We start from the raw sequence: 55,583 nt of genomic DNA on the forward strand, positions 1-55,583 counted from the left end.
GAGCGCCGACGCGGTCTCGGGGCTGCCTGCGTACGCGTCGGTCTCCGACATCCCCGGCGACGTGGACGTGGCGATCGTCGCCGTGCCTGCCGAGGCCGTCCAGGACGTGGTGCTCGACTGCGCCGCCAAGGGCGTGCACGGCCTGGTCGTCATCTCCTCGGGCTTCGCCGAGACCGGCGAGGAGGGCCGCCGCCGCCAGCGCCAGCTCGTCGGGCTCTCGCGCTCCTACGGCCTGCGCCTGATCGGCCCCAACTGCCTCGGCGTGATCAACACCCACCCCGAGGTCTCGCTCAACGCCTCGCTCTCGCAGGTGATGCCGCCGCGCGGACGCGCGGGCTTCTTCTGCCAGTCCGGTGCACTCGGCTCGGCCATCCTCGAGAAGGTCAACAACCGAGGCCTGGGCCTCACGACCTTCGTCAGCGCGGGCAACCGTGCCGACGTCTCCGGCAACGACCTCCTGCAGTACTGGGAGGAGGACGACTCCACCGAGGTGGTCCTGCTCTACCTGGAGTCGATCGGTAACCCCCGCAAGTTCTCGCGCATCGCCCGCCGCGTCTCGCGCCGCAAGCCGATCGTGGCGGTCCGCTCCGGTCGCACCACCCAGGGTGTGCCGATGGGCCACGCGGTCCGCAAGATCGCCGCGCCCTCCCAGGCCGTCGACGCGATGTTCCGCCAGGCCGGCGTCATCCAGGTCGACACGCTGGAGGAGATGTTCGACGTCGCCCAGTTGCTGGCCCACCAGCCCCTGCCCCGTGGCCGCCGCGTCGCGGTGGTCGGCAACTCCGACGCACTCGCCCTGCTGGCCGCCGACGCCGCTGCCGGCAACGGGTTGGTCGTCAACAAGACCGTGGCGCTCGGCGCCGAGGCCGGTGCCGACGACTTCGAGGACGCCCTCGACGCCGCGATCGACGACCCCGAGGTCGACGGCGTGGTCGCCATCTACATCCCGCCGCTCAACGTCTCCGGCGAGGACGTCGCCAACGTGCTCGCCGCCATCGGTGAGCAGTCCGACAAGCCATTGGTCTCGACCTTCCTCGGGGCCGAGGGTGTCCCGGAGCTGCTGCGCGTGCCCGACCTCGCCGGCTCCACCGCCGGTCGCGGGTCGGTGCCGTCCTACCCGGCCGTCGAGGCCGCGGTGCGCGCGCTCGCACGGGTCGTCGAGTACGCCGTGTGGCTGCGTACGCCGCAGGTCGTCCCGACCGACGAGGCACTGGTCGACCGGTCCGCCGCGAAGAAGCTCGTCCACCAGCTGCTGGTCGCCCACCCGCAGGGCCACGACCTCACCGACACCGAGCAGCAGGAGCTGCTGGCCTGCTACGGCATCGACCTGTGGCGCAGCATCAGCGTCAACTCGGTCGAGGAGGCCGTCGCCGCCGGCGAGGAGATCGGCTGGGAGGCCGTGCTCAAGGCCACCGCGCGCCACCTGCGCCACCGCCCCGACCTGGCCCACGTCTGGCGCAACATCGACACCCCCGAGGAGATGCGGCAGGCCTGGGAGACGCTGCGTGAGGTCATCACCGACCCCGCCAACGCCGGCTTCGTGGTCCAGAAGAACGCCCCGCCGGGAGTGCCCGTCACGGTGTCGACGACCGAGGACCCGCTCTTCGGACCAGTGATCTCCTTCGGCATCGGCGGCCCGCTGACCGAGCTGCTGCAGGACCGTGCCTTCCGCATCCCGCCGCTGCAGGAGCACGACGCGCAGGACATGATCCGGGAGATCAAGGCCTCGCCGCTGCTCTTCGGCTTCCGCGGCAGCGAGATCGTCGACGTCGCCGAGGTCGAGCGGATCGTGCGTCGCGTCGCGCAGCTGCAGTACGACGTGCCGCAGATCCGCCAGCTCTCCCTGCCGCTCGTGCTGGCGGGGGAGAAGGGCTGCGCCGTGCTCGGCGCCACCACCCGGATCGAGCCGGTCGTCGATCCTCGCTCGGACTGGTTCGTGCGTCGTCTGAGCGCGATGCCGGGGGACACCCTCCCGGGGTGAGCCGGTCCGGGGCGTCGACTCGACTCCGTGCCGCGGGCCAGGCGTGACAGACTGCCCCCATGCGCAGTCGTACCTCCGACCACCCTCGTTCCGAGTTCGACCGCTCCCACGAGCTGCGGGTCGCGATCGACCGCACCGGCTACTACCCCGAAGTGGTGGCCGACGGGGTCTTCGCCGCGCTCGGCGGGGAGACCGTGGTCGCCTTCTACGTGCACCACGAGCCGACCTTCGAGCGGGACGAGGTGCGCCGCCACCAGACCGTCATCGTGCTGACGCCGACGCGCCTGATGCTCGCCCACACCGACGAGCACCCGGGTGACGACATGCTCCCGGAGCCTACTACACCTCGACCTCGACCGAGGCGATCACCCTCAGCGCGGTGCGCTCCGTCGTGGTCACGCGCATGGTCACCAACCCCACGTCGGGCCCGGCGCCGGCGGTCGAGGCGGTGCTCACGATCGGGTGGGGTGGCGTCTCCCGGATCGACCTGGAGCCGGCCGGCTGCAGCGACCCGCAGTGCGACGCCGACCACGGCTACACCGGCGTGCTGGCGGGCGACGACTTCTCGTTGCGCGTCTCCGCAGCGGCCGACGGCGACGGCGCGGTGGGCGGGCTGCTCGCCTTCGCCGAGGCGCTCTCGGCCCGTACGCGCGGCGCATGACCGCGGGCTTCGTGGAGCCGGCCTACGGGTCGCGCTCCCTGGTCGACGTGGTCCCGGCCGTCGCCTCGGCGCTGGGCCGCCCCTTGGCGGGATCGTCGACGTCGCTGGTGCTGCCCGAGGCCGCCTCGTACGTCGTCTTCCTGGTCGACGGCATGGGGGCGGAGCTGCTGCGGCGCTACGCCCACGCCGCCCCCTTCCTGACGTCGTTGCTGGCCGAGCAGGAGCCGGCCACGGCCGGTGTCCCGTCGACCACCGTCACCAGCCTCACCTCGCTGGGCACGGCGCTGACCCCGGGCACGCACGGGATGGTGGGCTACACCTCCCGCATCCCCGGCACCGACCGGCTGCTCAACGGGCTGCAGTGGGACCGGACCGTCGACCCGACCGAGTGGCAGCCGCACCAGACCGCCTTCTCGCGGCTGGGCGCCGCCGGCGTCACCACGACCGTGGTCAACAAGCGGGACTACGAGGGCAGCGGGCTGACCGTGGTCGCCAACCGCGGTGCCGACTTCGTCGGGGCCGACCTGGTCGGTGAGCGGATCGCCGCCGTGGTCGCCGCCTCGGCCGTACGCCCGTCGCTGACCTACGTCTACGACTCCGACCTCGACTGGACCGGCCACAAGTTCGGCGTCGCCTCGGTCCAGTGGCTGCAGCAGCTGGCCATGGTCGACGCGGAGGCCGAGCAGATGCGCGAGGCGCTGCCCGCCCACACCAAGCTCCTGGTCATCGCCGACCACGGCATGGTCGACAGCCCGCCGGAGTCGCGCGTCGACGTCGACGAGCAGCGTGAGCTGCGCGACGGGGTCTGGCTGCTGGGCGGGGAGGCCCGTTTCCGCCACCTCTACTGCCGCAACGGCGCCGTCGACGACGTGGTCGCGACCTGGCGCTCGGTGCTCGGCGAGCGCGCCGAGGTCCTGACCCGCTCCGACGCCCTGGCGCGGGGGTGGTTCGGGGGAGCGGCGGCCGCGACCGTCCTGCCGCGGATGGGCGACGTCATGGTCGCCTGCCGCGACGACCTGGCCATCCTCTCCAGCCGGGACTTCCCCTACGAGGCGGAGCTGGTCGGCCTGCACGGCTCGCTGACCCCTGCCGAGATGCTGATCCCGATGGTCGTGGCCTGACCCAGTCGTCCGGGGCTCAGCCGAGGGCAGGGCTCACCCGAAGGGCAGGGCTCAGCCGAAGGGCAGGGGGTCCGGGGCGAGGCTCACGGCCTTGGCGCGCGCCGCCGTGAGGCGCCGGCGGTGGTGCTGGCGGCAGAGCACCTCGTACGCGACGTCGGCCGTCGGTTCGTCGGCCTGCTCCACGTCGCCGACCACCACGACCTCGCCATCGGTGACCATGGCGCCGTTCTCCGTTCGCGCGTTGTGGGTGGCGCGCTTGCCGCACCAGCACAGGGCCTCGACCTGCAGGACGTGCATGCGGTCGGCGAGCTCGACCAGGCGAGCGCTGCCGGGGAAGAGCACGCTGCGGAAGTCGGTGAGGATGCCGAACGCGAAGACGTCGATCTGCAGCTCGTCGACGATCTTGGCCAGCTGCTCGATCTGCAACGGGAGTAGAACTGCGCCTCGTCGCAGACCAGGTAGTCGATGCGGGCGCCGGCGGTCAGCGCCTTGACGACGTAGTCCCAGAAGTCGAAGCCGGCCGGCACCTCGAGCGCGCTGTGGGTCAGTCCCAGGCGGCTCGAGAGCACGGCCTCGCCGCCGCGGTCGTTGGCCGTGAAGATTCGCCCGATCCGGCCGCGGGCTGCGTGGTTGTGGTTGGTCTGGAGCGCGAGGGTGCTCTTGCCGGAGTCCATGGTCCCCGTGAAGAATTGCAGTTCTGCCACGAGGCCCGATCCTTTCACGTCGGGTTGGCTCCCGCTAACTCCACTCAGTAGGTTCGGTTACATGGAATTCAGGTATCTCGGAAATAGTGGTCTCCGCATCTCGGAGGTCACCTACGGAAACTGGCTCACCCACGGCAGCCAGGTCGAGAACGACGTCGCCGCGACCTGCGTACGGGCCGCACTGGACGCCGGCATCACCTCTTTCGACACCGCTGACGTCTACGCCAACACCGTCGCGGAGTCGGTGCTCGGCGACGCGCTCAAGGGCGAGCGGCGCGAGTCGCTGGAGATCTTCACCAAGGTCTTCTGGCCCACCGGCCCGAAGGGGCCGAACGACTCCGGGCTGTCGCGCAAGCACATCATGGAGTCGATCAACGGCTCGCTGCAGCGGCTGCAGACCGACTACGTCGACCTCTACCAGGCGCACCGCTACGACCCGGTGACCCCGCTCGAGGAGACCATGCAGGCCTTCGCCGACGTGGTCCGCCAGGGCAAGGCCCTCTACATCGGCGTCAGTGAGTGGACCGCCGAGCAGATCACCGCCGGCGCTGCGATGGCCAAGGAGCTGGGCTTCCAGCTCATCTCCAGCCAGCCGCAGTACTCGATGCTCTGGCGCGTCATCGAGGACGAGGTCGTGCCCGCCTCCCGCGAGGCCGGGGTCTCGCAGATCGTCTGGTCTCCCATCGCCCAGGGCGTGCTCACGGGCAAGTACCAGCCGGGCCAGCCGCCGCCGGAGGGCTCGCGCGCCACCGACGAGAAGGGTGGCGCCAGCACGATCACCCGGTTCATGACCGACGAGACGCTCACCGCGGTGCAGCGGCTCAAGCCGATCGCTGAGTCGGTCGACCTGAGCATGTCGCAGCTCGCCGTGGCCTGGGTCCTGCAGAACGACAACGTCGCCTCGGCGATCGTCGGGGCGTCGCGCCCCGAGCAGGTGCACGAGAACGTCGGCGCCGTCGGCGTGAAGCTGCCGGCGGAGACGCTCGCCGCGCGATCGACGACGCACTGGGCGGCGTCGTGGAGCGCGACCCCGGCAAGACCGCGGAGAACGCCCCCAAGGAACGCCCGTAGTGAGCCACTCTCCGTTGATCGGTGCCGAGGAGCTCGTCGGGCTCCTCGGCACCGTCACGGTGCTCGACGTGCGGTGGCGCCTCGGGGGCCCCACGGGGATCGACGAGTTCCGGCGGGGCCACGTCAGGGGCGCGCGGTTCGTGGACCTCGAGACCGCGCTGGCTGACCCGCCGGGGGAGCGGGGGCGCCACCCGCTGCCGCGCCGGAGCGCTTCGAGGCAGCCATGCGCGAGGCCGGCGTCACCAGCACGCGTCAGGTCGTCGTCTACGACGACTGGGCCGGCCGTGCCGCTGCCCGGGCCTGGTGGCTGCTGCGGCACCACGGCCACCCGTGGGTCAGGGTGCTCGACGGCGGCTGGTCGGCCTGGCAGGCGATCGGCGGTCCGACGGCCACCGGTGACGAGCCGCCGACCCGCGGCGACTTCGAGGCGCACCGGCCGCCGGAGGGCATGCGTACGGTCGGGGTCGAGCAGGTGCTGGACGTCGACGTCCTGGTCGACGCCAGGGCACCCGAGCGCTTCCGCGGGGAGGTCGAGCCCGTCGACCCGGTCGCGGGGCACGTCCCCGGCGCGGTCAACGTGCCCACCGACGCCAACCTCGACGCGACGGGTCGCTTCCTCAGTGCGCCCGTGCTCCAGGCGCGCTACGTGGCGGCGGGTGTGGTGCCCGGCGCCGACGTGGTGGCCTACTGCGGCTCGGGCGTCACCGCCACCCACGACGTCCTGGCGATGGAGGTGGCCGGCATCAAGGCCGGCCTCTACCCCGGGAGCTGGAGCGAGTGGGTCACCGACGCGTCGCGTCCCGTCGAGCGCTGAGCTCCCGGAGGGTCACTCCTCGACGACGACCTCGTCGCCGACGTTGACGGTGCCCGTCGTCTCCGGCACGAGGTTGACCGCGAACCACGTCTTGCCGTCCCAGCGCCGGTGCCTGGCCAGGGTGCGGATCGGCTCCTTGCCGCGGGCGAGGGTGGTCGGGTCGACGGTGGTCATCACGCACCGGTCGGTGGGGCGGGCCATGCGCAGCACCACGTCTCCCATCCGCACCCGTCTCCAGCCGTCCTCGGCGAAGGGCTCGGCGCCGGCCACGACGATGTTCGGGCGGAAGCGCTCCATCGGCAGCGGGGCGTCGGGCTCCTCGCCGCGCGCCAGCGCGCCCTCGACGATCCAGTCGTTCAGCTGCCGCAGCGACTCCTCGCTGACCAACGTGACGGGGTAGCCGTCGGCGTACGCGGTGTGGTCGCCGGGGCGCGAGTACGCCGGGTTCAGCCGCCGTTGCTCGGGCGCCTGGCACCACAGCAGACGTACGTCGTCCCGACCCACCGCCGCGCGCAGCCACGTCTGGGTCTCCGGGTCGGCCTCCACGCCGGTCAGGTCGTTGGCGTGCAGCCGCAGCGGTACGGGCGTCCCCTGCGGCACGGAGACCTCGCGGTCGGGCAGGCCGGCGTGACGCAGCCGCAGGGCACCGGTGACGCCCGGGGCGGTGACCGGGGTGTCGGCCTGGACGTGGAGGAGCTGCTGGTCGGTGCGTGCGGAGACCATCAGGCCGTCGGCGTCGACGACGACCCAGGAGCGGTCGTCGGCCAGGCCGCGGGGGAGCACCTCGGCGCTCGCCAACGAGCGCAGGGCCATGCTCTTGACCGGGTGGACGTGCAGACCCGTCACCCGTGGTGCGGCCGGGCTCACTCGCCCGTGCCGCCGCCGAACATGATCTCGTCCCAGCTCGGGACCGAGGCACGACCGCGCTTGCGCGAGGTCTTGCGCGGCGCCTCGGCGGGCGCCTCCTCGGCCGCGGGCTCCGGCTCGGCCGGAGCAGCAGGCTGCTGCTCGGTCCGCTCGGTGGCGGGCTCGCTGCCCTCCTCGGCAGCACTGCCCGCGACGCCTCCCAGCGCGCCGGTGAAGTCCTGCGTGGCGTCGTGGTCGGCCGCGAAGTCGCGCAGGAAGTCGGGCGTGGTGTCCTGGGCGGGCGTGGTGACGAGCTGGATGGCGTCGTCGCCCAGCGAGGTCTCCGAGCGCACGGCGCTGAGCCGGCGCAGCCCCGGGGCCTCGGCGACCGGGTCGGGGGCGACCGGTGCGGCGGGGCGTGCGTCGCCGACGAGCCAGCGGGCGTCGTCGTCGTCCAGCGTCACGTAGTTGCCCGGCATGTCGAAGGTGAAGGTGGCGACGCCGCACCGCGGGCCACTCTCGAAGAGGCCCCTCAGGGTCCACTTCCCGTCCTCGCGGCGGAAGGCGTCCCACTCGACGCTCTCGGGGTCGACGTTGTGGCTGCGCAGCTGGTGGGCCACGGCGTCCTGCAGGGTGCGGGCGCCACCGAGGGAGCCGCTGCCCTCCGAGGCACGACGCCGGATCGACGAGCGCTGCGCGCGCTCGGCGACGTGCGCGCGCTCGGCGAGCACCGGGGCGGCGTACGGCATGATCTTGTCGACGGTCGAGCGAGCCGCCTCGGCGACCGCCTCCGCGGACTCACCGGAACGGATGCGGGCCTGGATGTCGCGAGGGCGAAGTGCGCTGTCCATACGTGTCTCCAAGTGGCCTGGGCGGGGCTGCTCGCCGCGGACGGCGGAGCGAAGAGCGGTGTCGACATCGAGGGTGAACCCGTCGCCGTCGTCGTTGACCAGCAACAACCGCGTACGGTCGTCGCTCAGTCCGACGAGCGTGAGGTGCGCCATCGCCTGCCGTGCTCCTGCCCCGTGTGCTGCCCGGGAGTCTTCCCGGGACGTCGTGCGTGCGTGGGTCGAGCCTACGCCAGCGGCGGGCGTGGCGCAGGTCGTGGCAGGGGGCTGGGCGTCCCACTGGCCCGCCACCGGGGCGTGGGACGGGTGTGACCCGTGGGACTCAGGCGCCGAGGACATGGCGGAGGTACGGGTTGGCGAGGACACGGTCGGGTCGAGGCGGGCGGTCGCGCAGGGCCACGAACTCCTCGAAGCGGGGGTAGAGGGCAGCCAGCTCGTCGGCGCTGCGACGGTGGACCTTGCCCCAGTGGGGACGACCGCCGAAGCTGCGCATCACGTCCTCGACCGTCGAGAAGTACGCCGTGTGGTCGACGTCGCGGTGCACGTGGAAGGCGAGGTAGAGGGAGTCGCGGCCGTACGCCGTCGACAGGGCGACGTCGTCGGCCGGGGCGGTGCGGATCTCCACCGGGAAGCCGACGTGCCATCCGCGGGCCTCGATGACCCGGCGCGCCTCGCGCAGCGCCTGGAGCCCGACCTCGCGGGGGACCGCGTACTCCATCTCGCGGAAGACCACCCGGCGCGGGGAGACGAAGACGCGGTGGGCCACGTCGGTGTAGGTGCGCGGTGACAGCGCCCCGGAGGCGAAGGCGTTGATCCGGGGGACCAGGGCGGGGCGACGGGCCCCGACCCAGGAGGCGGCACCGAAGACGGTGTTGGACAGGAAGTCGTCGTCCCACCAGGACCGCAGCGCGGAGGGCGGGAGGCGGTCTCGGGGGCGTCCGCGACCCGGGTGTTGGCCTTGAGCAGGGCCCGGTCGGTGTGGGGGAACCAGTGCACGTCGACGTGGTGGTGGGTGCTGGTCAGCTCGTCGAAGGAGCCCAGGAGCTCTTCCCAGCCGACGGGACGCTCCTCGGCCTCGAGGCAGAAGAGCGGCTCGACGTGGAAGGTGACCTCGGTCAGGACGCCCAGGGCGCCGAGCCCCACCCGGCCCAGGTCGAAGAGGTCGGCGTGCTGCGTCGCGTCGGCCCGGACGACCTCACCGGTGCCGGTGACGAGCTCGAAGCCCGCGAGCTGGGCCGCCAGGCCGCTCGCCGTCCCGCCGGAGCCGTGGGTGCCGGTGGAGACGGCTCCGGCCAGCGTCTGCTCCGCGATGTCGCCCATGTTGTGCAGCGACAGGCCAGCTGACTCCAGCAGCGCGTTGAAGTGCTTGAGCTGGGTGCCGGCCCGGGCCGTCACCGTCATCGCGTCGCGGTCGACTCGGACCAGGCCCGTCATCCCCTGGGGGGTCAGCATCGTGTGCTCGGGGGCAGCGATCGACGTGAAGCTGTGGCCGGTGCCGACCATCTTGACCGTCGAGCGTTCCGCCCTGGCGCGCTCGACCGCCGCGACCACCGAGGCGGTGCTGCTCGGCTGCTCGGTGCGCGCCGTGTGGCCCTCTCGAGACCCGCCCAGTTGCTCCACGTCGTCATGGCTGTGAACAGTAGTGCGGAACTGGCTGGTCGGGGAGGAGAGGGGCCGAACTGTCCTAGACTCCGGCGCCATGGGGGAGTTGCGACACGTCCTGGGGGACGCCGCCGCGGTGGTGGTCCGCGGGCTCAGGCTGGTGGTCGCCCACGCGCCGCTGCTGATGGTCATCTACTTGTTGGGGGCCGCAGGACGCCACGGCTTCCTCTGGCTGGCCGTCGAGGTCAGCGAGACGCGACCCACGCTGGCGGGCTTCATCCTGCCCCTGGCCCGATGTCCACGCTGGTTGCCTTCGTGCTCATGCTGGTGGTCGTCGCCCGGTCGTCCTCGATGCTGGAGGTGCCTGACGACCCCGCGCCCGTCGACTCCACCTCGGCCGACTCCGCGCAGGCCCGGCCACGGCCCACGACGACCCGTGCCCTCGCCATCCTGGCCAGCGCCCTGGTCCCGTTCCTCACCGTCTACGCCGCGCAGGGCTACCTCAAGGAGGACGTCGACGCCTACCGTCAACGCCGCCACCTACGACGCCCTCGACCAGAGTCGCGTCGCTGCGGCCTACGGCGAGTCGGTCGACGTCGCGGCGCGCATCACCATCGCCGACGGATGGCTGCTGGCCGGGCTGGTGGCCCTGGCGCTGCTGCTGCGCTTCCTCTTCGACCGCTTCCAGCTGCCGCAGCGCTTCCGCCCGGTGGCGTTCGTCGCCGCGTACGTCGAGGTGCTGTGGATCGTCGTCCTGGGCATCGCGTTCACGAGCTACCAGGACCGCATGTGGGAGTGGGTCCAGGACCGGGTCTTCGTGCACTGGGTGCAGGACCGGTGGGCCGACCTGCTCGACGTGCTGGGGCCCGTCGGCGAGCCGCTGGCCGCCCTGGTCGGGGCGGTCGGCGCCTTCATCGACCAGGCCGACGACGTGATCCTGGTGCCGGTCGCGTGGCTCACGGTCGCCGCCGTCGTGCTCGGCGGCGGCGTGGACCTGCCCAAGCGGACCCCGAAGCCTCCGTCGCCCCGGTTGGCGGGGTGCGCGCCCGGACGCCGCAGGTCGTGCGGCGCTGGACCGGCGAGGTCGTCACCGACTTCACCAGCCGCTTCAGCGGGCTGCGGCGCGGCCTGCGGGTGCTCTTTCTCGGTGGGGTGGTGCCGATGGCCATGTTCTGCCTCGTCTTCATCGCCGCCCGCCAGGCCGGGGTGGGCGTGCTCGAGCTGTGGCGGGTCGTCCTGGGGCCGATGGACCGAGACACCGGGGTGGCCTTCTCGCCGTGGCTGCGGATCTCCGCCGAGCTCGTCGAGTACGTCCTGCTGGCCGGGCTCCTGGCCGCGGCGATCCAGCAGATCCAGGTGCGTCGGGCGCGGGTGCAGGCCGACCAGGCGACCGCCGAGGCCGCTCGGAGCGCCGAGCCGGTCTGACCCCGCCGGGGCCGAGGGCGTCAAACCTCGAGCTCGGCGTACTTCGGCAGGAAGTACCAGACCCGCACGGTCGCCGGGGTGGCGTCGGCCGGCGTGACGACCAGCGTCGTCACCTCGTACGTCCGCGGGCGCGGCGGCGTGCCGGCCGGGCGCTGCGGCGCCTCGGTGCTGAAGGGCACCACCTCCGGGCCGGGGGCGTCGGCGGGGACACAGACGGGGAAGTGCCAGTTGTCCCGGCCCACTCCCTGGGCGTCCTCGGCGCTGTAGACGCTGCCGTCGACGTCGACCAGGGCGACGTGGCAGCCCTTGAGCGGCACGTCGGGGTCGGCCTCGACCTCCAGCGTCACCCGCCACGCCGTCAGGCGACTGGGAAGGACGTCGCCGCCGAGGTCCTCGGCGGAGGCCCGGGTCACGCCCACGAGCCGGTAAGAGGCCTCGATGGGGATGTCGACGAAGCCGTCGTCGAGGCGGTCGACCAGGCGGGCCGTGCCGTCGGCGGCGACCGCGGCGTCCCGGAAGTCGAGGCGCCACCAGTAGTCGTGCAGCCGGGAGCTCGAGGCGGCCAGGGCGAGCACGACCGCGACCGGCAGCACCAGCAGGGCCGTCCGGTTGCGCACCCACCACGACGGCTGTCCCTCACGGCGGCGGCTCATCCCCGGACTCCTTCCGCGACCTCGAACGGTCCGGCGGAGGGGAGGTGCACCGGCTCGGTGTGCCCGGCCCACTCGTCGGTCGTCGAGGTGTCGATGCCGAGGTCGATGACGGCCAGGGAGTCCCAGCTGCTGTCGCGCAGGTCCGGTCCGACGGCGATCGACGCGCCCCAGCGTGTCGGGGGCGGCCTCGACGACGACCGTGCAGCGCCCCGGCAGGCCGGTGACTCCGCCGGGGCAGCTGAGCACGTTGCGCCCACCGGCGATCGGGAGCACCCGCCCCTCCCCGTCGCGCAGCTCGGCGTAGGTCAGGCTCGAGGAGCGACCACGCGGCGTCCAGGCGAGCTCCACGAACGTGAAGAGGCCGGGGCTCACCCGGGTCGTCCCGTCGACGACGACCGACGGCGCGCCGGCCACCCCGAGGACCTCCAGGTCGCCGGTACGCAGCTCGGCGGTCCCGCCGACGGCGACAGGGACCTCGTACGGCCGTGAGGCGGAGGCCGTCTCGGGCAGACGGGCGTCGATCCACTGCCCCAGCGCCAGGGCGAGGACCACGAGCGTGCCGGCGCCCGCCTGACGGGCGGTGGGGCGCCGGAGTGCGGCGCGCCGAGAGGTCGTCACGATCCCGCCTTCGGGTCGGCCTCGACGTCGAAGGTCGCGGTGTGGGTCACCGTGGGGTCGGCCCAGACCATGGTGTCGTCGAGGGTGCTGCCACGTCGCTCCAGGGCCACCAGCGAGAACGACAGCTCGGTGGGTGCCTCCACGTCGCCCGACTGGTCCCACAGGAAGGCAGCCTCGTACGCGAGCCCCGGCTGGGCCTGGCTCAACCGCGTGGCGTCGGCGAGCACCACGACCTGCGGCGGGGCGACCTCGCCGTCGTCGGCCGGGCGGCCGAACTCGTCGTAGGTCCCGGGCAGGTCGGTGGCGGTGATGACGCGCTCGACGTCGTCCATCGCCACCGGGTGGTCGGAGGTGTTCTCGAGGGTGACCACCAGCGCCACGTAACGACCCTCGGGGGCGTCGAACCCCGGTCCCAGGTCGCTGACCCAGCGGGCGCGGTGGACGGTGAGGTCGAAGGGGCCCACCGAGACCTGCTCACCGGGGGAGAGGTCGTCGTGGGCCGGAGGCTTCTGTGCCGTGGCCAGCCCACCGAAGGCCCCGGAGGCGAGCACGACCACGGTCGCGACGCCGATGGCGGCCTGGCGCAGGCTGACCGTGCGGGCCAGCGTCGCGAAGCGTCGACCGCGCGGGGCGGGCGCGGCCTCCTCGTCCGCCGGCCCTGCCTCAGCCCCCGGCGCGCCCTCGCGCTCGTCCCCCGTCATGGGGGAGATCGTAGGGCACCCCGAGCCGGGCTCCGGGGCGCTGGACGCGAGGCGGTCACCCCGGGTGGGGCCGCCTCCCTACGATGGCTGCATGACTGCAGCGGACCAGCCCCAGGTCGCCCCCTACGACGCGCTCCTCCTGCTCTCCTTCGGCGGGCCCGAGAAGCCCGAGGACGTGGTGCCGTTCCTCGAGAACGTGACCCGCGGACGCGGCATCCCGCGCGAGCGCCTCGAGGAGGTCGGCCAGCACTACTTCGGCTTCGGCGGCCGGTCGCCGATCAACGACCAGAACCGGGCCCTGCTCGCCGCGATCCGCGAGGACCTCGCAGCTGCCGGCATCGACTTGCCTGTCTACTGGGGCAACCGCAACTGGGATCCCTACCTGGCCGACGCGGTGAGCGAGATGCGGGCCGACGGCATCGAGCGGGCTGCCGTCTTCACGACCTCGGCCTACTCGTCGTACTCGTCGTGCCGCCAGTACCGCGAGAACCTCGCCGACGTCGGCGCCGAGGTCGATGGTGCCCCGCGGCTCGAGCGCCTGCGCCAGTACTACAACCACCCCGGCTTCGTGGAGCCGTTCGTGGACGAGACGGTCCGGGCCCTGGGGTCGCTGCCCGAGACCGCCCGCGACGACGCCCACTCCTCTTCGTCACCCACTCGATCCCGCTCGCGATGAACGACGGCAGCGGGGCGCGTGGTGGTGCCTACGTCGCCCAGCACCTCGACGTGATGGCCGAGGTCGTCGAGCAGGTCGCCGCGCGTATCGGTCGTACGCCGCAGCACGAGCTCGTCTACTGCTCCCGCTCGGGCGCCCCGCACATCCCGTGGCTGGAGCCCGACGTCAACGACCGCCTCGAGGAGATGGCGGCCGAGGGCGTCACCTCGGTGGTGATGGTGCCGATCGGCTTCGTCTCCGACCACATGGAGGTCGTCTACGACCTCGACACCGAGGCGATGGCCACGGCCGAGGGGCTCGGGATGGCGGCGGCCCGCGCCGGCACCCCCGGCACCGACCCGCGCTTCGTCGCGCTGGTCCGCGACCTGCTGCTCGAGCGGGCCGCGGCGGAGCGGGGCGAGGTGCCGGTGCGTACGACCGTGGGCAGCCTGGGCCCCGGCCCGGACCTGTGCGCCGTGGGCTGCTGCCCCAACCCGCGTGCCCCGCGCCCCGCCGCCTGCGGGGTCGACTCGTGACCGACCCGGCGCAGCTGCGCGACCTGGCCGTCGAGGTGGCCACGGCCGCCGCGGCCCTGGTGCGCCGGGAGGCGGGAGGCGTCGTGGTGGCCGACACGAAGTCGAGCGCCGTCGACGTCGTCACCGAGGTCGACCGGCGCAGCGAGGCGCTGCTGCGTGAGCTGATCCTGGCTGCCCGACCCCACGACACCGTCCTGGGGGAGGAGGAGGGGGAGGCCGTCGGCACCAGCGGCGTCCGTTGGATCGTCGACCCCGTCGACGGCACGGTCAACCTGCTCTACGGCATCCCGGAGTACGCGGTCTCGGTGGCCGCCGAGGTCGACGGCGAGGTGGTGGCCGGCGCCGTCGTCGCGGTGGCGCAGGGGCACGTCTACGCGGCGGCCCGCGGCCACGGCGCGACGAAGGACGGTGCGCCGATCCGCGTACGCGGTGCCGCCCCGACGGCGCACGACTCGTGCAGACCGGGTTCGGCTACATGGCCGAGGTGCGGGAGCACCAGGGAGCCTGCGTGGCACGGCTGCTGCCGCGGGTCCGGGACATCCGGCGCGCGGGCTCCTGCGCCCTCGACCTGTGCCACCTCGCCGAGGGCCTGGCCGACGCCTACGTCGAGGAGGGGCCGCGGATCTGGGACTGGGCAGCCGGTGCCCTCGTGCTGACCGAGGCGGGTGGCTCGTTCGCCCTTCTCGAGGGCCACCTGGGCCGCCGTCTCGCAGGGTGGTCGAAGGAGTCGGTGGTGGTTGCCAGCACGCCTTCCGAGTGGGACGGTTTCGTCGCTGATCTGCGGGAGACCGGGTTCCTGGTGTGAGCGTCGCGCATCACATCCATGGGCCGGAATACCGCCGTCGAGAGGCCTGTTGGTCTCGACACGAGCCGCCGGTGGTGTTGTTGGCGGCCTGATGGGGCACAATCCTCGCGCCGACTACGGAGCGAGCCGACCTACGGCACAATTTCGGGAACTGGAAGAAGAGATGGCGACCGACTACGACGCACCCCGCAAGACCGAGGAAGACCAGAGCGAAGAGAGCATCGAAGAGCTCAAGGCGCGACGGCACGACAAGAACTCCGGCAAGGTCGACGAGGACGAGACCGAGGCAGCGGAGTCGTTCGAGCTGCCCGGCGCCGACCTGTCGCACGAGGAGCTCGCCGTCGAGGTGAAGCCCAAGCAGGAGGACGAGTTCACCTGCATGAGCTGCTTCCTGGTGCACCACCGCTCGCAGTTGGCGGACGCCGAGAAGCTCATCTGCCGCGACTGCGTGTGAGCTGAGCCCCGCGGGCGACCGCGTGGGCGACGATGACAGAGGCCGTGTCCCCGGAAGGGAACACGGCCTTCGTCGTGCTCGGGGCCGGCCTGCGGCCGCCGGGTCAGGCCTGGGGCTTGGCCCGGGCTGCGTCCTGCCCGTCCTTCTCCAGGCCCGGGGGCAGGTGGCCGGTCGACCTGGCGTAGTACGTCGCTGCCTTGCGGGTCGCGAGCATCCGGGCCAGCGCGATGGCGGTGCCGCTGACGGCGGCCCAGGCCACGGCCTCCCACAGGTCGACGTCGGGGTCGGCCGGGTTGACGGGCGGGTTCTTGCCCGTGGCGGCCCGCCACGTCTGGTCGAGGCCCTTCTTGGCGATCGCGGCGGCGCCCACCGCGGCGCCGAGGGAGAAGACGGTCCAGAGCTTGGAGCCGGATGCCATGCGAGTTCCTCCTGGTAGGTCGGTCGACCCAACCCTAGCGAGCAGGGGTGCCGCGCTGGGCGGACGCCGCCGCCCCGGTGATCGCGGCGGCCAGCTCGCGCGGGTGGCGCGTGTGGATCAGCCAGTAGGGCGTGGGGTCGGCCGGATCGGTGAGGTGCACCTTGACCGACCGCTTGAGGTAGGGCCGCAGCAGCAGGAAGGCGCGGGCGTCGGCGTCCCGGCCGGCGGTCAGCTTGGTCGCGTCGGTGCCCAGCGGCTCGACGTCACCGACGTACGACAGCGCGATGTGCGCCTTGCCGGCGTGCAGGGTGCCGTCGGAGACGCGCACGCGTGCGCCGTACGCCAGGAAGAGGGCGGCCATGACGACCAGCGTGACCGCGGTGATCGACCACGCGGCGGTCTCGGGGATCGACACCACGAGGGCCAGCCAGAAGGAGGCCACGAGCATGGTCCCCTGGACCCACCAGCGCAGTGGCACGTGCAGTCGCTCGGAGTAGTCCACGGCGCCCAGCCTATGCGGCGACCGCAGACGGGACGGAGGTAGGTGCGGGGCGCCCACGGCGGTAGGGTCTCGCCGCGTGAGTGACCACGACCTCGACGTGCAGATCGTCCGCCTCGACCAGGGACTGCCGCTGCCGGGCTACGCGCACCCCGGCGACGCCGGCGCGGACCTGCGTACGACCGTCGACGTCGAGCTGGGGCCGGGGGAGCGTGCGCTGGTGCCCACCGGCATCGCGCTGGCCCTCCCGCCCGGCTACGTCGCGCTGGTCCACCCGCGCTCCGGCCTGGCCGCCCGCCACGGCCTCTCGATCGTCAACACGCCGGGCACCGTCGACTCGGGCTACCGGGGCGAGGTCAAGGTGATGCTCATCAACCACGACCCCCGCGAGAGCCTGCGCCTCTCGCGCGGAGACCGGGTCGCGCAGCTCGTCGTGCAGCGCTACGAGCGGGTGCGCTACGTGGAGGTCGACGCGCTTCCGGAGTCGGTGCGTGGCGCGGGGGGTTACGGTTCCACCGGAGGGTTCTCCAGCTCTCCCGACCGGGCCGACCGGGCCTGACGAGCAGCCTGAGGAGGCAGCACCCGTGAAGTTCCGCCGCAAGTCCGCCGAGGCTCAGGCCCCGGAGTCCGTCGAGTCCGCCGCGCCGTCTGCGCCCGAGGCGCCGGCCGGCCCGGACCCTACGACTCGGCGGCCGTGCCGGACGACGTCGAGCGGGTCGACCTCGGCTCGCTGCGGGTGGCGCCCGTGCCCGGCCGCGAGCTGCGCCTGCAGGTCAACGAGGAGAGCGGCGAGGTGGCCGCGGTGCTCCTGGTCGCCGAGGACGGCGCCATGGAGATCCAGGCGTTCGCCGCTCCGCGCACCGGTGGGCTGTGGGAGGAGGTCCGTCCCCAGATCGTCGCGGACGTGACCCGTCGCGGCGGCCACAGCGTCGAGCGCGAGGGGCGCTTCGGCACCGAGCTGCTCTGCCAGGTGCCCGCCGCACTGCCCGACGGCAGCCAGGGCGTCCAGGCCTCCCGGATCATCGGTGTCGACGGTCCCCGCTGGTTGCTGCGCGCGACCCTGCTCGGCCGCCCGGCCGTGGAGCCGGAGACCGCCGGCGAGTGGGAGGACGGACTCGCCATGATCGCCGTGCACCGTGGCGACCAGGCGATGCCGCTGGGCAAGCCGCTGCCGTTCGTGATGCCGCCCGAAGCCCGCCGGAGCAGCTGACGTGGAGGTTCGCGGCAAGCTGCGCAGCGCCCTCTCCCGGTGGGCCGACTCGGCCGACCAGGAGCAGCGGGACCTGCGCAAGGAGCACGGCGTCGAGGGGGCGTTGAGCATCGCCGAGGCTCCGGACCGGGTGCCGGTGACGCTGCGTGGCAGCCTCCGGGCGGTCACCCTGATGCCGCGCGGCGGCGTGCCCACCCTCGAGGCCGACCTCGACGACGGGACCGGGACGGTCACGCTGGTGTGGCTGGGCCGTCGCCGGATCGCCGGCATCGAACCGGGCCGGGCGCTCAGCGCCACCGGACGCATCGGGATCCACGACGGCCGTCGTGTCCTCTACAACCCTCGCTACGAATTGATGCCATGAGCCAGGACGACCCTGACCAGAACGCAGCCCGGGACGCGACCCAGGACGCATCCGCGCCGGCTGCGCGCGCCGACGTGACCACGGTCGAGGCCCTCGTCCGCAAGCAGCTCTCGGAGGCCCTCGGCGGCCGCCGCGGGATGCTCGAGGCGGCGGCCCCCACCATCCTCTTCACCGGCACGTGGCTGGCGACCAAGGAGCTGCAGACCGCGCTGGTCGTCTCGATCAGCGCCGCCGTGCTGCTGCTCGTGGTGCGGCTGGTCCAGCGTTCCACCGTGCAGTTCTGTGTCAACGCCCTGGTCGGCATCGCGATCGGCTGGTTCTTCGTCAACCGGGCAGCGGCCGCCGGCGGCACCGTCGAGGAGCAGGCACTGGCGTACTTCCTGCCGGGCATCCTCTACAACGCCGTGTACGCCGTCGTGCTCGGCCTGTCGTGCGTCACCCGCTGGCCGCTGGTCGGCTTCATGGTCGGCAGCGTCACCGGTGACCCCACCGCCTGGCGCAGCGACCCGCAGGTCGTCCGGCTCACCAGCGTGCTGACCTGGGTGCTGGCCGCGCCGTGCGTCCTGCGCGTCGTCGTGCAAGCACCGATCTACCTGGCCGGGACCTCGGGCGCGATGGACGCCGACGCGGCCGTGGCGACCCTGGGCCTGCTGAAGATCGGTCTCGGCTGGCCGCTCCAGCTCGGCGCCCTGGCCTGGATGGTGTGGCTGCTCGGACGCAACCACACCCCGCTGGAGCCGGCGGTCGACCGGGCCCCCGAGGCGCGGGCCTGAGTCGCCCGCCCCGGGCGGTGCGGGCGTTGCGGGCGGTGGTCAGCGACCCACGGCCCGCGGCGCGAGCAGGTTCTGCAGCTCGTCCTCGGAGTCCTCCGCGACCACGAAGAGCAGCTCGTCGCCCGACTCCAGCGGCTGCTCCTCGTTGGGCGGGTAGACCTGCCCGTCGCGCAGGATCGTCACGAGCTGGCAGTTCTCCGGCAGGGGCACCAGGCCGGCGGCCTTGCCGACGTAGGGGGAGTCGTCGGGCAGCGTCATCTCGACCAGGTTGGCGTTGCCCTTGCGGAAGGTGAAGAGGCGGACGAGGTCGCCGACCGTGACGGCCTCCTCGACCAGCGCCGACATGATCCGCGGGGTGGAGACGTTGACGTCGACGCCCCAGGCCTCGGTGAAGAGCCACTCGTTGTCGGGGTGGTTGACCCGGCCGACGGTGCGCGGCACCCCGAACTCGGTCTTCGCCAGCAGCGAGGTGACCAGGTTGGCCTTGTCGTCACCCGTCGCCGCGATGACCACGTCGCAGGAGTCGAGCCCGGCCTCCTCCAGCGACGAGAGCTCGCACGAGTCGGCCAGCAGCCAGCTGGCCTCGGGCACCCGCTCGGGCTTGACCGCGGTGACGCTGCGGTCGATGAGCAGGACGTCGTGGCCGTTCTCGATCAGCTCACGGGCGATGGCGCGCCCGACGGCGCCGGCTCCGGCGATGGCGACTCGCATCTCAGTGCTCCTCCGGACCCTGCTCGATGGTCCTGTAGGTCTCGGCGGCAGTCTCCTCGCGCATGACGAGGTGCAGGACGTCGCCCTCCTGGATCACCGACTCGCGGTTGGGCAGCATGCCCTCGCCGAGGCGGTCGATCCAGGCGATGCGGCTGCGGGTCTCCATCTGGAAGACCACGGTGCGCTGCCCGATCCACTTCTCCGTCATCGGCACCTGGTCGAGGCGGATCGTCCCGGCGGGGTCGCGGAAGTCGGGCTCGGCGCCGGCCGGCAGGATGCGTCGCAGCACCTGGTCGGCGGTCCAGCGGACCGTGGCGACCGTGGTGATGCCGAGCCGCTGGTAGACCTCGGCCCGGCCCGGGTCGTAGATGCGGGCGACGACCTGGGCGATGCCAAAGGTCTCGCGCGCCACGCGCGCCGCGATGATGTTGGAGTTGTCGCCGCTGGAGACCGCGGCGAAGGCGTCCGCACGGCGGATCCCGGCCTTCTCCAGGACGCCCTGGTCGAAGCCGACCCCGGTGACCTTGTCGCCGTTGAAGTCGGCGCCGAGGCGCCGGAAGGCGTCGGGGTCGGTGTCGATCACCGAGACGGTGTGGTTACGGTCCTCGAGGCTGCGGGCCAGCGTGGATCCCACGCGTCCGCAGCCCATGATCACGACGTGCACGGCCACACGCTATACCCAGATTGGTCCGCCGAGTCCCCGATGCCGACCGATGGGTCTAGCCTTCATTCCCGTGGGTGTCGGTGATGTCTCGAAGCGGATCCTCCTGGGCCGCAAGCTGCGTAGTTCCCAACTCGGGGAGACGCTGCTGTCCAAGCGCATTGCGCTCCCCGTCTTCGCCAGCGACGCGCTGAGCTCGGTGGCGTACGCGCCGGACGAGATCTTCATCATGCTGTCGCTGGCGGGCGCGTCGGCGTACTCGATGTCGTGGCAGGTCGGGGTCGCCGTCGCGGTCGTGATGACCGCGGTGATCGCGTCGTACCGCCAGACCGTGCACGCCTACCCGAGCGGGGGCGGGGACTACGAGGTCGCCAAGGTCAACCTCGGGCGTACGGCGGGGGGCACCGTCGCCAGCGCGCTGCTCGTCGACTACGTGCTCACCGTCGCCGTCTCGATCAGCGCAGGGGCGCACTACGCCTCGTCGGCGATGGGCTTCCTGGACGGGCACGAGACGACGTTCGCGGTCCTGATGATCATGGTGCTGGCCGCGCTCAACCTGCGCGGCGTCCGTGAGTCGGGATGTACTTCGCGGTGCCGTCGTACCTCTTCATGGTGGCGATCCTCGGCATGTGCGCCTACGGCCTCGTACGCCTGGCCCAGGGCACGCTGCCCGAGGTGGAGAGCGCCGACCTGCGCATCCTGGAGGCGCCCGGCTACGAGGGCGAGCTGACGATGGTGGCCCTCCTGCTGCTGCTCGCCGCGCCTTCTCGTCGGGCTGCGCGGCGCTGACGGGTGTCGAGGCCATCTCCAACGGCGTGCCGGCCTTCCGCAAGCCGAAGAGCAAGAACGCGGCCACCACCCTCTTCCTGCTGGGCCTCATCGCCATCTCGATGATGATGAGCGTCATCGTCCTGGCCAAGCAGATGGGGCTGCGCTACGTCGACCCCAACGACATCGACCGCCTGGTGGACGCCGACGGGACGCCGATCGACTACGACCAGCACGCGGTGATCGCCCAGATCGCCCGCGGCATCTTCGACGAGTTCCCTCCGGGCTTCTACCTGGTCGTCGTCATCACCGGCGTCATCCTCGTGCTGGCGGCCAACACGGCCTTCAACGGCTTCCCCGTGCTGGGCTCGATCCTGGCCGAGGACGGCTACCTGCCGAAGGCGCTGGGCTCGCGCGGTGACCGGCTGGCGTACAGCAACGGCATCGTCTTCCTGGGAGCCATGTCGATCGTCCTGGTCGTCGCCTTCGACGCCGAGGTCACCCGGCTCATCCAGCTCTACATCGTCGGCGTCTTCGTCTCCTTCACGCTCAGCCAGCTCGGCATGGTCCGGCACTGGACCCGGGCGCTGACCAAGGAGACGGACTCGGCGGAGCGTGGTCGCATGCAGCGCGCCCGCGTGATCAACGCGGTCGGCATGGTCTTCACCGGTGCCGTGCTCGTCGTCGTGCTGATCACCAAGTTCACCCACGGCGCCTGGATCACGGTGCTGGTCATGGGGGCCTTCTTCGTCCTGATGCGGGCGGTGCGCCGCCACTACGAGGAGGTGGCCCACGAGCTGGCGATGGACGAGGAGGACAAGGCCCTCCCGACCCGGGTGCATGCGATCGTCCTGGTCTCCAAGCTGCACAAGCCGACGCTGGGCGCTCGCCTTCGCCAAGGCCACCCGCCCCAACGTCCTGGAGGCGATCTACGTCGACACCGACCGGGCGACCACCAAGGCCCTGGTCAAGGCGTGGGACGAGCGCGACTTCGACGTCCCGCTGAAGGTCCTGCACTCGCCCTACCGCGAGGTGACCCGGCCGATTGTCGAGTACGCCCAGGCGATCCGTCGGGCCAGCCCGCGCGGCGTGGTCGCCGTCTACATCCCCGAGTACGTCGTCGGTCGCTGGTGGGAGCAGCTGCTGCACAACCAGAGCGCGCTGCGACTCAAGGGGCGCCTGCTCTTCGCGCCGGGCGTCATGGTGACATCGGTGCCCTACCAGCTCGAGTCCTCCCAGCTGGCGCGCGAACGCGTGGCCAGGGAGCAGAGCCGGGTCAAGGCCGGTGACCTCCGTCGCGGCCGGGTGAGTGACGACGAAGGAAACAGGCAGGTACGTCGATGAGCAGGAACCCCCGCCAGCGCAAGGCACGAGGGCGCTCGCGGGTGGGTGAGCGCTTCGAGGTCGAGGTCGGCCCGGTGGCGCACGGCGGTCACTGTGTGGTCCGGGTGCCCGCGGGCGACCCCGACGACCCGACGGCGACCCGGGTGGTCTTCACCCGGCACACGCTGCCGGGGGAGCGGGTGGTCGTTGAGATCACCGAGGGCACCGAGGGAGACCGGTTCTGGCGCGGTGACGCGGTCGAGGTCCTGGAGCCGTCGAAGGACCGGGTGACCCCGCCCTGCCCGTTCTCGGGCCCGGACCGCTGCGGCGGCTGCGACTTCCAGCACGTGTCGTTGCCGCGTCAGCGCGGGCTCAAACTCGACGTCGTGCGCGAGCAGCTGGTGCGGCTGGCGAGGATGTCGCCCGAGGACCCGCTGCTGGCCGGTTTGCGCGTCGAGGCGGTGCCCGGTGACGAGCAGGGGCTGCGCTGGCGCACCCGTGGCCGCTTCGTCGACCTGGGCGACGGCCGCCGGGGGATGCGGAAGTTCCGCTCGACCGAGGTCGTCGAGGTCGACGACTGCCTGATCGAGTCGGTGGAGCCGGTCTCCCACACCGTCCGTGGGCTCGCCTTCGAGGTGGCGCCCGGCGGTTTCTGGCAGGTGCACCCGGGTGCTCCGGAGGTGCTCGTCGACAGCGTCCTGGAGATGCTCGCGCCGCAGGCCGGCGAGTCGGTGCTCGACCTGTACGCCGGGGTCGGGCTCTTCGGCCGTTTCTTGGCCCAGGAGGTCGGGACCGGGGCCCGTCTGGTCGCCGTCGAGGGTGACCGGACCGCGGCCGGGCTGGCCAAGCGCAACCTCGCCGGTGCCGCGAAGGTCCGGGTGAGCGCGGGCGACGTCGGCACCGTCCTGTCACGCGAGTACGACGAGCCGTTCGACCTGGTCGTCCTCGACCCGCCGCGCGAGGGGGCGCGCCGCGCCGTCGTGGAGCAGGTCGTCGACCGGGCGCCGCGAGCGGTCGCGTACGTCGCCTGCGACCCCGCCGCGCTGGCCCGCGACGTCGCCCTCTTCGCCGAGCGCGGCTACGCGCTCACCGCGCTGCGGGCCTTCGACCTCTTCCCGATGACGCACCACGTGGAGTGCGTCGCGCTGCTGGAGAAGGTCGGAGCCTGACGATGACTGCCTACTGGATCAACACCTTCACCGAGATCCGCGACCCCAGGCGCCTGGAGCGCTACGCGGCGCTGGCCGGGCCGGCGATGGTCGCCGCCGGCGGACGCTTCCTGGCGCGGGGCAACCCGACGTACGCCTTCGAGGAGGCCAGCCTCCTGCGCACCACGCTGATCGAGTTCCCCAGCGTGGAGGCCGCGCGAACGGCCTACGAGTCGGCCGCCTACCAGGAGGCGCTCGCGGTGCTCGGGGACGGCGCCACGCGCGAGATCCGGATCGTCCCGGCGGTCTAGCTGCCCGCACATGACGCCACCCGCCCTCCGCGGAGCGAAGAACGGGTGAGCGTCGGTGAGGGAGAGCCTCAACTGATCGCCGAGGGATGCGGCGCCAGTGGCGTGACGTAGATGTCCATGTAGGGGAAGAGCGGCAGTCCCGAGAGCAGCTCGTGCAGGGTCTCGTTGGAGTCGACGTCGAAGATCGAGACGTTGGCGTACTCGCCGACGATCCGCCAGAGGTGCGCCCAACGGCCTGAGCGCTGCAGGCTGATGGCGTTGGCCGAGCCGGCCAGGACCTCGCGGGTCACGTCGGCGGGCGTCGCCACCGACTCGTCGGCGATGAACGGCACGTCGAGCTGCTGGACCAGCCAGCGCCGGCCGAGGACGTCGTCGGCCGGGCAGAGCTCCTCGGCGAAGGTGAGGCCCAGGTCGGACATCTCCTGCATCGCGCGGGCGGACTCGGAGGCCGACCAGCCGCGGTTCGCGTCGACGTACAGCTCGACGTCGTCGCCCAGGCCGACGCGCAAAGCGCGTACGACGTCGGTGTCGAGCCGTGCGGGTCGTCGCCCGACCTTCACCTTCAAGGTCGTGATGCCGTAGGCCCGCCGGGGGAGGTCGTCGTTGGGGAGTAGGTGGATGTCGTGTATCTTGACGTCGAGAGATATCTGACTCGGGCATGACCTGCGAAGTAAGGCAAGCCTTCCTTTTTCCGCGCCCCTCGGCAGCGGCAAGATGGTCCGAGCGTGACAACCACAATCCCCGGTAGGAGATGCGACTGATGGCCAGTCAGGACAGCTTCGGTGCCAAGAGCACCCTGGACGTGGACGGGAAGTCCTACGAGATCTTCCGTCTGGACTCGGTGACGGGTGACGGCGTCGACGTCGAGACCCTCCCGTTCTCCCTCAAGGTCCTCCTCGAGAACCTGCTCCGCACCGAAGACGGTGCCAACATCACTGCGGACGACATCCGCGCGCTCGCCGGCTGGGACGCCGACGCCGAGCCCGACAAGGAGATCCAGTTCACGCCGGCCCGCGTGATCATGCAGGACTTCACCGGTGTGCCCTGCGTCGTCGACCTCGCCACCATGCGTGAGGCGATGGCTGACCTCGGTGGCGACGCCACCAAGATCAACCCGCTGGCGCCGGCCGAGATGGTCATCGACCACTCCGTCATCGCCGACGTCTTCGGCACCCCCGAGGCCTTCGAGAAGAACGTCGAGATCGAGTACGAGCGCAACCGCGAGCGCTACCAGTTCCTGCGCTGGGGCCAGGGCGCCTTCGACGACTTCAAGGTCGTCCCCCCGGGCACCGGCATCGTGCACCAGGTCAACATCGAGCACCTCGCCCGCACCGTCTTCACCCGTGAGGTCGACGGCGAGCTGCTGGCCTACCCCGACACCTGCGTCGGCACCGACTCCCACACCACCATGGTCAACGGCATCGGCGTCGTCGGCTGGGGCGTGGGCGGCATCGAGGCCGAGGCCGCGATGCTCGGCCAGCCGGTCTCCATGCTCATCCCGCGCGTGGTCGGCTTCAAGCTGACCGGCTCGCTCCCCGAGGGCTCGACCGCCACCGACCTCGTGCTCACGATCACCGAGATGCTGCGCAAGCACGGCGTCGTCGGCAAGTTCGTCGAGTTCTACGGCGAGGGTGTCGCGGCGCTGCCGCTGGCCAACCGCGCCACGATCGGCAACATGAGCCCCGAGTTCGGCTCGACCATCGCCGTCTTCCCGATCGACGACGAGACCGTCAACTACCTGCGCCTCACCGGCCGCTCCGAGGAGCAGATCGCGCTCGTCGAGACGTACGCGAAGGAGCAGGGCCTCTGGCTCGACCCCTCCGCCGAGCCGCGCTACTCCGAGAAGCTCGAGCTGGACCTCTCCACCGTCGTCCCCTCGATCGCCGGCCCGAAGCGTCCCCAGGACCGCGTCCTGCTGGCCGAGGCCAAGCAGTCGTTCCGTGGCGCCCTCACCGACTACGTCGCCGAGGGTGAGCAGGAGACCACCGGCTACGACGAGGAGCTCGAGGAGTCGTTCCCCGCCTCCGACCCGCCCAGCCACAACGGCAACGGCTCCGAGGCCCCGACCGACCACCTCTCGGCTGCGCCGAAGGACGGCGGACGCCGCAGCGACCCGGTCGAGGTCACCCTCGCCGACGGTGCGAAGTTCACCCTCGACCACGGTGCCGTGACGATCGCCTCGATCACCTCCTGCACCAACACGTCCAACCCGTCGGTCATGATCGGCGCGGCCCTGCTCGCCAAGAAGGCCGTCGAGAAGGGCCTCCAGCGCAAGCCGTGGGTCAAGTCGACCCTGGCTCCCGGCTCGAAGGTCGTCTCGGACTACTACGAGAAGGCCGGCCTCACGCCGTACCTCGACAAGCTCGGCTTCAACCTGGTCGGCTACGGCTGCGTCACCTGCATCGGCAACTCGGGCCCGCTCATCCCCGAGGTCTCCGCCGCGGTCCAGGAGAACGACCTCGCCGTCGTCTCCGTGCTCTCGGGCAACCGCAACTTCGAGGGTCGCATCAACCCCGACGTGAAGATGAACTACCTGGCGTCCCCGCCGCTGGTCGTGGCCTACGCCCTGGCCGGCTCGATGGACCTCGACCTGTTCAACGACGCGCTGGGTCAGGACTCCGAGGGCAACGACGTCTTCCTCAAGGACATCTGGCCGACCCCGGCCGAGATCGAGGAGACCATCGCCCAGGCGATCACCTCGGACATGTTCACCGAGTCGTACGCCGACGTCTTCGCCGGTGATGAGCGCTGGCGCTCGCTGCCCACCCCCGAGGGCAACACCTTCGAGTGGGACAGCGAGTCGACCTACGTCCGGAAGCCTCCGTACTTCGACGGCATGCCGGCCGAGCCGACCCCCGTCACCGACATCGAGGGCGCTCGCGTCCTGCTCAAGCTGGGCGACTCGGTCACCACCGACCACATCTCCCCGGCCGGCGCCATCAAGAAGGACTCGCCCGCGGGCAAGTACCTGGCCGAGAACGGCGTCGAGCAGCGTGACTTCAACTCCTACGGCTCGCGCCGTGGAAACCACGAGGTCATGATCCGCGGCACGTTCGCGAACATCCGCCTGCGCAACCAGATCGCCCCGGGCACCGAAGGTGGCTTCACCCGCGACTTCACTCAGGCCGACAACGCGGCCGACGCTCCCGTGACCTTCGTCTACGACGCGTCGGTCAACTACCAGGCTGCCGGCACCCCGCTGGTCGTCCTGGCCGGCAAGGAGTACGGCTCGGGCTCGTCGCGTGACTGGGCTGCCAAGGGCACCTCGCTGCTGGGCGTCAAGGCCGTCATCGCCGAGTCGTACGAGCGCATCCACCGCTCGAACCTCATCGGCATGGGCGTCATCCCGCTGCAGTTCCCGGCCGGCGAGAGCGCCGACAGCCTCGGCCTGACCGGCGAGGAGACCTTCTCCTTCACCGGCATCACCGAGCTCAACGAGGGCCGCACCCCCAAGACCGTCAAGGTCACCGCCACCAAGGCCGACGGCTCCACCGTCGAGTTCGACGGTGTGGTCCGCATCGACACCCCCGGTGAGGCGAACTACTACCGCAACGGCGGCATCATGCAGTACGTGCTCCGCAACCTGCTGAAGGGCTGATCCTGCTCCAGCAGCGTCTGACAGGACCCCGTCCCACCTCACGGTGGGGCGGGGTCCTGCGCGTGTCCGGGCGCGCTGTGGTGGGCGAGTGTGCCGAAGATGCAGGCCGGGGCCGTCGGGTCGACATCATCTGCACACTCGCGCGGCGAAAATTGTCTTCGTCCACCGCCCAACCTCTGCCGGCCCGGCGGCGTACTCCTGTGTGAGCATCGCCCACGGAGGAGGACCTGATGACCGGCACGGACCTGGAGGAACGGCTCGCGCGGCTGAGTGAGGGCGAGGTCGACGCGACCGCACCCGTGCCCGCGCACCTGTGGACGCGCGGCCGTCGGTGGCAGCGTCGCCGTCGGGTGGCGAACCTCGCCGCGGGCGCGACCGCCGTCGTCCTGGTCGGCGCGACGGTCACCGCTCTCGGGCCCTGGACCCAGCAGCCCCAGGAGATTGCGCCGAGCGCGGTGCGTGAGGGAGCGAAGCTGCCCGACCGCATCCACATGAGGCTGACGCGCCACCTGCCCGACGCGGCCCTTGAGCCAGCCGTCGGGGTCGCCGACTTCGACCGCACCACGTTGACGCGCACGGAGAACGGCATCGCCACTCTGGGGGCCTACTCGGGGGCGTACGGGTTCGTCCCGACCCCTGGTCGCGTCAGCGAGGTGAGCGTCTCGCCCGACGGGGAGCGGGTGGCGTACTGGGTCAAGGGTGCGTCGCCGTCCCAGGAGGCGGTGTCGGCGGCCGGCGTCGGTGGCGAGGTGGCCGGTGGCATCGGGGTCCTCGACCTGACCACCGGTGACGTACGCGTGCGGGAGATGCAGAGCAGGCACGGTCTCGCTGATCGTGGCGTCATCTGGTTGGACGAGACGTCCCTCTACGTCGAGACCTGGGCCTTCGGCCCTCCCCAGGAGGAGGGGTACTCCTCGCGTCGCATGGCGCGCGAGGTGCTGGACACGGACTCCTTGGTCGCCGCTCCGGCGCCCTGGACGGAGAAGTGGGGGCTTAGCAGGCGGGTGGCTAGCCAGGGTGGTGACCTCCTGGCGTTCGCCGAGAAGGGCTGGGCGTTGGTGGACCGGTCCTCGGGGGCCGCGACCCCGTTGCCGGGGGAGCCGCCACTGATCGGCTTCTCACTGCCGACGATGGCCGTCTCCACGGAGGGTCGTGTCGCAGCGTTGGGCAACGACGACCCCCCGGACACCTCGTCGAACGAGGTCACCCGGCTGGCCGTCACGACCGGATCGCTGGCGGAGGGCCCGTCGTTCAGGTGGCGGGACGTGCCGGTGGACCGGGCGCCGATGCTCGCTGGGCTCCACGGGTGGCGCGAGGGGGAGGTCGTGGCGACCGATGTCTCCATCGCCGCGGACGGGGTGGTCGGTACCTTCGTGACGATCTCGCCCGAGAGCGGTGAGCGGACGACGCTGTCCACGCTGGTCGCTCCGGAGGAGGTCGACGGCGACCAGGGGTGGGCCAACTGGGTCTGGGCTCCCGACCTGCTGACCTCCGCCCGCGTGGTCGAGGGCAAGGCGCCTCCGTCGCCGCCCAACCCACGTGTGGTGGCGGGTGGTGCCGCTGCGGCGCTGCTGGTCGTGCTGGGCGGACTGGTTCTCTGGAGGCGTCGTGCCCACCCCTGACACCTTCACCGAGTTCGTCGCGGCCCGATATCCGGCGCTGCTGCGCACCGCGCGCCTCCTGGTCGCCGACGCGCACGCCGCCGAGGACCTGGTCCAGGAGGCTCTTGCCCGCTGCGTTCCGGCGTGGGGGCGGATCGAGGGCGACCCCGAGCCCTACGTACGCACGGTGCTGGTGCGCCAGAACATCTCGCGGTGGCGTCGTCGCCGGGTGGCGGAGGTCTTCGTGGAGTCGCTGCCCGAGGTGGCGACGTACGACGCCGACGCGGCGGTGCAGGACGAGCTGACGCGTGCGCTCGGCCAGCTCGCGCCGCGCCAGCGAGCCGTCGTGGTGCTGCGCCACGTCGAGGACCGTCCGGAGCGGGAGGTCGCGCAGATGCTCGGGTGCAGCGTTGGCACGGTGAAGTCGCAGGCACACGCCGGGCTGGCCAGGCTGCGTCGCATCCTGGCGGAGGACGAGGGTGGCGAGGCCTCGTCCGTCGCCGCGGCTAGCCTGACCGCATGATCGTCGCCATCAGCATCAGTCCGACCGCGCAGGACGACGACGGGTCGGTGGCCGCCTCGGTCGCCGAGGCCGTCCAGGTGATCCGTGACTCCGGTCTTCCCAACGAGACCAACGCGATGTTCCCAACATCGAGGGCGAGTGGGACGAGGTGATGGAGGTCGTGAAGCAGGCGGTCTTCAAGGTCGCCGAGACCTCACCGCGGGTCGGGCTGGTGCTGAAGGCCGACGTCCGTGCTGGTCACGACACCGGACAGATGACTGCCAAGGTCGAGCGGCTGGAGAGCCACCTCTCCGACTGACGGTGGCGGGGAACGGATCCCGCGACCGCCGCGTCCCACCGGCATGAGACTCCTTCACGCGGTCGGGCTGGCGTTGATCCTCCTCGTGGGTGGGGCCTGCAGCGGCGAGCCCGCCGGCGGCCCGGCGACCGACGTACGGCCGCCGAGCGAGGCGACGGTGGGTCGGTGGAGCCGTCTCCCGGACCTGCCGCTGTCGCCCCGCAGGGGCCCGGTCGTCGCGGCCGTGGGCGGCCGGGTCGTGGTGGTGGGCGGCTACACGGGCTTCCCGTGCCCGCCCCATGCCGACTGCGTGTACGACGACGACTTCGCCCGCGACGGCGTGACCCTCCACGACGGAGGCTGGCAGCCGATCGCCGACCTGCCGGTGCAGATCCCCGAGCGTGCCTCCTCCGCAGTGCTGCCCTCCGGGCTCTTCGTCCTGGCCGAGGGCGAGATCCTGCACTGGCGCAGCGACGAGGACGCCTGGAGTCGCATCCCCCTGCCCCGCGGCCAGCAGCACGGGGCGCTGGTGGCCCACGACGGTCGCCTCCACCTGGTCCAGGGCAGCGACGAGCTTGGGGAGCGCCCCGACTACGTCCTCACGCAGGCAGGGGCCTGGGAGCCCTTGCCCGACGACCCGTACGACGCCAGCTTCGACCGCGCCATGGTCAGCACGCCGCACGGACTTGTCCTGACCCGCAGGTCGATCGCCGCCGTGGACCGCGGCACGGGGGCGACGTTCGTCGAGGCCGCCGTTCTGCGTGCGGATCGGTGGCGTGAGCTCGGCCGGAGCGACCAGCTGGGGGGTGGACGGTGGGCCTGGGCGGGCGAGAGGGCCGTGGACGCGACCCTGGGTGGCGCTGACGGGGGACAGGTGAACGGCTTCGGCCGGGTGATCCCCTACGGGGGTCGCCTCGACCCGGCGACGGGCAGGTGGTCCCGACTCCCGCCGCGCCCGGGGAGCGCTCCGGGGGGTGGCAGGTGGAGGCGTACGAGGGCCCTGTCGTCGCGTCGTCCGGCTACCTGTACGACGACGCCCGCGGCTCGTGGACCCGGCTGCCGGCGCCGGAGGGGGCGCCGGAGGCGCCGGGCCCGGCCGCCTGGCTCGACGACGCGGTGGTCGTGGTGGGTGGCGAGGACTGGCGTGGGGTGAGTGGCCGGGCGGAGCCGGCGGATGTCTGGTCCGGCCGGGTGTGGCTGTGGAAGGTGGGGTGAAGCGTCGGGCCGAGGTGCCACACTGTCCGCCATGGGACTGCGCAGCAACGGGGTGAAGGTGCGAGCCGGGCGCGTCGCCGACGCGGTCGCCGTGCGTGAGCTGGTCGAGGTGGCGTTCGGCTCCGAGGAGGGGCGCGTCATCAACTCCGCGCTCTCCGAGCTCGACGCCCGTGGCCTCTCCCAGACCTTCTTCGTCGCGGTCGACCGCGACGGCGCCAGCAGGGGTGCTGAGCGGGTCGTCGGTGTCGTCGGGCTCAGCCGGGCGTGGGTGGATGCCCGTCGTCGCCTGGTCGACGTGCTGGTGCTGAGCCCGCTGGCGGTCCTGCCGGAGGTGCAGGGCCGGGGTGTCGGCGCGGCGCTGCTCAAGGAGTGCGTGACCTACGGCGACGAGGTGGGGGCCCCGATGATCGTCCTCGAGGGCGACCCGCGCTACTACGGCGTGCGCGGATGGGTCGAGGGTGCCAGCCGCGGCATCGAGCGCCCCTCCGAGCGGATCCCGGCCGCCGCCTTCCAGGTCAGGCTGCTCAAGACCCACGACGCCTGGATGGCCGGTCGCCTGGTCTACCCCGACACCTGGTGGCGCCACGACGTCGTCGGGCTGCGCGACCCACAGCTCGCCGAGATCGAGGCTGCACTGGGCGACCACTCCTGATCCGTTCGAACAAATGTTCGAGTACGATGGCTGAGTGTCACGCTACGTCGCTCCGCCCGGGTGGCCCTCCGAGGTCAGGCCACCCGACGCCCCGGACTGGGAGGCCACCGCGGTCAACTGGCTCCTGGACCTCTGCCCGCCCGAGTACCGGCGCTACCAGGGGTTGCGCCGCCACTCCGTGGTGCTGGCCCGCTTCGCGGTGATCCACGTGGAGGCCGACCAGGCGGCCGTGCGGCGCGGGCTCAGCGGCATCAGGGTCGACCTGCGCGACGTGGCCAGCGACGCGGTCGTGGAGGCGGCCGTGCAGACCTTCCTGATCGAGGACGCCCGGCTGGCCGGGGTACGCCGCGCCGCCGGGTTGGTGGAGGAGGCGCTGCGCGGACGCCGCTACGTCGCACGCCTGTGACGGGCCGCGCGCTAGGTTCGGCGCATGGTCGACTTCGCCTGCACCGCCCTGGTCGACCCGCGTGGCTGGGTGCTCATGCAGCAGCGCGACCGCGACGCCGCGCGTTGGCCGGGTCTGTGGTCCTTCCCCGGAGGGCGCGTCGAGCCCGGTGAGACCGGCCGCGACTGCGCGGCGCGCGAGCTCGCCGAGGAGACCGGCGTACGTCTGGCCCCCGCTGACCTGACCAGCCTGGGGGAGCACCGCATGGTCGACCCCGAGGGAACGAGTGGACCTGGGCACTCTTCGCAGCGCGCACCGAGCTGGCCCAGTCGGAGGTCGAGTGCCACGAAGGGGTCCAGATGCTCTTCCGGGACCCGGTGGGGCTCGACGGCGACGACGTGGTGGCCAGCGCGGTCGACGTCGGTGCCCTGCTGCGGGAGTGGGTCGCCCGTACGCCCGCGGCGCTGGGGGAGCGACGCTTCGCCGGGGTGCTGCTGCGGGACCGGCGAGGGTGGCTGCTGCTCCAGGAGCGCGACGAGCACGCGCGGATCGACCCCGAGCGGTGGGGGCTGCCGGGCGGTCACGTGGAGCCGGGCGAGACCTTCGCGGAGGCAGCCCCCCGCGAGCTTGAGGAGGAGACCGGGATCGTCCTGCCCGACGGTGTGCTGAGACTCTGGCGCGACTTCGTCGTCGACCACCGGGCCGCGCACGGCACCTGGGACCGGATGCAGGTCTTCGTCGCCGACGTCGACCTGTCCGACGACGACGTCGAGTGCCACGAGGGGCGCCGGATCGTCTTCGTCGACCCGGCGCAGGTGCCGTCGCTCCCGCTGACCCGGGCGGCCGAGCAGATCCTCCCCGCCTTCCTGGGCTGAATCCACTCCCGGCCAGGTCGTAGGGTGGCCCCCATGAGCATTCCCACCGCGCCCCTGGTTGCCGTCGGACTCGTGGGCGGCTACGCCGCCGCTCGCTTCAGCGGGAAGCGCCCCCTGGGTGGGGCCGTCCTCGCCGTCGCCGGAGCCGCGGCCGCCACGGGGTGGACCCGCCAGGTCGGACCGGTCGGCGCCGCGGCGCTGACGGCCGTCTACGTCGGAGCCTTCGGGGCGTCCCACCCGTTGGCCAAGAAGCTCGGCGCCTGGCCCTCGGTCGGTGTCGTCACCGCCGTGGCCACCGCCGCCGCGGCCGTCGCCGACGTCAAGGGACGCTGACGACGACCTGCCCCGGCAGGTCGTCGACGAGGGAGGCAGCATGACCCTGCTCAACCACGACCAGGTCGCCGAGGCGGCCCTCGCGGACTGGCGGCTCCTGCAAGGAGCGCTGCACGCCCGCTTCCGCACCGGCACGTTCGCTGTCGGGCTGGAGCTCGTCAACCGGATCGGGGCGCTGGCCGAGGAGATGGACCACCACCCCGACCTCGACCTGCGTTACCCGCACCTCAACGTCAGGTTGCTCAGCCACGACGCCGGCGGGGTGACCGGCCGCGACGTCCGCCTGGCCCGCAAGATCAGCCACGCGGCGTCCGACCTGGGGATCAACGCCGACCCCGACGCCCTGAGCGTCTTCGACCTCGCTCTGGACACCCCCGACGCCGACCGCGTACGCCCGTTCTGGGCTGCGCTGCTCGCGGCGGAGGACAAGGGTGGCGACGAGGTCCACGACGACTCGGCGGCCGTGCCGTTGCTGTGGTTCCAGGCCAGCGGGGCCCAGGAGCCACGCCAGCGTTTCCACGTCGACGTCACGGTCCCGCCGGAGCAGGCCGGGGCGCGCATCGAGGCTGCGCTGGCGGCCGGCGGAACCCTGGTCAGCGACGCCGACGCGCCGTCCTTCACGGTGCTCGCGGACCCCGACGGCAACCGCGCCTGCATCTGCACCGTTCTGGAGCGGCAGGGCTGACGTCCTACTGGTCCGATCACCTAGACTGACCAATTCACCGAGGGGCCTGCGGGTCACCGTGCCCGGACCCAGGTGAGTCAGTGCCACACACCGAAAGCGGAGGACCATGGGTCACCTGGACTCGATCGCCACGCCACGCGACCTGCGAGGCCTCAGCGACGACCAGCTCGACGAGCTGGCTCAGGAGATCCGGCAGACGCTGGTCTCCACCTGCGCCGTCACCGGCGGGCACCTGGGGCCCAACCTCGGCGTCGTCGAGCTGACCCTGGCGATCCACCGGGTCTTCGACTCCCCGCGCGACCGGATCGTGCTCGACACCGGCCACCAGTCCTACGTGCACAAGCTGCTGACCGGGCGCGCCGGCGACTTCTCGACCCTGCGCCAGGAGGGCGGCCTCAGCGGCTACCCCAGCCGGTCGGAGTCCGAGCACGACATCGTCGAGAACTCCCACGCCTCCACCGCGCTGAGCTACGCCGACGGCCTCGCCAAGGCGTACGCGATCAAGGGCGAGGACCGTCACGTCGTCGCCGTCATCGGTGACGGCGCCCTCACCGGTGGCATGGCCTGGGAGGCGTTGAACAACATCGCCATCGCTGACGACAGCCGCCTCGTCTTCGTGGTCAACGACAACGAGCGCTCCTACACCCCGACCGTCGGTGGATTGGCCAACGCACTGACCACCCTGCGCACGAGCCCGCGCTACGAGCAGCTGCTCGACGTCGTCAAGCGGCGCCTCAACGCGGTGCCCGGGGTCGGCCCCGCGGCGTACGACGCCCTGCACGCCATGAAGAAGGGCATGAAGGACGCGATCGCGCCCCAGGGCCTCTTCGAGGACCTCGGCCTGAAGTACGTCGGCCCGGTCGACGGCCACGACCGTGCCGCGGTCGAGCACGCGCTGGCGGCGGCCAAGAAGTTCAACGGCCCGGTGATCGTGCACGCGCTCACCAAGAAGGGCTACGGCTACAGCGCCGCCGAGCAGCACGAGGCCGACCAGTTCCACGCGCCGCGCCCCTTCGACATCGAGACCGGCGAGGAGCACCCCACCGGTCGCATCTGGACCGACCACTTCTCCGAGGCGATGGTCCAGCTGGGCGAGCGCCGCCCCGACGTCGTGGCCATCACGGCGGCGATGATGCACCCCGTGGGCCTCGACGCGTTCGAGCGACGCTTCCCCCGGCGTACCTTCGACGTCGGCATCGCCGAGCAGCACGCCGTGACCTCCGCCGCCGGGCTCGCCATGGGTGGCCTGCACCCGGTCTTCGCGGTCTACGCGACCTTCCTCAACCGTGCCTTCGACCAGGTCCTGATGGACGTGGCCCTGCACCAGTGCGGCGTCACCTTCGTGCTCGACCGCTCCGGCGTGACGGGTGACGACGGCGCGAGCCACAACGGCATGTGGGACATGTCGATCCTGCAGGTCGTGCCCGGCCTCCAGCTCGCGGCGCCCCGTGACGCGGCGCGCCTCACCGAGCTGCTGGACGAGGCCGTCGAGGTCGACGACGCCCCCACCGTGGTGCGTTTCCCGAAGGGTCCGCCGCCGGCCGACATGGAGGCCGTGGACCGCATGGGTCGCGCCGACGTGATGGTGCGCGAGGGCGACAAGGACGTGCTGCTGGTCGCCGTGGGGTCCATGGTCGCCACCGCGATCGAGGTGGCCGACCGGCTCGTCGACCAGGGCATCGGTGTCACCGTCGTCGACCCCCGCTGGGTCAAGCCCGTCGACCCGGCGATCGTCGCCGCCGCGGCCGAGCACCGCCTCGTCGTCAGCGTCGAGGACAACGGCATCGTCGGTGGCTGCGGCTCGGTCCTGCTCCAGACGCTCAACGAGGCAGGTGTGACCACGCCGGTCCGCCTGCACGGGATTCCGCAGGAGTTCCTCGACCACGCCAAGCGGCCCGTGATCCTCGCCCGGGCGGCCTGGACGCGCAGTCCCTGGCGCGTTCGATCGTCGAGGACGTCACTGCCGCCCAGGCCGGGCAGCCGCTGCTCGACGTCGGCCACAGCGCCTGACCTACCGCTGGGCGACCGCCCGGCACGCCCTGTGGTGACCGGCGCGTCGAGGGCCGTACGTTTCTGCCATGAGCCTCTTTCGAACGAAGAGCGTCGAGCAGTCGATCGCCGAGACCGACGAGCCCGAGCACAGGCTGAACAAGAGCCTCAGCGCCCTCGACCTCACCATCTTCGGTGTCGGCGTCATCGTGGGAGCCGGAATCTTCGTCTACACCGGCACGGTGGCGGCGCAGAACTCCGGTCCCGCGATCTCGCTCTCCTTCGTCATCGCCGGCCTGGCCTGCGCGCTCGCGGCCCTGTGCTACGCCGAGTTCGCCTCCACGCTGCCGGTGGCCGGGAGCGCGTACACGTTCTCCTACGCCACCTTCGGTGAGTTCGTGGCGTGGCTCATCGGGTGGGACCTGGTGCTCGAGTTCACCGTCGGAGGGGCGGCGCTGGCCTCGAGCTTCTCCGGCTACCTCCAGAGCCTGCTCGAGGGCACACCGTTCGAGGTGCCGGCCGCCCTGGGCTCGTCCACCGACGGTGTGGTCAACCTCCCGGCCGTGGTCATCGCCGTCATCGTGACGCTGGTGCTGGCCCGCGGCATCAAGCTCGCCAGCATCGTCAACCAGGTCGTGACCGCCATCAAGCTGGTGGTGGTGGCCCTGGTGATCGTCATGGGCGTCTCCTACGTGAAGGTGGCCAACTGGACGCCCTTCGTCCCCGAGAGCCGCAGCGTCCCGGCGGGTGACGCCTCGTTCTGGAGCTCGCCGCTGGTCACCTCCCTGTTCGGCCTGGAGCCGGCGGTCTACGGCTGGGCGGGCGTCATGGCCGGTGCCGCGGTGGTCTTCTTCGCCTTCCTCGGCTTCGACGTGGTCGCGACGGTGGCCGAGGAGACCAAGGACCCCCAGCGCGACGTCCCGCGGGGCATCCTGGCCTCGCTCGCGATCGTGACCGCCCTCTACGTGATGGTCAGCCTGGTCATCACCGGGATGCAGAACTACGCCGACATCGACCCCGACGACTCCGCCCCCCTGGCCACCGCGTTCGAGGTGGTCGGCCAGGACTGGGTCAGCACGCTGATCGGAGTCGGCGCGACCATCGGCCTCACGGTCGTGACCATGACCCTGGTGATGGGACAGACCCGGGTCGGCTTCGCCATGGCACGGGACGGGCTTCTGCCCGGGTGGCTGGCGAAGGTCCACCCCGAGTACCGGACGCCCTCGCGGATCACGCTGCTCTGCGGCACCGGCGTCGCCCTGCTCGCCGGCTTCGTCGACTTCGCCACGCTCGGCCACCTGGTGAGCATCGGCACCCTCTTCGCCTTCGTCCTGGTGGCGGTGGGCGTGATGATCCTGCGCCGCACGCGACCCGACCTCGACCGTGGCTTCCGGGTGCCCGCGGTCAACCTGCTGGCGCCGCTCTCGGTGCTGCTGAGCGTCTACCTGATGCTCAACCTGGTGGGGGAGACCTGGGTGCGGTTCCTGGCCTGGATGGTCCTCGGCGTCGTCGTCTACTTCGCCTACAGCCGCCGCAACTCCCGCCTGGGACAGCGCCTGGCCGCCGACACTGCGCCTACGCAGGCTCCGACCGCGTGACGCACGTACGCCCCACCCGCGCACCGCGGGTGGGGTACGTCGTCGCGCACCAGGTGCAGGGCCCTGGTCAGCCGTCCATCGGCTCGCCGAAGCCCAGCACCAGGTCGTTCCCGGCCCGTCCGACCGCCTCGGCCACGACCGTGCACCCGCCGCCGAGCTCACAGCTGAGCAGGTCGGCCGGAGTGGTGTCCCACGGCTTGTTCAGGCCCAGCATGAGGTAGGTGTCGGCGTCAGCCCAGATGTAGCCGATCACGAACTCGTAGCCGGGCACCGTGACCGGTTGGTGCGTGCCTGCTGCGACGTCGAAGACGGCGAAGACGTCGGGCTCGATCTCGCCGAGCACGTGGGAGCCGTCGTCGGAGAGGTCGAGCATCATCCACGCGTCGAGCGTGGTGCCCTCGCCCGCAGTGCGGGTCACCCGGCTGACGTCCTGACCCGCCTCCTGGGCGCGGTAGGCGATGAAGCCGTCCTCGACGTCGGCCACCTCGACGTCGCCGGACCACGGCATCACCGGGGTGGTCCGGTCTCCGGTGCTGTCCCAGCGCACCACGCGGTCGCGGTCGCGTGCGTAGACGTCCGCGCCGTCCAGGGCCACCACGCGCACCTCGGAGGCCCTTCCCGTCACCGGCACCGAGACCACGGAGCCGTCCGCCTGGTCGAGGAGGGCGAGCTCGTTGCCTTCCTCGCGGGGCTGCGCCCAGGCGGCGAGCGACCCGTCGGAGTCGAGACGCGGCTCGTCGCGGTCGATCGTGCCGACCTTTGTGGTCGCTTCGTCGCCGGTGGCCGACCAGACGTCCCCGCCGCGGTCGGCGTACACGATGCCGCGCGTGGTCTGGACGAAGGCGTGCACGTCGGTCGGCACGGTGAACTCGCGGCCCGCGACGTGCACCGAGGTGCCGTTGGCATACGCCGGACTGCCGTCGGAGAAGGCCCCCGCGAACGAGAACTGGGAGCCGGAGGTCCTGCCGGGGTTGCTGGCGGGGCCGAGCTGCGGGAGGGCGAGGGCACCCACCAGGACGGCTGCGGTGGCGGCAGCCACCCCGGCCCCGGCCAGCGCGCGCCGACGGCGTACGCGGCGTTCCCCGGCCGTCACCACGGCGTCGAGGTCGACGACGGGGGCGGAGAGGCGGTCGGCGCGGTCGTGCATCAGGTCAGTCAGTCGAGGGCTCATGCGAGTGCCTCCATGGCGGTGGGAAGTCCGAGGTCGGTCGTGTGGCCCTGCTCGGCGAGCACGGACCTGAGACGGCGCAGGCCGGCGGCGACCTGGCTCTTGACGGTTCCGACGGCGCAGCCCATCACCTCGGCGGTGGCTGCCTCGGAGAGGTCGTCGTAGTAGCGGCAGACGATCGCAGCCCGCTGGCGAGGCGGGAGCTCCTGCAGCGCGTTCCAGAGCCAGTCGCGCTCGGCGACGCCGGTCTCGTGGCCGTCGCGCGTGGTGTCGGGGAGCGTCTCGGCCGGGCGCTCGCTGCTCCACGACCGCCGGCGGTACCAGGAGATCGCGGTGGTGGTGATCGCCTTGCGGGCGTACGCCTCGACACGGCTGCGGTCCCGCAGCCGTGGCCACGCCACGTACGTCTTGGTCAGGGCCTCCTGGAGGAGGTCCTGGGCGAGGCCGCGGTCGCCGACCATGAGGTAGGCGGTGCGGTGCAGGGCGGGGGAGCGGTGGGCGACGAACTCGGCGAACTCGTCGACGTCACGAGGCGCCACGGTCTCCACCTCCCCGGCTCAGGTGCCCCGGTGGGGCCTTGGATGTCTTCACGTCCGTACCGACGCGATGGGACGTCGATCTGGTTCGGAGCTCCCGAGGATTCTTCAACGGAGACGGCGCCGGCGCCGTAGAACGCTCGAACCTCGCAGACGGCGCGAGGGCGCCCGACCGATGGTCGGACGCCCTCGCGGGGGTACTGCTGGCTACTGCCTGCGGATCAGTGGAACCGCTTGCCGTTGACCTTCTCGGCGATGCCGGAGGAGTCGAGCAGCATAGTGAGGCCACCGTTCCAGAACGAGAAGCCGGCGCCGGTGATCATGGCGAGGTCGATGTCCTCGGCCGCGACGGCGACACCCTCGTCGAGCATCAGCTTGACCTCCTCGGCGAGACCGGAGAGGGCCTTCTCGCGCAGCTCCTCCTTGGTCAGCTCGACCGGCTCGGCCGGAGCGACCTGGAGGGCCTTGACCTTGGGGTCGATGGTGAGGTCGGGCAGGTAGAAGGAGGAGATCTTCTCCTCGACGACCTTCTCGAGCAGCGGCGAGACGTAGAAGCGCTCGGGGAACGCCTTCACCAGGGTCTCGTTGTTGTGCAGCGCGATCGCCGGGCCGACCAGGCCGAGCAGCATGAACGGCGGCATCGGAGCCACGCCACCGAAGGCGGCGTCAGCGGTCTCGATCGGGGTGCCGGCGTCGACGGCCTTGGCGACCTCACCGAGGAAGCGACCCAGGAGTCGGTTCACGATGAAGGACGGGCTGTCGGAGACCAGGATGGTGGTCTTCTTCAGGCCCTTGCCGGTGGCGAACGCCGTGGCGAGCGTGGCGTCGTCGGTCTTCTCGCCCTTCACGATCTCGAGCAGCGGCATGACCGCGACCGGGTTGAAGAAGTGGAAGCCCACGACCCGCTCGGGGTGCTCCAGCTCGGAAGCCATCTCGGTGATCGAGAGCGACGAGGTGTTGGTCGCCAGGATGCACTCCGGGCCGACGACCTTCTCGACGTCGGCGAAGACCGACTTCTTGACCGACATCTCCTCGAAGACGGCCTCGATGACGAAGTCCGCGCCCGCGAAGGCGGTGGCCTTGTCGGCGGAGCCCGTCACCAGCGACTTGAGGCGGTTGGCCTTGTCGGAGGTGATGCGGCCCTTGGCGAGCAGCTTCTCGACCTCGTCGTGGACGTAGGAGACGCCCTTCTGGGCGCGCTCCTCGTCGAGGTCGGTCAGCACGACCGGCACCTGCAGGCGACGGGCGAAGAGCAGCGCCATCTGCGAGGCCATCAGGCCGGCACCGACGATGCCGACCTTGGTCACCTTGCGGGCCAGCGCCTTGTCGGGGGCACCGGCCGGGCGCTTGGCGCGCTTCTGCACCAGGTCGAAGGAGTAGAGGCTGGCGAGCAGCTCCGGCGTCCTCGACATGTCCTCGAGCGCCTGGTCCTCCGCGGCGAAGCCCTCCTCGCGGGTGGCGGTGCGGGCGCCGGCGAGCAGCTCGACGATCCGGCGGGCGGCGGGCGAAGCGCCACCGGTGCGGGCCAGGACGATGCCCTCGGCGCGCGCGATGGCGGCGTCCCATGCCTCACCGCGGTCGATCTCCGGGCGCTCCACGACGACCTTGCCGGTGAGCACGTCGGCGGCCCAGCGCAGCGAGGACTCGAGGTAGTTGACGCCACCGAAGACGGCGTCGGCCAGCCCGAGCTCGAAGGCCTTCTTGCCGCCGACCGTACGACCGTTGTTGAGCGGGTTCTCCAGCGCCACGGTGACGGCCTTGTCGGCACCGATGAGGTTGGGGACCAGCCACGCGCCGCCCCAACCGGGGACGAGGCCGAGCATGGCCTCGGGCAGGCCGAGCGCCGGGGCGCTGTCCTGGACGGTGCGGTAGTCGCAGTGCAGGCCGACCTCGAGGCCGCCGCCGAGGGCGAGGCCGTTGATGAAGCCGAAGGAGGGCTTGGAGCCGTGCAGCTTGCCGAAGACGGCGTGGCCGAGCTCGGCGACGGTGCGGACACCCGCCGGGCCGGAGGCGGCGACCGAGGTGAGGTCGGCGCCGGCCGCCAGGATGAACGGCTTGCCGGTGACACCGATGGCGACGACCTCGTCGTCGGCCAGGGCGGCGTCGATGGCGGCGTTCAGCGAGATCAGACCCTTGAAGCCGAACGTGTTCGGGCGGGTGTGGTCGTGGCCGTTGTCGAGGGTGATGAGGCCCATGACGCCGGCGTCGCCGGGCAGGGTCACCTTGCGCAGCTTGGCCTCGGTCACGACCTCGGCGTCGGAGGCGTACGAGGCCGCCTTCTCGAGCAGTGCGTCAACGTCGTACATCAGGCGGACTCTCCGTTCCAGTGCGGGTTCTCCCAGACGACCGTTCCACCCATGCCGATGCCGACGCACATGGTGGTGAGGCCGTAGCGGACCTCGGGCTTCTCCTCGAAGGTGCGGGCCAGCTGGTTCATCAGGCGCACGCCGGAGGAGGCGAGGGGGTGGCCCATGGCGATGGCGCCACCGTAGGGGTTGACGCGGGCGTCGTCGTCGGCGATGCCGAAGTGCTCGAGCATGGCCAGCACCTGGACGGCGAAGGCCTCGTTGACCTCGAGGGCACCGATGTCGTCGATGGTGAGTCCGGCCTGCTTGAGGGCCTTCTCGGTCGACGGGATCGGGCCGGCACCCATGACCTCGGGCTCGACACCCACGAAGGAGTAGGAGACCAGGCGCATCTTGACCGGCAGGCCGAGCTCCTTGGCGGTCTCCTCGTCGGCGAGGATCGCGGCGGTGGCGCCGTCGTTGATGCCGAGGCATTGCCCGCGGTGACGTTGCCGTGCGGGCGGAACGGGGTCTTCAGGCCGGCCAGCGACTCCATGGTGGTGCCGGGGCGGGGGCCCTCGTCGGTGGTGGCCAGGCCCCAGCCTGCTCGACCGAGCGGGCGGCGACGGGCACCAGGTCGGGCTGGATCTTGCCGGCGGCGTAGGCCGCGGCGGTCTTCTCCTGGGAGCGGACGGCGTAGGCGTCGCAGCGCTCCTTGGTGATGGAGGGGTAGCGGTCGTGCAGGTTCTCGGCCGTGTTGCCCATGACGAGCGCCTCGGGGGAGACGATCTTCTCGGCGACGATGCGCGGGTTGGGGTCGACGCCCTCACCCATCGGGTGGCGGCCCATGTGCTCGACGCCGCCGGCGATGGCGATGTCGTAGGAGCCGAAGGCGATGCCGCCGGCGACGGAGGTCACCGCGGTCATGGCGCCGGCGCACATGCGGTCGATCGAGTAGCCGGGCGTGGTGTTGGGCAGACCGGCCAGGAGGGCGGCGGTGCGGCCCAGGGTCAGGCCCTGGTCACCGATCTGGGTGGTGGCCGCGATGGCGACCTCGTCCACTCGCTCGGGCGGCAACTGGGGGTTGCGCTCGATGAGCTCGCGGATGCACTTGATGACGAGGTCATCGGCACGGGTCTCGGCGAACTGGCCCTTGGCCTTGCCGAACGGCGTGCGCACGCCGTCGACGAACACGACCTCTCGCAACTGTCGGGGCACTGAGTCTCCTGTGATCGGTGGAAGCCCGGCCGGCTGGGTCGGGCACCCCTACGTTACCCCTCGGTAACCAACCCGTCAGCACCCGGGAGTGTGCCTGTCGTCACCTTCGTCCCCCGCGCCGCGCCCGGCGGCGGACGACGACGTACGGCGTGGCGCGTCGGCCCGCAGCGTCGCACGCGTGCGTGGCCGAATACCCTTGCCCCATGGCTGACCAGGGACCCAGGCTCGTGCACATCGTCGACGACGTCCCCGAGCTCGACGGCACGGACGAACTGACCATGGTGGTTGCCCTCAGCGGGTTCCTCGACGCCGGCCAGGCCAGCGCCCTCGCGGTCCAGCACCTGCAGTCCCTGGGGGACGGTCCGGTGGTGGCGACCTTCGACATCGACGCGCTCTACGACTACCGCGCCCGGCGACCTCCCGTGACCTTCGTCCAGGACCACTACGAGGGCTACGAGGCCCCGCGCCTCAACGTGCGCCTGCTGCGCGACACCGGCGGTACGCCGTTCCTGCTGCTCCGCGGCCCCGAGCCCGACATCCGTTGGGAGGGCTTCGCGCTGGCGGTGCGCGAGGTCGTGGAGCGCCTGGGCGTGACCCGGGTGGTCAGTCTCGGCGCCATCCCGATGGCGGTGCCGCACACCCGCCCGGTCGCGGTCACCTACCACTCCAACGACCCGGCCCTGCTGACCGGACGCAGCGCCTGGTCGGGCGAGGTGCGGGTGCCGTCCAGCGTGCAGGCCCTGCTTGAGATCAGGCTGGGGGAGTGGGGCACGCCGCCCTGGGCTACATCACCCACATCCCGCACTACCTGGCGCAGATGGAGTATCCGGTCGCCTCCCTGGTGCTGCTCGAGCAGCTGGAGCGCGGGGGCCGGTTGACCGTCGACCTCACCGCCCTGCGCCGCTCGGCCGAGGAGTGCGAGGAGGAGATCGTCGACTACCTGGCCGACCACTCCGAGGTGGCCGACGTGGTGCACGCCCTCGAGCAGCAGTACGACGCCTTCCGGCGCTCCGAGGAGGCGGGGGCCTCCCTCCTGGCGCCGGATGAGCCGCTGCCCACGGGTGAGGACCTGGGGGCGCAGTTCGAGCAGTTCCTGGCCGGGCTGGACCGCCCGGACGCCGACGGAGAGCAGGAGTAGTCAATGGCTGGAAGCGTGGAGAAGCTGCTCGCCCTCCTGGAGCTCGAGCAGCTCGACGTCGACCTCTACCGGGGCGCGCAGCCCGACACCGAGCGGCAGCGGGTCTTCGGGGGCCAGGTCGCCGGCCAGGCGCTGGTCGCCGCCTCGCGCAGCGCGGACCCGGAGTTCGACCTGCACTCGCTGCACTCGTACTTCCTGCGCCCGGGTGACACCCGCGTGCCGATCATCTACCAGGTGCAGCGCATCCGTGACGGGCGCTCCTTCGAGACGCGGCGCGTCGTCGCGATGCAGCACGGGCGCGAGATCTACTCCCAGACCACGAGCTTCCAGCGGCGTGAGGACGGCTTCGAGCACAGTGACCGGATGCCCGAGGTCGGCGCGCCCGACCAGGGGTTGTCGCTGGCCGACCTGGCTGCTGCGCGCAGCGAGGAGGAGCTGCGCCACTGGCAGCACGAGTGGGCGGGGCTCGACATGCGCCACATGGGCATGTCGGGGCGCGGCCTCGAGGTCAACCCCGACACCCCTGCCCAGGCACGCCTGTGGGTGCGGGTCGACGGGGACCTGCCCGACGACCCGGCGATCCAGAAGGCCGCCTTCACCTACGCCTCGGACCTCACGCTGATCGGCGCCACCCTCGTGCCGCACGGCATCCACATCAACTCGCCCAAGCTGCAGCCGGCGTCCCTGGACCACACGGTGTGGTTCCACCGGCCCCTGCGCGCCGACGACTGGTGGCTCTACGACCAGGTCTCGCCGTCGGCGTCGGGCGGTCGTGGCCTCGCGCTGGCCCGGGTCTTCTCCCAGACGGGTGAGCTCGTGGCGACCGTCGCGCAGGAGGGACTCATCCGCCGCATCGGCTGAGCCCATAGCACTACACCGTTGTAGTTCGCGGCATTTGATGACAGACACGCCGAGCGTGTTTACTGTGGGCGCTGTTGTGACGCCTGTTCCTGGTGTGACGAGTGGGACTCAAGCCGCTCGTGGCCCCCGGTAGGGGCGTCGTCCTTCGTCCCTAGGTGGTCCGTGTGCCGACGTCGCGAGCTCTGCGCCTGACGGGTCTGGCGTTGAGCGCCCTGCTGGCGACGTCCGTGGTCCTTCCGGCCTCGTACGCCGCGGGAGACGCCGCCCGCCCTGGCAGCGCCGTCTCGCAGGAGTCGGTCGTGACGTCCGCTCCCGCGGTGACGGGCGCAGCCAAGAAGAAGGGTGCGGCGACGAAGGCAGCCGCCAAGAAGGCAGCCGCCCAGAAGGCAGCGGCCAAGAAGAAGGCAGCCGCGAAGAAGGCGGCGGCGAAGAGGGCGGCGGCGAAGAAGGCAGCGGCGAAGAAGGCAGCGGCGAAGAAGAAGGCAGCCGCCAAGAAGACGCCGACCCCGGTCACGCCCTTCCACATGCCCTTCGCCTGTGGCCAGTCCTGGACCGGCAGCACGCGCTCCCACCACTCGCCCAGCGCGCACTCGATCGACTTCAACGCCCCCAACGACCTCGGTCAGCCCGTGGTCGCCTCCGCGCCGGGGCGAGTCGTCACCTCGAACAACACCAGCAACTCCGGCTACGGCCGCTACGTCGTGCTCGACCACGGCAACGGCGAGACAACGGTCTACGCCCACCTCCAGCACTCCCACGTCACGGTCGGCACCTGGCTGGACCAGGGCGCCCTGGTCGGCCAGCTCGGGACGACCGGCAACAGCTCCGGGCCGCACCTGCACTACGAGCAGAAGGTCGGGCGTACGGTCGTCGCGCCGAGGCTCAACCGCACGAAGTACGTCTACGGCACGTCGGCCTCGACCAACTGCGCCGACGTCCCGCTGGCAGGGAACCTCCTCGAGGGGGAGGGGGCGCAGGTGGCCGTCTTCCGTCGCAGCGCGGCGCCGCAGGTGCACGTGCGTGGTGCGGACGGCAAGACCCGGCTGATGGCCGTGGGCCAGGCCTCGGACGAGCCCGTCCTCGGTGACTGGACCGGATACGGACTGCAGTCGGTCGGCTCCTTCTCCCCGGCGACGCGCACGTTCACCCTGGCCGGAGAGGCCGGCTTCTTCTCGATCACCTTCGGACTCCGCGGCGACCGTCCGATCGCCGGTGACTGGGACGGCAACGGGATCTGGGAGGTCGGTGTCTACCGGCCCTCGAACAGCACCTTCGTGCTCCGCAGCGCGACCGGCACGTCCACCAACCTCAAGCTGGGCAAGGTCGGCGACCTCCCGGTCACCGGCGACTGGGACGGCGACGGGGTGACCGACGTGGGCGTCTTCGACCGGGCGACGACGACCTTCACGCTGCGTACGCGGGCAGCCAAGCCGGTCACCACGACCGTGCGCCACGGCTTGGTCGGCGACATCCCCGTCGCCGCTGACTGGGACGGCGACGGGAAGGCCGACGTGGGCACCTGGACGCCGGCCAACGCCACCTTCTCCCAGCGCATCGCGCCGTCGGGCAAGGTCGCCCCCCGCGTGCAGAACGTGCGCTACGGCCGCGCCCGCTGAGCGGCGCCCGCGCAGGGTGCGTCAGAGCGCGGTGGCGCGCCCCAGCACGTGCGGAGCCCCGTCGCGCGGGTTGCGCAACGCGAAGCGCCAGTCGTCCCCCGAGCCGTCGACGCCGTAGGCGACCGTTGCCGGGAGGAAGACCGGCTTCTTGAACGCCGCCTCGATCCGCACCGCGTCGGGCAGCCTGTTCTCGATGGCGGCGACGCAACGGGCCTTGGTCCACATGCCGTGGGCGATCTGCCGCTTGAAGCCCAGGGCCCGGGCGGTCAGCGGGTAGAGGTGGATGGGGTTGAGGTCGCCCGACACCGCGCCGTAGCGACGCCCGAGACCCTCGTCGAGTCGCCAGGTGATGCGACCCTCCGGGGCCTCGAACGACATCCCGTGCGGGGCGTCCTCCCTGCTCCGCCCACGCACCAGGTAGGCCGAGACCGACTCCCACACCACCTCGTCGCCGGCGGTGATCGTGGAGACGAAGTCGACCACCGTCCCCTTCGCGTGCGGGCGCGTCGTGGCCACGGAGACCTCGACGCCGAGTGTCTCGGTGGGGCTGATCGGACGGTGCGACGTGATCGTGTTCTCCAGGTGCACGCTGCCCATGGCCGGCCACGGGAAGTCAGGGCTCGCCATGACCTCCATCTGGGCGCCGAACGTGAGCAGGTGGGGATAGGTCACCGGCACGGTGTCCTTGGCGGGAAAGCCGCAGACCGCGGCGTAGCGCGCCACGTGGCCCGCGTCGATCGCACGCGCAGGGGTGCGCACGGTGACGCCGGAGAACTGCTCCGGTCGGACCTTGCGGATCCCGGGCAGCTGGTTGACGCCGGGGACCGACGGCAGTGCCGCCCGCCCCAGGTGCGTCAGCGCACCCACTCAGGCCCCCAGCATCATCTGGCCGCAGACGCGGACCACGTTGCCGTTGACCGCGGTCGAGCCGGGGGAGGCGTACCAGGCGATCGTCTCGGCGACGTCGACGGGGAGCCCGCCCTGGGACATGGCGTTGAGGCGCTGGCCCACCTCACGGGTGGCGAACGGGACGGCGGCCGTCATGGCGGTGATGATGAAGCCGGGTGCCACGGCGTTGACGGTGATGCCGTCGGTGAGGTCGTCGGCCAGGTCCTGGACCCAGCCGATGACGCCGGCCTTGGACGCGGCGTAGTTGGTCTGCCCGACGTTGCCGGCGATGCCCGCGATCGACGAGACGCCGATGATGCGCCCGTTGGGGTTCACGACACCCTGCGCCAGCAGCTCGCGGGTGATGGTGGCCGGCGCGGTGAGGTTGACGGCGATCACGCTGTTCCAGCGGTCGTCGGCCATGTTGGCCAGCTTCTTGTCGCGGGTGATGCCGGCGTTGTGGACCACCACGTCGACGCCACCGTGCTCGGTGGCCAGGTGGTGGGCGATGCGCTGCGCGGCGTCGGGGTGGGTGATGTCGAGCGCCAGGTGGTCCCCGTCGAGCTCTGTCATCAGGGTGACCAGCTCGCTCGCGGCCTGCGGCACGTCGACGCCCACGACCTTCGCGCCGTCACGGTGCAGCACACGGGCGATCTGCTCGCCGATCCCGCGGCTCGCGCCGGTGACCAGGGCGACCTTGCCCTCGAGCGGGCGGCGCAGGTCGGGGACCTCGCCGGCCGTCGTACGGTCGCCGATGCCGATGCGCACGACCTGCCCCGAGACGTACGCGGACTTGGGGGAGAGGAAGAAGGAGAGCGTCGAGTCGGCCGCACGCTCGGCGCCGGGGGCGACGTAGACCAGCTGCGCAGTGCCGCCGCGGCCGATCTCCTTGCCGAGCGAGCGGGTGAAGCCCTCCAGGGCGCGCTGGGTGATCCGGGCGTCGCCCTCCAGCAGCTCCGGCGGGGTGCCGAGCACGACGACGCGCGGGCACGAGGCCAGGCGGCGCATCACCGGGGTGAAGAACTCGCGCAGGGTGACCAGGGTGTCGGGTGTCTCGAGGCCGGTGGCGTCGAAGACGAGGCCCTTGTACGTCGCCCCCTCGGCGTCCTGGTCGGTGGCGGTCACCTCGAGCTCCTTGAGCTGCGCGACGAGCTGCGGGGCGAGGCGACCGGCCCCGCCGACGAGCACGGTCCCGTCCACGAACGGAGCACCCTCCGACCAACGCTCCAGGCGGGTGGGGTTGGGCAGCCCGAGATTCTTGACGAGGAACTTGCCGACGGGCGAGGAGACGAAGCCCTGGTACTTGTCGCTCATGGGGTCCTCCGAGGAAGGTGACGTGGGACGGTGTGGGTGACGCGGCGCACGTGCTCCGGTCATGGACACGGCGCGGTGCTCACAGCCAGTGTGTAACTGTAGGTGTAACTCGTAGTTCCAGCCGGGCCGTCCACCATGTGTGACGACGCCGGGCGGACGCAAGACCTGAACCAGCAGAGCTGAACAAGGAGACACGTGATGCAGGCCCAGACCCGCCGCGTTGCCGTCATCGGCGGCAACCGGATCCCCTTCGCCCGGTCCAACACCGTCTACGCCGGCGTCTCCAACCAGGAGATGCTGACGGCGGCCATCGACGGGCTCGTCACCCGCTTCGGGCTCGAGGGCCAGCGCGTCGGCGAGGTCGTGGCGGGTGCGGTGCTCAAGCACGCCCGCGACTTCAACCTCACCCGTGAGAGCGTGCTCGGCTCCAAGCTCAGCCCGGAGACCCCTGCGACCGACATCCAGCAGGCCTGCGGCACGGGCCTCCAGGCGGTCATCCAGGTCGCCAACAAGATCGCGCTCGGTCAGATCGACGTCGGCATCGCCGGCGGCTCGGACACCACGTCCGACGCCCCGGTCGCCATCAGCGACAAGCTGCGCAAGAAGCTCATGAAGGTCAACACCGCCAAGGACACCAAGTCCAAGCTGCTGGCCCTGGGCCAGATCCGCCCGGGCGACATCGGCCTCGAGGTCCCGCAGAACTCCGAGCCCCGCACCCGGCTCTCGATGGGTGAGCACCAAGCGCTGACCGCGCTGGAGTGGAAGATCAGCCGCGAGGACCAGGACGAGCTGGCCGCCCGCTCCCACCAGAACCTCGCCCGCTCGTGGGAGGAGGGCTTCCACGACGACCTCGTGACCCCGTTCCGCGGCGTCGAGCGCGACACCAACATGCGTGCCGACTCGACCGTCGAGAAGCTGGCCAAGCTGAAGCCGGTCTTCGGCAAGGGCGCGGCCGCCACGATGACCGCGGGCAACTCGACGCCGCTCTCCGACGGCGCCTCAGCGGTGCTGCTGGCCTCCGAGGAGTGGGCGGCCGAGCGCGGCCTGCCCGTGCTCGCGTACATCACGGCGTACGAGACGGCGGCCGTCGACTACGTCAACGGCAACGAGGGCCTTCTGATGGCACCCGCCTACGCCGTGCCCCGCATGCTCGAGCGTGAGGGCCTCAAGCTGCAGGACTTCGACTTCTACGAGATCCACGAGGCATTCGCGTCCCAGGTCCTCTCGACGCTGAAGGCGTGGGAGTCGCCGGTCTTCTGCTCCGAGCGCCTCGGCCTCGACGCCCCGCTGGGTGCGATCGACCGCGACAAGCTCAACGTCAACGGCTCCTCGCTGGCCGCGGCGCACCCGTTCGCCGCGACCGGCGGTCGCATCGTCCCGGTGCTGGCCAAGCTGCTCGACGCGAAGGGATCCGGTCGTGGCCTGATCTCGATCTGCGCCGCCGGTGGTCAGGGCGTGGTGGCCATCCTCGAGAAGTGAGCACGTCGGTGTGAAGTGACGCCGGGGAGGGAACGCTCCCCGTCGTGGACAAGAACTCCGTCGTCAGCACGGTCAAGGGACGGGCCGAGAAGGCCCACGACAGCCAGTGGATGGACCACCTCGCACGCGCGGGACTCGTCGCGTACGGGGTGGTCCACCTGCTCGTGGCCTGGGTCGCGGTCCAGCTCGCCTTCGGCGAGAGCCGCCGGGAGGCCTCCAGCAAGGGCGCCTTCTCCGAGCTCGCCTCGCACTCCTTCGGCAAGGTGGCCCTGTGGGCGCTGGCCGTGGGGCTGGTGCTCCTCGTCGTCTGGAAGGTGCTGGACGCGGTCTTCGGCAAGCCCGACGACTCCTCGAAGGACGGGGAGGGCTGGCGCCAGCGCGGCGGTGCCGCCGTCAAGGCGGTGCTGTACGCCGCACTCGCCCTCACTGCCCTCCGTACGGTGACGGGCGGAGGCGGCGGCAAGGGCAGGTCGATGACCGCCACGGTGATGAACTGGCCCGGCGGTCAGTGGCTCGTCGCGCTCGCCGGGTTGGCCGTGATCGGCTACGCCGGCTACCTCGCCTGGAAGGGCTGGACCGACAAGTTCCTCGAGCACCTCGACGCGGAGGGTCGGGCCGGCGAGACGGGGGAGGCGTACCGCTGGTTCGGCAAGATCGGCCACCTCGCCAAGGCGGTGGCCACCGGCATCGTGGGCGGCCTGGTCGTGCACGCCGGCTGGACCCACCAGGGCAAGGAGGACCAGGGCCTCGGTGACGCCCTGCGTACGGTGCTCCAGCAGCCCTTCGGTCCGTGGTTGCTCTGCGTGATCGCGGCCGGCATCGCCTGCTACGGGTTCTTCTGCTTCGCCCGCGCCCGGCACCTCGACCGCTGAGGCAGGTCACGGCGTCGGGGCGGTGCCCACAGGAGGCCGGGTGGACCACGTCGCGTCCGCACGCTGGTAGTCTCCGGCGAGATAGACATCCTTTAACGAGCCGTCCTGTGAGGCGGAGAAGGAGGTCCGGCACAGCCATGACTGGTGCCCCCACCGATGGAACCACCGAAGGTGCTCCCCGCACCGTCCTCGACGCCCGTGACGTCTCCCGGGCGCTGACCCGCATCTCCCACGAGCTGCTCGAGCGCAACCGGGTCGTCGACGACCTGGTCCTGCTCGGGCTGCAGACCCGAGGTGTCCCGCTCGCGCGGCGGATCGCCGCCCGCATCGCCGCGGTGGAGGGCGTCGACGTCCCCGTCGGCGAGCTCGACGTGACGATGTACCGCGACGACCTGCGCTCGCAGCCGACCCGGGCCTCGCACCGCACCGAGATCCCCGCCGGAGGGATCGACGGCAAGGTCGTCGTGCTCGTCGACGACGTGCTCTTCTCGGGCCGCACGATCCGTGCCGCGCTCGACGCCGTCGCCGACCTCGGCCGTCCTTCGGCCGTGCGGCTCGCGGTCCTGGTCGACCGCGGCCACCGTGAGCTCCCGATCCGCGCCGACCATGTCGGCAAGAACCTGCCCAGTGCCCGCAGCGAGCGCGTCAGCGTCCGCGTCGCGGAGGTCGACGGGGCCGACGAGGTGAGCATCTCGTGAAGCACCTGCTCTCGATCGACGACCTGTCCGTCGACCAGATCCAGGAGATCTTCGCCACCGCCAGCGACATGCACGACGTGCAGCGCCGCTCGGTCAAGAAGCTCCCCGCCCTGCGCGGCGTGACCGTGGTGAACATGTTCTTCGAGGACTCCACCCGCACCCGCTCGAGCTTCGAGATCGCCGGCAAGTGGCTCTCCGCCGACGTCATCAACATCTCGGCCAAGGGCTCCTCGACCTCCAAGGGCGAGAGTCTGCGCGACACCGTGATGACGGTCTGCGCGATGGGCGTCGACGGGCTGGTCATCCGCCACCAGGCCAGCGGTGCTGCCCAGCAGGTCGCCGGGTGGGTCGACGCGAGCGTCGTCAACGCCGGTGACGGCATGCACGAGCACCCCACCCAGGCGCTGCTCGACGCCTACACGCTGCAGCGTCGCCTCGGCTCGCTCGAGGGCAGGCACGTCGCGGTCATCGGCGACCTGACCCACAGCCGGGTCTTTCGCTCCAACGTCCAGTGCCTCACGAAGCTGGGGGCCGAGGTCACCGTCGTGGCGCCGCCCACCCTGATGCCCAGCGGCGTCGGGCCGTGGTCGGAGAGCGCGGGCTTCGCGACCTCGTACGACGTCGACGAGGTCCTGCCGACCGCCGACGCCGTGATGATGCTGCGGGTGCAGCGGGAGCGCATGTCGGGCGGCTACTTCCCGACGGCGCGCGAGTACACCGTCGGCTACGGGCTGACCCGGGACCGGCTCGCCGCCCTGCACCCGGACGTCCCGATCTGCCACCCCGGACCGATGAACCGGGGCCTGGAGATCGCCGCCGACGCAGCGGACGCCGCCCAGTCGGCGATCCTCGACCAGGTCTCCGCCGGCCTCGCCGTGCGGATGGCCGTGCTCTACCACCTGCTCGCCGGAGAGGAGTCCAGCGCGTGAGCCTGCTGATCAAGGGGGCCGCGCTGTTCGGCACCGAGACCGCTGACCTGCTCGTCGTCGACGGCCGCATCGCCGCCGTGGGCGCCGACGCCGCGTCGCAGGCGCCCTCGGGCACCGAGACGCTGGACGCCGACGGCCTGGTCGCCCTCCCGGGGCTGGTCGACCTGCACACCCACCTGCGCCAGCCCGGTCGCGAGGACGCCGAGACGGTGCTCACCGGGTCGCAGGCCGCCGCGGTCGGCGGCTACACCGCCGTGCTCGCGATGGCCAACACCACCCCGGTGACCGACACCGCCGAGGCCGCCCTGCGCGTGTGGGAGCTCGGTCGCGAGGCCGGCCTCGTCGACGTGCAGCCGGTCGGCGCGGTCACCAAGGGGCTCGCCGGTGAGGAGCTCGCCGAGCTCGGGCTGATGGCCCGCTCGGCCGCGCAGGTCCGGGTCTTCTCCGACGACGGCAAGTGCGTCCACGACGCCCGTGTGATGCGCCGGGCCCTGGAGTACGCGAAGGCCTTCGGCGGCGTCGTCTCCCAGCACTCCCAGGACCCGGTGCTGGCCGGTCCCTCCGCCTGCTGCCACGAGGGCGAGGTCTCGGGGCGTCTCGGACTGCCCGGGTGGCCCGGGATCGCCGAGGAGGTCATCGTCGCCCGCGACGTCATGCTGGCCAAGCACACCGGCTCGCGCATCCACGTCGCCCACGTCTCCTCGGCCGGCTCGATCGAGGTGATCCGCTGGGCCAAGGCGCAGGGGATCGACGTCACCTGCGAGGTGACGCCGCACCACCTCATCCTCACCACCGACCTGCTCACCGGCTACGACCCGGTCTTCAAGGTCAACCCGCCGCTGCGCCCTACCGAGGACGTGATGGCCCTGCGCGAGGCGCTCGCCGACGGCACCATCGACGCGGTCGCCACCGACCACGCGCCACACGCCCGGCACGACAAGGAGCACGCCTTCGTCGACGCGGCGTTCGGCATGCTCGGCCTCGAGACCGCGCTGGGTGTGGTCCGCACGGCGATGGACGACGAGTTCGACTGGAACGACATCGCCCGGGTCATGTCCCGCACGCCGGCCCGGATCGCCGGGCTGGAGGAGCACGGTGGCCAGCTGGCCCCCGGCGAGGCCGCCCACGTGACGCTCGTCGACCCGACCGCGACGGTCACCGTCGACCGGGCCGCCTCGGTCTCGCTCTCGCGCAACAACCCGTGGCACGGTCACGAGCTGACCTCGCGCGTGGTGCACACGGTCTTCGGCGGCAAGGTCACCGTGCGCGACGGCGCCCTGGCCTGAGGCTGGTCGTGGCCGGGGAGCGGACCGTCGAGGAGCTCTTCGAGGGTCATCCGCGCAGTCTTGAGCTCTGCCGAGCCGTCGAGGAGGCCGTGGGCGCCGTCGGCGACAGCACCGTGACCGTGGGGCGCAGCCAGGTCGCCTTCCGGCGGCGCCGCGGGTTCGCGTACGTCTGGCGTCCCGGGCAGTACGTGCGCAGCGACGTCCCGGCAATGCTGTCCCTCGCCCTCCCGCACCGGATCGACTCCCCGCGCTTCAAGGAGGTCGTCCACCCCTCGCCCGGGGTGTGGATGCACCACCTCGAGCTGCACGAGGTCGCCGAGGTCGACGCCGAGGTACGCGGGTGGCTGCGCGAGGCGTACGAGCACGCTGGTTGACGGTGGTGCGGGACCACACGTCGGGGGCAGGATGGGGCGATGCGCATCGGACAGCAGGTCTCCCGCTTCACCTGGCCCGGCTCGCCGGCCTCCATCGGCCCCACCTTCGCCTCGATCGCCCGCTGGTCGGAGGCGGCCGGGTCGGAGAGCCTGTGGGTGATGGACCACTTCTGGCAGATCGCCCAGATCGGCCCGCCCGAGGAGGAGATGCTCGAGGCCTACACGACGCTCGGCTTCGCCGCCGGCGTCACCTCCCGCCTCGAGCTCGGCGCGATGGTCACCGCGGCGACGGTGCGCAACCCGGCGCTGCTCGTCAAGACGGTCACGACGCTCGACGTGCTCTCCGGCGGTCGCGCCTGGCTCGGCATCGGGGCGGCCTGGTTCGAGGAGGAGAACCGCGGCTACGGTCTCGACTTCCCGACGACCGCGGAGCGCTTCGTACGCCTCGAGGACACCCTGCGCCTGGCGAAGCAGATGTGGGCCGGTGACGACTCGCCCTTCGAGGGGGAGGGGTTCACGGCTCCGCGTCCGCTCAACGTGCCGCAGCCGGTGCGGACCCCGCCGATCCTGATCGGCGGCGTGGGGGAGCGCAAGACCCTGCGCTTCGTGGCGAAGTATGCCGACGCCACCAACATCTTCGACGGCGGGCCCGAGTTCGTGGCGCAGAAGCTCGGCGTGCTGCGCGAGCACTGCGACGCGGAGGGGCGCGACTACGACTCGATCCGCAAGACGGTGCTCACCCGGATCAGCCTCAGCGAGCGGAGTGGGGAGAAGGTCCCCTCGGGTGAGGAGGCGATGAGCGTCGACCAGGCCCTCGACAAGGTCGGCGCGCTGGCAGCCGTCGGCGTGGACACCGCGATCATCGGCATGGGCAACGACACCGACGAGGCGGCCTACGAGCTGCTGGGGCAGCTGGTGGAGCACGCCGCTTCGATCTGAGGCTGCGCCCACCCTGAGCTCAGGACAAGGCAGCCCAGGCCAGGCAGCTCAGGCCAGGCAGCTCAGGCCAGGCCCAGCGCCGCCGCCTCCTCGCGCAGCTCGTCGCGCACGTCGGGGTGCGCGGCGTACGAGATGAGGTTGGCGGCCTGCTCCTTCTCGCTGCGTCCGGCCAGCCGGGCGAGCCCCTGCTCGGTCACCACCGCGCTGTGCTGGAACGAGGTGACCGGCTCGTCGATGAGCGGCACGATCGTGGAGACGTCGGCCCTGGGGTGCCAGCTGCGCAGGGCCATGAAGGCCTGACCGCCCGGTGAGTGGGTCGCGCCGACGGTGAAGTCGGTCTGTCCGCCGAAGCCGCTGTAGATCCGGGCCTTGATGCGCGAGGCGTTGGCCTGGTCGAAGAGGTCGACCTGCAGCGCGGTGTTGACCGAGGTCATCGCGGGCTGCCGGGCGATCAGCGCAGGGGCGTTGGTCACCTCGGTGCGCCGCAGCCGCACCCGGGGGTTGCGGTCGAGCCAGGCGTACAGCTCTTCGCTGCCGAAGACGAAGGAGGTGACGATCTCGACCTCGGGG

At 71.7% G+C, this 55,583-nt stretch carries 53 protein-coding genes and 10 pseudogenes (2 of these 63 running past the window's edge); 43 read left to right on the plus strand and 20 right to left on the minus strand.

Annotated elements, in window-relative coordinates; genetic code table 11:
• From E2C04_RS07395 to E2C04_RS07405, 4 genes and pseudogenes are all read left to right on the plus strand, one after another.
• A protein-coding gene (locus E2C04_RS07395) for a bifunctional acetate--CoA ligase family protein/GNAT family N-acetyltransferase (protein WP_238694472.1) crosses the window boundary here: on the plus strand, positions 1-1,981 show its 3' portion. The gene continues 545 nt to the left of window position 1, outside the view; only the last 1,981 of its 2,526 coding nucleotides appear in the window; its start codon lies beyond the left edge, outside the window; it ends in the stop codon at positions 1,979-1,981.
• A 59-nt stretch (positions 1,982-2,040) separates the two neighbouring features.
• Positions 2,041-2,241 (plus strand): annotated as a pseudogene (locus tag E2C04_RS21315) (DUF5998 family protein); the annotation flags it as partial.
• Positions 2,242-2,360: 119 nt separating this feature from the next.
• Complete coding sequence (locus E2C04_RS21320; RefSeq protein WP_338088820.1) at positions 2,361-2,642, plus strand: DUF5998 family protein; 282 nt, start codon at positions 2,361-2,363, stop codon at positions 2,640-2,642.
• Entirely contained in the window at positions 2,639-3,763 is a 1,125-nt protein-coding gene (locus E2C04_RS07405) for an alkaline phosphatase family protein (RefSeq protein WP_135832129.1), read from the plus strand. The genes E2C04_RS21320 and E2C04_RS07405 overlap by 4 nt, the downstream gene beginning before the upstream one ends.
• 51 nt (positions 3,764-3,814) lie before the next feature.
• On the opposite strand, the pseudogene E2C04_RS07410 reads toward E2C04_RS07405, so the two are convergent.
• Positions 3,815-4,467 (minus strand): annotated as a pseudogene (locus E2C04_RS07410) (thymidine kinase).
• A gap of 61 nt (positions 4,468-4,528) precedes the next feature.
• Between E2C04_RS07410 and E2C04_RS07415 the strand changes: the two are divergent.
• The gene (locus tag E2C04_RS07415; RefSeq protein ID WP_238694473.1) at positions 4,529-5,704 is read left to right on the plus strand and encodes an aldo/keto reductase family protein; all 1,176 of its coding nucleotides are present in this window, start codon (positions 4,529-4,531) and stop codon (positions 5,702-5,704) included.
• Positions 5,705-5,761: 57 nt separating this feature from the next.
• A complete protein-coding gene (locus tag E2C04_RS07420) occupies positions 5,762-6,352 on the plus strand; it encodes a sulfurtransferase (RefSeq protein WP_238694474.1) in 591 nt (196 codons plus the stop codon).
• A gap of 12 nt (positions 6,353-6,364) precedes the next feature.
• On the opposite strand, the gene E2C04_RS07425 is transcribed toward E2C04_RS07420, so the two are convergent.
• The 4 genes and pseudogenes from E2C04_RS07425 to E2C04_RS21890 form a co-directional block, all read right to left on the minus strand.
• Positions 6,365-7,219, minus strand: coding sequence for an MOSC domain-containing protein (locus E2C04_RS07425; protein WP_308632338.1), 855 nt, complete (start codon positions 7,217-7,219; stop codon positions 6,365-6,367).
• Positions 7,216-8,202 carry a septation protein SepH gene (sepH, locus tag E2C04_RS07430; RefSeq protein ID WP_158630631.1) on the minus strand — a complete coding sequence of 329 codons (987 nt, stop codon included), beginning with the start codon at positions 8,200-8,202 and terminating at the stop codon, positions 7,216-7,218. The genes E2C04_RS07425 and sepH overlap by 4 nt, the downstream gene beginning before the upstream one ends.
• Positions 8,203-8,368: 166 nt before the next feature.
• Positions 8,369-9,130, minus strand: coding sequence for a D-arabinono-1,4-lactone oxidase (locus E2C04_RS18580; RefSeq protein ID WP_202977971.1), 762 nt, complete (start codon positions 9,128-9,130; stop codon positions 8,369-8,371).
• Positions 9,028-9,597: pseudogene (locus E2C04_RS21890) on the minus strand (FAD-binding protein); the annotation flags it as partial. The pseudogene E2C04_RS21890 and the gene E2C04_RS18580, both read right to left, overlap by 103 nt.
• Between E2C04_RS21890 and E2C04_RS18590 the strand changes: the two are divergent.
• Positions 9,539-9,682, plus strand: a complete 144-nt coding sequence (locus E2C04_RS18590; protein ID WP_202978015.1) for a hypothetical protein — start codon at positions 9,539-9,541, stop codon at positions 9,680-9,682. The pseudogene E2C04_RS21890 and the gene E2C04_RS18590 overlap by 59 nt on opposite strands.
• A 1,004-nt stretch (positions 9,683-10,686) precedes the next feature.
• On the plus strand, positions 10,687-11,073 hold the full coding sequence (locus E2C04_RS07450) for a hypothetical protein (RefSeq protein WP_135832133.1): 387 nt from the start codon (positions 10,687-10,689) through the stop codon (positions 11,071-11,073).
• Between the two features lie 20 nt (positions 11,074-11,093).
• Here the strand turns inward: E2C04_RS07450 and E2C04_RS07455 are convergent, their stop codons facing one another.
• Together E2C04_RS07455 and E2C04_RS07460 are read right to left on the minus strand one after the other, a co-directional pair.
• Positions 11,094-12,344, minus strand: a complete 1,251-nt coding sequence (locus tag E2C04_RS07455; RefSeq protein ID WP_135832134.1) for a hypothetical protein — start codon at positions 12,342-12,344, stop codon at positions 11,094-11,096.
• Positions 12,341-13,045 (minus strand): hypothetical protein, encoded by a 705-nt coding sequence (locus E2C04_RS07460; RefSeq protein ID WP_135832135.1) that lies wholly within the window; start codon positions 13,043-13,045, stop codon positions 12,341-12,343. Before E2C04_RS07460 ends, E2C04_RS07455 begins: the two co-directional genes overlap by 4 nt.
• A 91-nt stretch (positions 13,046-13,136) precedes the next feature.
• On the opposite strand from E2C04_RS07460, the gene E2C04_RS21325 reads away from it, so the two are divergent.
• From E2C04_RS21325 to E2C04_RS07475, 5 genes and pseudogenes are all read left to right on the plus strand, one after another.
• The gene (locus tag E2C04_RS21325) at positions 13,137-13,721 is read left to right on the plus strand and encodes a ferrochelatase (RefSeq protein ID WP_338088821.1); all 585 of its coding nucleotides are present in this window, start codon (positions 13,137-13,139) and stop codon (positions 13,719-13,721) included.
• Positions 13,718-14,236 (plus strand): ferrochelatase, encoded by a 519-nt coding sequence (locus tag E2C04_RS21330; RefSeq protein WP_338088822.1) that lies wholly within the window; start codon positions 13,718-13,720, stop codon positions 14,234-14,236. The genes E2C04_RS21325 and E2C04_RS21330 overlap by 4 nt, the downstream gene beginning before the upstream one ends.
• 59 nt (positions 14,237-14,295) lie before the next feature.
• Positions 14,296-14,622, plus strand: a pseudogene (locus E2C04_RS20795) (inositol monophosphatase family protein); the annotation flags it as partial.
• A gap of 89 nt (positions 14,623-14,711) precedes the next feature.
• Positions 14,712-15,041 (plus strand): inositol monophosphatase family protein, encoded by a 330-nt coding sequence (locus E2C04_RS20800; RefSeq protein WP_275106571.1) that lies wholly within the window; start codon positions 14,712-14,714, stop codon positions 15,039-15,041.
• Between the two features lie 163 nt (positions 15,042-15,204).
• Positions 15,205-15,495: a DUF4193 domain-containing protein gene (locus tag E2C04_RS07475; RefSeq protein WP_135832136.1), complete on the plus strand. Its 291-nt coding sequence runs from the start codon at positions 15,205-15,207 to the stop codon at positions 15,493-15,495.
• Between the two features lie 103 nt (positions 15,496-15,598).
• Here the strand turns inward: E2C04_RS07475 and E2C04_RS07480 are convergent, their stop codons facing one another.
• Positions 15,599-15,913 carry a DUF4235 domain-containing protein gene (locus tag E2C04_RS07480; RefSeq protein WP_135832137.1) on the minus strand — a complete coding sequence of 105 codons (315 nt, stop codon included), beginning with the start codon at positions 15,911-15,913 and terminating at the stop codon, positions 15,599-15,601.
• Positions 15,914-15,947: 34 nt separating this feature from the next.
• Positions 15,948-16,415: a DUF3093 domain-containing protein gene (locus E2C04_RS07485; RefSeq protein ID WP_229721506.1), complete on the minus strand. Its 468-nt coding sequence runs from the start codon at positions 16,413-16,415 to the stop codon at positions 15,948-15,950.
• Between the two features lie 76 nt (positions 16,416-16,491).
• On the opposite strand from E2C04_RS07485, the gene dut reads away from it, so the two are divergent.
• The 4 genes from dut (at position 16,492) to E2C04_RS07505 (ending at position 18,759) form a co-directional block, all read left to right on the plus strand.
• Complete coding sequence (gene dut / locus E2C04_RS07490) at positions 16,492-16,971, plus strand: dUTP diphosphatase (protein WP_135832138.1); 480 nt, start codon at positions 16,492-16,494, stop codon at positions 16,969-16,971.
• Between the two features lie 135 nt (positions 16,972-17,106).
• Positions 17,107-17,622, plus strand: a complete 516-nt coding sequence (locus tag E2C04_RS07495) for a DUF3710 domain-containing protein (protein WP_135832139.1) — start codon at positions 17,107-17,109, stop codon at positions 17,620-17,622.
• A 1-nt stretch (position 17,623) separates the two neighbouring features.
• Positions 17,624-17,986: an OB-fold nucleic acid binding domain-containing protein gene (locus tag E2C04_RS07500; RefSeq protein ID WP_135832140.1), complete on the plus strand. Its 363-nt coding sequence runs from the start codon at positions 17,624-17,626 to the stop codon at positions 17,984-17,986.
• Positions 17,983-18,759, plus strand: coding sequence for a DUF3159 domain-containing protein (locus tag E2C04_RS07505; RefSeq protein ID WP_135832141.1), 777 nt, complete (start codon positions 17,983-17,985; stop codon positions 18,757-18,759). The genes E2C04_RS07500 and E2C04_RS07505 overlap by 4 nt, the downstream gene beginning before the upstream one ends.
• Before the next feature lie 39 nt (positions 18,760-18,798).
• On the opposite strand, the gene E2C04_RS07510 is transcribed toward E2C04_RS07505, so the two are convergent.
• Both E2C04_RS07510 and E2C04_RS07515 read right to left on the minus strand, forming a co-directional pair.
• A complete protein-coding gene (locus tag E2C04_RS07510) occupies positions 18,799-19,470 on the minus strand; it encodes a potassium channel family protein (protein ID WP_135832142.1) in 672 nt (223 codons plus the stop codon).
• A 1-nt stretch (position 19,471) separates the two neighbouring features.
• Entirely contained in the window at positions 19,472-20,119 is a 648-nt protein-coding gene (locus E2C04_RS07515; RefSeq protein WP_371870086.1) for a potassium channel family protein, read from the minus strand.
• Between the two features lie 85 nt (positions 20,120-20,204).
• Between E2C04_RS07515 and E2C04_RS21895 the strand changes: the two are divergent.
• The 3 genes and pseudogenes from E2C04_RS21895 to E2C04_RS07530 all read left to right on the plus strand — a co-directional run bounded on the left by E2C04_RS21895 (position 20,205) and on the right by E2C04_RS07530 (position 23,681).
• Positions 20,205-22,243, plus strand: a pseudogene (locus E2C04_RS21895) (APC family permease).
• Complete coding sequence (locus tag E2C04_RS07525) at positions 22,240-23,391, plus strand: class I SAM-dependent RNA methyltransferase (protein WP_135832144.1); 1,152 nt, start codon at positions 22,240-22,242, stop codon at positions 23,389-23,391. Before E2C04_RS21895 ends, E2C04_RS07525 begins: the two are co-directional and overlap by 4 nt.
• A gap of 2 nt (positions 23,392-23,393) precedes the next feature.
• Positions 23,394-23,681: a DUF1330 domain-containing protein gene (locus tag E2C04_RS07530; RefSeq protein WP_135832145.1), complete on the plus strand. Its 288-nt coding sequence runs from the start codon at positions 23,394-23,396 to the stop codon at positions 23,679-23,681.
• Positions 23,682-23,749: 68 nt separating this feature from the next.
• Here E2C04_RS07530 and E2C04_RS07535 read toward each other — a convergent pair whose 3' ends face one another.
• Positions 23,750-24,394, minus strand: coding sequence for a muconolactone Delta-isomerase family protein (locus E2C04_RS07535; protein WP_268234031.1), 645 nt, complete (start codon positions 24,392-24,394; stop codon positions 23,750-23,752).
• Positions 24,395-24,441: 47 nt separating this feature from the next.
• On the opposite strand from E2C04_RS07535, the gene E2C04_RS07540 reads away from it, so the two are divergent.
• From E2C04_RS07540 to E2C04_RS07600, 13 genes and pseudogenes are all read left to right on the plus strand, one after another.
• Positions 24,442-27,279 carry an aconitate hydratase gene (locus E2C04_RS07540; protein ID WP_135832146.1) on the plus strand — a complete coding sequence of 946 codons (2,838 nt, stop codon included), beginning with the start codon at positions 24,442-24,444 and terminating at the stop codon, positions 27,277-27,279.
• 230 nt (positions 27,280-27,509) lie between these two features.
• Positions 27,510-28,901, plus strand: a complete 1,392-nt coding sequence (locus E2C04_RS07545; RefSeq protein ID WP_135832147.1) for a hypothetical protein — start codon at positions 27,510-27,512, stop codon at positions 28,899-28,901.
• Positions 28,888-29,403: a SigE family RNA polymerase sigma factor gene (locus tag E2C04_RS07550; protein ID WP_135832148.1), complete on the plus strand. Its 516-nt coding sequence runs from the start codon at positions 28,888-28,890 to the stop codon at positions 29,401-29,403. The genes E2C04_RS07545 and E2C04_RS07550 overlap by 14 nt, the downstream gene beginning before the upstream one ends.
• Positions 29,400-29,701 (plus strand): annotated as a pseudogene (locus E2C04_RS07555) (thiamine-binding protein). The gene E2C04_RS07550 and the pseudogene E2C04_RS07555 overlap by 4 nt, the downstream one beginning before the upstream one ends.
• Before the next feature lie 43 nt (positions 29,702-29,744).
• Positions 29,745-30,833, plus strand: coding sequence for a Kelch repeat-containing protein (locus tag E2C04_RS07560; RefSeq protein ID WP_135832149.1), 1,089 nt, complete (start codon positions 29,745-29,747; stop codon positions 30,831-30,833).
• 93 nt (positions 30,834-30,926) lie between these two features.
• On the plus strand, positions 30,927-31,547 hold the full coding sequence (locus E2C04_RS07565; RefSeq protein WP_135832150.1) for a GNAT family N-acetyltransferase: 621 nt from the start codon (positions 30,927-30,929) through the stop codon (positions 31,545-31,547).
• Between the two features lie 34 nt (positions 31,548-31,581).
• Positions 31,582-31,953 carry a hypothetical protein gene (locus E2C04_RS07570; protein ID WP_135832151.1) on the plus strand — a complete coding sequence of 124 codons (372 nt, stop codon included), beginning with the start codon at positions 31,582-31,584 and terminating at the stop codon, positions 31,951-31,953.
• A gap of 24 nt (positions 31,954-31,977) precedes the next feature.
• Positions 31,978-32,214, plus strand: a pseudogene (locus tag E2C04_RS20805) (NUDIX domain-containing protein); the annotation flags it as partial.
• A gap of 77 nt (positions 32,215-32,291) precedes the next feature.
• The gene (locus E2C04_RS07580) at positions 32,292-32,807 is read left to right on the plus strand and encodes an NUDIX domain-containing protein (protein ID WP_135832152.1); all 516 of its coding nucleotides are present in this window, start codon (positions 32,292-32,294) and stop codon (positions 32,805-32,807) included.
• Positions 32,808-32,840: 33 nt separating this feature from the next.
• Positions 32,841-33,140, plus strand: a complete 300-nt coding sequence (locus tag E2C04_RS07585) for a hypothetical protein (protein WP_135832153.1) — start codon at positions 32,841-32,843, stop codon at positions 33,138-33,140.
• A gap of 40 nt (positions 33,141-33,180) precedes the next feature.
• On the plus strand, positions 33,181-33,825 hold the full coding sequence (locus tag E2C04_RS07590) for a 4a-hydroxytetrahydrobiopterin dehydratase (protein ID WP_135832154.1): 645 nt from the start codon (positions 33,181-33,183) through the stop codon (positions 33,823-33,825).
• Between the two features lie 106 nt (positions 33,826-33,931).
• A pseudogene (gene dxs / locus E2C04_RS07595) lies at positions 33,932-35,835 on the plus strand (1-deoxy-D-xylulose-5-phosphate synthase).
• A 68-nt stretch (positions 35,836-35,903) separates the two neighbouring features.
• Entirely contained in the window at positions 35,904-37,412 is a 1,509-nt protein-coding gene (locus E2C04_RS07600) for an amino acid permease (protein ID WP_135832155.1), read from the plus strand.
• Positions 37,413-37,479: 67 nt separating this feature from the next.
• On the opposite strand, the gene E2C04_RS07605 is transcribed toward E2C04_RS07600, so the two are convergent.
• From E2C04_RS07605 to E2C04_RS19550, 5 genes and pseudogenes are all read right to left on the minus strand, one after another.
• Complete coding sequence (locus E2C04_RS07605; protein ID WP_135832156.1) at positions 37,480-38,583, minus strand: hypothetical protein; 1,104 nt, start codon at positions 38,581-38,583, stop codon at positions 37,480-37,482.
• Positions 38,580-39,119 carry a SigE family RNA polymerase sigma factor gene (locus E2C04_RS07610; protein WP_135832157.1) on the minus strand — a complete coding sequence of 180 codons (540 nt, stop codon included), beginning with the start codon at positions 39,117-39,119 and terminating at the stop codon, positions 38,580-38,582. The genes E2C04_RS07605 and E2C04_RS07610 overlap by 4 nt, the downstream gene beginning before the upstream one ends.
• A 218-nt stretch (positions 39,120-39,337) precedes the next feature.
• Complete coding sequence (locus tag E2C04_RS07615) at positions 39,338-41,422, minus strand: 3-hydroxyacyl-CoA dehydrogenase NAD-binding domain-containing protein (protein ID WP_135832158.1); 2,085 nt, start codon at positions 41,420-41,422, stop codon at positions 39,338-39,340.
• Positions 41,422-41,814 (minus strand): beta-ketoacyl-[acyl-carrier-protein] synthase family protein, encoded by a 393-nt coding sequence (locus E2C04_RS19545; protein WP_238694476.1) that lies wholly within the window; start codon positions 41,812-41,814, stop codon positions 41,422-41,424. Before E2C04_RS19545 ends, E2C04_RS07615 begins: the two co-directional genes overlap by 1 nt.
• 259 nt (positions 41,815-42,073) lie before the next feature.
• Positions 42,074-42,619 (minus strand): annotated as a pseudogene (locus E2C04_RS19550) (thiolase family protein); the annotation flags it as partial.
• 278 nt (positions 42,620-42,897) lie between these two features.
• On the opposite strand from E2C04_RS19550, the pseudogene E2C04_RS07625 reads away from it, so the two are divergent.
• The 3 genes and pseudogenes from E2C04_RS07625 (at position 42,898) to E2C04_RS07635 (ending at position 46,234) form a co-directional block, all read left to right on the plus strand.
• Positions 42,898-43,757: pseudogene (locus E2C04_RS07625) on the plus strand (proteasome assembly chaperone family protein).
• 3 nt (positions 43,758-43,760) lie between these two features.
• Positions 43,761-44,618 (plus strand): acyl-CoA thioesterase, encoded by an 858-nt coding sequence (locus tag E2C04_RS07630; RefSeq protein ID WP_135832159.1) that lies wholly within the window; start codon positions 43,761-43,763, stop codon positions 44,616-44,618.
• Between the two features lie 299 nt (positions 44,619-44,917).
• Positions 44,918-46,234 carry a VCBS repeat domain-containing M23 family metallopeptidase gene (locus tag E2C04_RS07635; RefSeq protein ID WP_135832160.1) on the plus strand — a complete coding sequence of 439 codons (1,317 nt, stop codon included), beginning with the start codon at positions 44,918-44,920 and terminating at the stop codon, positions 46,232-46,234.
• A gap of 21 nt (positions 46,235-46,255) precedes the next feature.
• Here E2C04_RS07635 and E2C04_RS07640 read toward each other — a convergent pair whose 3' ends face one another.
• Entirely contained in the window at positions 46,256-47,101 is an 846-nt protein-coding gene (locus tag E2C04_RS07640) for a MaoC family dehydratase (RefSeq protein WP_135832161.1), read from the minus strand.
• Positions 47,102-48,436 carry a 3-oxoacyl-ACP reductase gene (locus tag E2C04_RS07645; protein ID WP_135832162.1) on the minus strand — a complete coding sequence of 445 codons (1,335 nt, stop codon included), beginning with the start codon at positions 48,434-48,436 and terminating at the stop codon, positions 47,102-47,104.
• 198 nt (positions 48,437-48,634) lie between these two features.
• Here E2C04_RS07645 and E2C04_RS07650 point away from each other — a divergent pair, with 198 nt between their 5' ends.
• The 7 genes from E2C04_RS07650 to E2C04_RS07680 all read left to right on the plus strand — a co-directional run bounded on the left by E2C04_RS07650 (position 48,635) and on the right by E2C04_RS07680 (position 55,013).
• On the plus strand, positions 48,635-49,915 hold the full coding sequence (locus E2C04_RS07650) for an acetyl-CoA C-acetyltransferase (protein ID WP_135832163.1): 1,281 nt from the start codon (positions 48,635-48,637) through the stop codon (positions 49,913-49,915).
• A 44-nt stretch (positions 49,916-49,959) separates the two neighbouring features.
• On the plus strand, positions 49,960-50,787 hold the full coding sequence (locus tag E2C04_RS07655; RefSeq protein WP_135832164.1) for a DUF1206 domain-containing protein: 828 nt from the start codon (positions 49,960-49,962) through the stop codon (positions 50,785-50,787).
• A 137-nt stretch (positions 50,788-50,924) separates the two neighbouring features.
• Positions 50,925-51,485, plus strand: a complete 561-nt coding sequence (gene pyrR, locus E2C04_RS07660; protein WP_135832165.1) for a bifunctional pyr operon transcriptional regulator/uracil phosphoribosyltransferase PyrR — start codon at positions 50,925-50,927, stop codon at positions 51,483-51,485.
• Positions 51,482-52,414, plus strand: a complete 933-nt coding sequence (locus E2C04_RS07665; RefSeq protein WP_135832166.1) for an aspartate carbamoyltransferase catalytic subunit — start codon at positions 51,482-51,484, stop codon at positions 52,412-52,414. Before pyrR ends, E2C04_RS07665 begins: the two co-directional genes overlap by 4 nt.
• Positions 52,411-53,700 (plus strand): dihydroorotase, encoded by a 1,290-nt coding sequence (locus tag E2C04_RS07670; protein ID WP_135832167.1) that lies wholly within the window; start codon positions 52,411-52,413, stop codon positions 53,698-53,700. Before E2C04_RS07665 ends, E2C04_RS07670 begins: the two co-directional genes overlap by 4 nt.
• Positions 53,701-53,708: 8 nt before the next feature.
• Positions 53,709-54,074, plus strand: coding sequence for a DUF5655 domain-containing protein (locus tag E2C04_RS07675; protein ID WP_202977932.1), 366 nt, complete (start codon positions 53,709-53,711; stop codon positions 54,072-54,074).
• 39 nt (positions 54,075-54,113) lie between these two features.
• Positions 54,114-55,013, plus strand: a complete 900-nt coding sequence (locus E2C04_RS07680) for an LLM class F420-dependent oxidoreductase (RefSeq protein WP_135832168.1) — start codon at positions 54,114-54,116, stop codon at positions 55,011-55,013.
• A gap of 62 nt (positions 55,014-55,075) precedes the next feature.
• Here the strand turns inward: E2C04_RS07680 and E2C04_RS07685 are convergent, their stop codons facing one another.
• Positions 55,076-55,583, minus strand: the 3' portion of a protein-coding gene (locus E2C04_RS07685; protein ID WP_229721534.1) for an acetyl-CoA hydrolase/transferase family protein. Its footprint extends 707 nt past the window's final position; only the last 508 of its 1,215 coding nucleotides appear in the window; the start codon falls outside the window, past its right edge; it ends in the stop codon at positions 55,076-55,078.

The organism is Nocardioides daphniae (genome assembly GCF_004777465.1).
Taxonomy (GTDB): domain Bacteria; phylum Actinomycetota; class Actinomycetes; order Propionibacteriales; family Nocardioidaceae; genus Nocardioides; species Nocardioides daphniae.

Bases quoted from the DNA above. Each gene is read 5' to 3' on its own strand.
- E2C04_RS07405 (WP_135832129.1), top strand. From the start codon at position 2,639: ATGACCGCGGGCTTCGTGGAGCCGGCCTACGGGTCGCGCTCCCTGGTC.
- E2C04_RS07415 (WP_238694473.1), top strand. From the start codon at position 4,529: ATGGAATTCAGGTATCTCGGAAATAGTGGTCTCCGCATCTCGGAGGTC.
- E2C04_RS07420 (WP_238694474.1), top strand. From the start codon at position 5,762: ATGCGCGAGGCCGGCGTCACCAGCACGCGTCAGGTCGTCGTCTACGAC.
- sepH (WP_158630631.1), bottom strand. From the start codon at position 8,202: ATGGCGCACCTCACGCTCGTCGGACTGAGCGACGACCGTACGCGGTTG.
- E2C04_RS07460 (WP_135832135.1), bottom strand. From the start codon at position 13,045: ATGACGGGGGACGAGCGCGAGGGCGCGCCGGGGGCTGAGGCAGGGCCG.
- E2C04_RS21325 (WP_338088821.1), top strand. From the start codon at position 13,137: ATGACTGCAGCGGACCAGCCCCAGGTCGCCCCCTACGACGCGCTCCTC.
- E2C04_RS21330 (WP_338088822.1), top strand. From the start codon at position 13,718: ATGAACGACGGCAGCGGGGCGCGTGGTGGTGCCTACGTCGCCCAGCAC.
- E2C04_RS20800 (WP_275106571.1), top strand. From the start codon at position 14,712: ATGGCCGAGGTGCGGGAGCACCAGGGAGCCTGCGTGGCACGGCTGCTG.
- E2C04_RS07475 (WP_135832136.1), top strand. From the start codon at position 15,205: ATGGCGACCGACTACGACGCACCCCGCAAGACCGAGGAAGACCAGAGC.
- E2C04_RS07480 (WP_135832137.1), bottom strand. From the start codon at position 15,913: ATGGCATCCGGCTCCAAGCTCTGGACCGTCTTCTCCCTCGGCGCCGCG.
- E2C04_RS07505 (WP_135832141.1), top strand. From the start codon at position 17,983: ATGAGCCAGGACGACCCTGACCAGAACGCAGCCCGGGACGCGACCCAG.
- E2C04_RS07510 (WP_135832142.1), bottom strand. From the start codon at position 19,470: ATGCGAGTCGCCATCGCCGGAGCCGGCGCCGTCGGGCGCGCCATCGCC.
- E2C04_RS07515 (WP_371870086.1), bottom strand. From the start codon at position 20,119: ATGGGCTGCGGACGCGTGGGATCCACGCTGGCCCGCAGCCTCGAGGAC.
- E2C04_RS07525 (WP_135832144.1), top strand. From the start codon at position 22,240: ATGAGCAGGAACCCCCGCCAGCGCAAGGCACGAGGGCGCTCGCGGGTG.
- E2C04_RS07530 (WP_135832145.1), top strand. From the start codon at position 23,394: ATGACTGCCTACTGGATCAACACCTTCACCGAGATCCGCGACCCCAGG.
- E2C04_RS07540 (WP_135832146.1), top strand. From the start codon at position 24,442: ATGGCCAGTCAGGACAGCTTCGGTGCCAAGAGCACCCTGGACGTGGAC.
- E2C04_RS07545 (WP_135832147.1), top strand. From the start codon at position 27,510: ATGACCGGCACGGACCTGGAGGAACGGCTCGCGCGGCTGAGTGAGGGC.
- E2C04_RS07560 (WP_135832149.1), top strand. From the start codon at position 29,745: ATGAGACTCCTTCACGCGGTCGGGCTGGCGTTGATCCTCCTCGTGGGT.
- E2C04_RS07565 (WP_135832150.1), top strand. From the start codon at position 30,927: ATGGGACTGCGCAGCAACGGGGTGAAGGTGCGAGCCGGGCGCGTCGCC.
- E2C04_RS07580 (WP_135832152.1), top strand. From the start codon at position 32,292: ATGCTCTTCCGGGACCCGGTGGGGCTCGACGGCGACGACGTGGTGGCC.
- E2C04_RS07585 (WP_135832153.1), top strand. From the start codon at position 32,841: ATGAGCATTCCCACCGCGCCCCTGGTTGCCGTCGGACTCGTGGGCGGC.
- E2C04_RS07590 (WP_135832154.1), top strand. From the start codon at position 33,181: ATGACCCTGCTCAACCACGACCAGGTCGCCGAGGCGGCCCTCGCGGAC.
- E2C04_RS07600 (WP_135832155.1), top strand. From the start codon at position 35,904: ATGAGCCTCTTTCGAACGAAGAGCGTCGAGCAGTCGATCGCCGAGACC.
- E2C04_RS07605 (WP_135832156.1), bottom strand. From the start codon at position 38,583: ATGAGCCCTCGACTGACTGACCTGATGCACGACCGCGCCGACCGCCTC.
- E2C04_RS07615 (WP_135832158.1), bottom strand. From the start codon at position 41,422: ATGTACGACGTTGACGCACTGCTCGAGAAGGCGGCCTCGTACGCCTCC.
- E2C04_RS19545 (WP_238694476.1), bottom strand. From the start codon at position 41,814: ATGCGCCTGGTCTCCTACTCCTTCGTGGGTGTCGAGCCCGAGGTCATG.
- E2C04_RS07630 (WP_135832159.1), top strand. From the start codon at position 43,761: ATGGCTGGAAGCGTGGAGAAGCTGCTCGCCCTCCTGGAGCTCGAGCAG.
- E2C04_RS07645 (WP_135832162.1), bottom strand. From the start codon at position 48,436: ATGAGCGACAAGTACCAGGGCTTCGTCTCCTCGCCCGTCGGCAAGTTC.
- E2C04_RS07650 (WP_135832163.1), top strand. From the start codon at position 48,635: ATGCAGGCCCAGACCCGCCGCGTTGCCGTCATCGGCGGCAACCGGATC.
- pyrR (WP_135832165.1), top strand. From the start codon at position 50,925: ATGACTGGTGCCCCCACCGATGGAACCACCGAAGGTGCTCCCCGCACC.
- E2C04_RS07680 (WP_135832168.1), top strand. From the start codon at position 54,114: ATGCGCATCGGACAGCAGGTCTCCCGCTTCACCTGGCCCGGCTCGCCG.